Here is a 56,972-nt window from a genome sequence, read left to right as displayed (position 1 = left end):
CACGGTGACGGCCGCGGCCGCGACGCTGCAGGAGACCAAGGGCAGCGTCAGCCGTCGGATCTCCCGCCTGGAGCGGGCTCTGGGCGTCCGGCTGATGGCCCGGACCTCCCGGGCGGTCTCGCCGACCGCCGAGGGCCTCGCCTTCTACGCCAAGGCCCAGGAGAGCCTGACGCTCCTCGACGAGGCGACCGAGACCGCCCGCGACGCCCGCACGGTGCCGGCCGGGCACCTGCGGATCACGACCTCGATCGATTTCGGGATCGAGGTGATGCCCGAGATCGTCGCGAGCTTCCGGGCCGCCTACCCGCAGATCACCGTGGAGATGCTCAACACCGACGCGCGCCTCGACCTCGCGGCCAACCGGATCGACCTCGCCCTGCGGCTGGGCGGCGCGGAGGAGACCGGCTACCGCGCGATGGTCCTCGCGATCCTGGCGCTCGCCCTCTACGCCGCCCCCGCCTACCTGGAGCGCCGCCCGGCCCCGACGGACCTCGCGGGCCTGCGCGACCACGACCTTATCCTCGCCCGGGAACGGATCGGCACGGCCGGGCTCACCCTCTCCGACGGGCAGGGCCGCACGGAGCCGCTCTCGCTGAGCCCGGCGATCCGGGTCAGCGACTTCGCGACCGCGCTCCGCCTCACCCTCGCGGGCGCCGGGATCGGCCATCTCCCAAGCCTCGTGGCCGCCCGGGCCGTGGAGGCCGGGCAGATCGTGCGCGTGCTCGGGCCCTGGGCGACCCGCAGCAGCACCTTGCGCGCCGTCACCCTGGCCGGGCGCGAGCTGCCGGCCCGCGTCCAGGTCTTCCGCGAGCATGTCCGGACCGTCCTGGCCTCGCGTGGATGCCCCCGCGACAGCGCGGGATCAGACGGCGAATACAGATAAATAGATTTCTTTATCTGTATATGCGCTATACAGCGGCCCAACTTGATAAATTTTTACCGGATATCGTAGCCCCCGGTTGAGAGGCTGCGCGCATGCTGCGACGCGGCGGCAAGCTCGGCCGCACGGCCAGGGCCCCGAGGGTCCGGCCCGCAGCGCGTCACGTCTGGATCTCGGTCATGTCCCTCCGCAGCCGGTGCCTGCGCGCCCTCGTGTTCGCCGGGATCCTGGCGCTGATCGGGACAACCATCGGTCTCGGGACGGCCCGGGCCTCGCTGCCGGCCACGACGCGGATCGTGCTGCAGAAGGCGGGCCGGTACATGCCGACCGACCTGTACCTGCGCCGCGGCGACACCATCGCCCTGCGCAACGGCGACGCGCGCCTGACCCACCACGCCTTCATCGAGGCGGACCGGTTCTCGTTCGACGCCGGCACTCAGGAGCCCGGCACCGAGACGCGATTGACCCTGGCCGAGCCGGGCGATTTCGTCATCCAGTGCGGCATTCATCCGAAGATGAAGCTCACCCTCCACGTCGAGTAGGGATCCGGGAGCCCTCAGCCGTCGCGGCCGAATCCTAGACCGCGGATGATGTCGCCGATGGGATCGATCTTCTGCGACGGTGCGGCCGCCGGCGCGGGCTGCGGCGCCGCGGCGGTGACGGTCGGCCGGTCGGATTCGGCGGTGCGGACGAGGGCGGCGTGGCGGAGGCGGGCCGCCCGGTGGACGCCGCGCTCCGTCCCCTTCGCGCGGTGCGCCGCGGTCCTGCGCGGCGGCCCGGCCGGGCGCGCCATCTCGGCGGGGAGCGGGGCAGCCGGCATCGCAGTGTCCGGGACCGTCGCCGCGACCCGCGGCGCCGGGGCGGCTGCCAGGGCACCCGTGGTCTCCGGCGCGGCGAGCTTGGCCGGCGGGTCGACCCAGGCGCTCCGCGAGACCGGTGCGGCGGCCGGCTTCGAGACCGGCGCGGCGTCCGTCACGGCAGGACGCGCGGGACGCGTCTGCACCTCGTAATTGCCCGGATGCAGAATATGCGCGGCCGCCACCAGCCCGAATACGGCAACGGCAGTCGTCCCAAGTGTGGAGCGATAGTGTTCCATGGCGGAAAAACGTACCGCCAAGCTCCGGGTTCCGCGCGGTCGAGACGTCGGGGCGCGGTCCGCGCGGCGGGTCGGCCGGCGGAAAGAAAAAAGGCCACTCCCGAAGGAGCGGCCCGAAGTCTAGGGAGGAAACGCCCAAGAAGGGCAGCGGGATCGCGACGCCATCGCCATCCCGCAGTGCAAAGATAGGATACCGCATTGCGGCATGCAATGGATCGAGCGCCGCGGAGGCATGCATATGTACCCGGGTCAGACTGCACACCCATGCGAGTTTCGCATGGCGCCGCGCCGGCCCACGAGCGGGCCGGGATCTTGGGACGCGATGCTCTTCGGGCGGACCTGAAATCGCCCCGCGCGGCGGGTCTAGGCGCCGCCGGACCGGCCGTCCTGGCCGATCAGGCGCTCGACCTCGGCTTCCGCGACGGCGCGCGCCGCGTGCTCGGAGGTGTGCGGGCGGTACGACCCCCGGACCAGCTTGCCGCGGTCGCGGATCGCCCAGGTGAAGTGACCGGGATCATGCCGGCTCGGCCTGACCTCGACCGTGTAGAGATGCCCGCCCGTCGCACCCATGCCGGGAATGTGCGGAGGCGTCCGGCGCCGGGACAGGGGGTGCGACCGTGCGCGGCAGCCCCGTCCTCCGGACCGCCGCAGCCCGCGCTGAAGCCGCCCTAGCGTCCCGGCCGGCGCCGGCCCTGGGCCGGTCCGCGCGGTCTCGGGCCGCCCGCCGCCCGGTCGTCGCCCGGCCTCCCGTCGCTCTGACCCGGGCCCTCGACCCGCCCCTCGGTCCGGGTCCCGAGCCAGACCACGTGCTTCGGGCCGCTGCCCCGGCCGCTCGCGTGGACGCGCTGCTCGTCGACCGCGAAGCCGGAGCGCTGCAGGCGGCTCTTGAACTTCCGGTCCGGGGCGCCCGACCAGACGCCCAGGATACCGCCCGGCCGCAGGGCCCAGCGGGCGCGCTTCAGCCCCCAATTGTCGTAGAGCCGGTCGTTCGCCTTGCGCATCAGCCCCTCCGGGCCGTTGTCGACGTCGAGCAGGATCGCGTCGTAGCGCTCCGGTCCGGCCTGGATCAGGCGGTTGACGTCGGCCTCCTGCAGGTCGACCCGCGGATCGTCCAGGCAGCCGGCGAAGACGTGGGCGAGCGGCCCCCGGGCCCAGGCGACCACGGCGGGCACCAGCTCGGCGACCACCACCTGCGCCTGCGGCCCGAGGCCCTCGAGCGCCGCCCGCAGGGTGAAGCCCATGCCGAGGCCGCCGATCAGGACCCGGGCGCGGGGCCGGTCCTGGAGCCGCGCGCAGGTCATCGCCGCGAGCGCCACTTCCGAGCCGCTGCGCCGGTTGTTCATCAGCTCGATCGTGTCGGCCATGATGGCGAACTCGTCGCCGCGCCGCATCAGGCGCAGGTCGGTGCCGCCGCCGGGCACGGATCCGGTATCGAGATGAACCCAGGGTATCACGCGCGCGTCCTCGTTTGCCGGCGCCCTGTCATGCGGGCGGCGGAGGGATCGCGGCGGGAGCGGGGCGGCGCGCGGGCCCGTCCGTGCGCGCCGCGCACCCCCGCCCGGCACCGCGCCTTGCCGCGACCGATTCCGGCGGCGTATCAGCACCTATGGCCAAGCGCATCAAGTCGAGACCGCAGGAGCGGGGCTCCGTTCTGTTCGATATCGTCTTCGCGGACGGGTCCCGGGCCTCGAACCGGCGCGTGCCGGCCGAGATCCTCGGCGGCCTCGACGGCGACGAGCCTGCCCGGCAGCTCATCGCCGAGCAGGAGGAGGAGATCGCCCGCAAGGCCGGGCGGCCGGGGCGCGCGATCGAGAGCCTGACCCGCTCGCCGATCGTCAAGCCGAAGCCGGTCGCCTGACCGCGTCGGCCCGGAGCGGTCCGGAACGGCCGAGACCGGCCCTCAGGCGTTCTCGGCCAGCCGGCGCGCGACCTCCTCGCGCAGGGCCTCGTTCATCGCGGCGAACCGGGCCTGCATGCGCGTCCGCAGCCACGGGAACAGGCCGGGGGCGAGCAGGCCCGCGACGGCCTCGGCCTGGACGAGGCGGACGCCGTCGGCGGTCTCGGTGATCCGGATCTCGTGCTCGCCGATGAGCAGGGGCGGCGTCGGGATGCCGCCGCGCCACGTGAGCCGCCGGCCGGGCTCCCAGCAGGTCACCGTCACTTGGCGCGCCCGGTAGGCGCGGCCGTTCAGGGTCCGCTCCAGGCGCCAGCGCGCGCCCTCGCGCAGGCGGCCCTCGGCCTTGCGGATGTACGGGTTCCAGGCCGGGTAGGAATCGAGGTCCGTTAACACGGACCAGACCAGTCCGGCCCGCGCGGGGATCGCGATCTCCGTGCTGCTGATCCGAGCGCCCGTCATCCGTCCCTCCCGGCGATCCGGCGACCGTTCGCGCCGGCCGCTCCCGCTTTCCGAGAACGCGCACCGCCCGCTCCGCGGTCCAGACCGCGGCGCAGGCCGCGGTTCAGCCGGCGAATCCAGCGCGCGGCTCAGACCGCGCCCTCGACCACCTCCAGCGCCCGCAGGATGGCGAAGCCGATCCGCTCGGCCTCGGCCTCCGCGTCGGCGGGGAGCAGCGCCACGGTCTCGACCCCCGGCTCGTCCTCGGGCCCGACCACGATGCGGATGACGTCGCCCTCGACCGCCGACGGGTCGTGGATCAGGCCGACCCGGTGGCCGGCCCCCGTGCCGAAGACGCGCAGGGGCGCCTGGGCCGGATCGGGCTCCGGCGCCGGGTTGCGGGGGACGCCGAAGGCGGGGCGGATGACGTTGTCGTCGGACATGCGGGAACCCGGTCTCCGTTCGTGCGCGGCCGGCGGCGCGGCTCATTCCGGCCCGGTCCGGGGGCCGGCGAGGCCCGCCGTCGCCAGCACGGCGTCGGCCAGAACCTCCAGGCCGGCCCCGGCCCAGGCCGGCGTTATGCTCTCGGCCTCGTTGTGGCTGATCCCGCCGTGGCAGGGGCAGAACACCAGGGCCGCCGGCACCGCGCGGGCGCAGTAGACGGCGTCGTGGTAGATCGCGGTCGGCATCCGCGTCCAGGCATGGCCCCGCGCCTCGGCCGCCGCCTGGACGCGGTCCACCAGGACCGGGTCGAACGGGGTCGGGGGGGCGCGCCAGAACTCCGCGACCTGGACGGTGACGCCGCGCTCCGCCGCCAGGGCGTCGGCCCGGGCCCGGATCCGCGCCCCCATCGCCTCCAGCTGCGCGGTGTCGCCGTGGCGGGTGTCGAGGCTGAACCAGACCCGGCCGGGCGTGATGTTGCGGCTCGCCGGCTCCGCCCGCAGCACGCCGACGGTGGCGCGGCCGCGCTCGCCGCCGGCGCCGACCGCCGCCTCCGCGATGCCCTCGAGCGACGCGATCAGCGCCGCCGCGGCCATCATCGCGTCGCGCCGGCCCGCCATGGGGCTGCCGGCATGGGCCTCCTCGCCCAGCACGGTGATCTCGTACCAGATCTGGGCGAGCGCCCGGTCGACCACCCCGACGGTGAGCCCGGCCTCCTCCAGGCGCTTGCCCTGCTCGATGTGGAGCTCGAAATAGGCGCCGATCTCCCGCAGGGCGGCCGGGTCCGCCGCGCCCTGCCAGCCGATGCGCCGCAGCTCGTCGCCGAAGGCGTGGCCCGCGAGGTCCCGGGTCGCCAGGATGTCGGCCTCCGGGACGATGCCCATGGCGACGCCGCTGCCGCTCATCGGCGGCGCGAAGCGCGCGCCCTCCTCGTTGCACCAGTTGATCAGCAGGAGCGGCGCCTCGGTCTCGATCCCGGCCTCCTGCAGGGCGCGCATGATCTCCAGCCCGGCGAGGACGCCCAGCGGCCCGTCGAACTTGCCCCCGGTGGGCTGGGTGTCGAGGTGGCTGCCGACGGCGACCGGCTTCCGGCCCGGATCGCGCCCGGGCCGGTGGAAGACCATGGTGCCGACCCGGTCCACGGTGAGCGTCAGCCCCGCCGCCTCGCCCCAGCGCTGGAACAGGGCGCGCCCCTCGGCGTCGCGGTCGGTCAGGGCCTGCCGGTCGTTGCCGCCGTTGGGCAGCGCGCCGATCCGGGCGAGCTCCATCAGGCTGTCCCAGAGCCGCTCCCGCGAGAGCGGGAGGTTGGTGCGGTTCACCGTGCGGTCCATGGCGTCTCTGCTGCTGGCCTCCCGGCGGGATGCCTACCGGAAGGTGCAGGTTACGGCGCAGCGGCAACCCGCACCAGGGCGGGCCCGGCGCGAGCCACGGGCTTCGCGGGCCGGCGGCGCCCGACGGCGCCCGGCGGTGGAGCGATCCACGGGCCGAAGTGCGGATTTCCGCCGGATCGCGGCGTCTACCGATCATTTGTGATCGAACTGTCCGCGCGGCGGCGCTGTGAATCCGGTCTTTGCGCCGCACCGGAGCGGCCCCGCATTGTCGAGAACGGGATTGTCCGGAACCGAAGTCTTGATCATCCGCAATGCAACCCGGTGGCGGGGGGCCGCGACGCCGTGTCAAAAGCCGTTCGCGCAGCCGATACTGGACTTCGGGCTCGCGGACAGCATGTGTTGCGGATTAGTCTGTCCGCCATCGTACAATCGTCGATTGTAGCCAGTTCGGAGGGGATTCCATGGTGCTGGCTTCCACGACAGCCTCGGCCCTGCAGGCCGCCGGATTCATCGGGATCTGGGACACGGATGTCCGGGCCGGCCGGTCGATGCTGGATTCGGGCGCGGCCTCGCTGATGGCGGGGGATCCGGGGCTCGCCGGGACGCCGCTGCCGCTGGACGCGGCCCTCGGCCGGATCCACCCGGCCGACCGGGACTGGGTGTTCGGCCGGATCCGCCACGTCCGCCAGACCGGCGGCCCGGTCTCCCTCGAGTTCCGCGTCGTGACCGGGGCGAGCGAGATCCGCTGGATCCTCAACCGCGGCTGCCTAACGCCCGATTCGGACGGCCTGCTGCGCGGGCGCGGCGCCTACATCGACGTCACGGACCTCTACCGGCACGGGATCCAGTCCGGGGCCATGAACGGAGCCGTGAACAGCCCTATGAACGGCGTCACGCACGGCACCACCGACGGGGCGGACCTGAACACCGCGGCCGACCACGGCATCCAGATCCACGCGGCGCTGGAGCGCCACGGCGACCCCTATCTCCGCTCGGTCTCGGGGATGCTGCTCCACGGGATCGGCCGCGCGCTGGCGCGGCGCGACCCCTGACGCGCCCCCTGGGAAGAGGCCCCTGGGAAGAGCCCCGGCGGCTCAGGTCCGCCAGGGATGGGCCGGCAGCTCGGTCCGGCCGATGGCCTTGGCGCCGGCCTCCGCGACGGTGTGGTCGTTCTCCACCGTCGAGCCGCTGACCCCGATGGCGCCCGACATGACGCCGTCGGCGTCGACGATCGGGATCCCGCCCGGGAAGGTGATCAGCCCGTCGTTGGAGTGCTCGATCCCGTAGAGCGGCCCGCCCGGCTGCGACAGCTGGCCGATCTGGCCGGTCATCATGCCGAAGAACACCGAGGTCTTGGCCTTCTTCTGGGCGATGTCGATCGACCCGACCCAGGCATCATCCATGCGGTGGAACGCCTTGAGGTTCCCGCCGGAATCGACCACCGCGATGCACATCTGGGTGCCGAGCTCCACGGCCTTGGCGCGGGCGGCCGCGATCGCCTTCTCGGCCTGCTCGATCGTCACGTGCATGGGTCACTCCCCTTCGCGTTGTTGGCGCGACAGCCTGTGACGGTTTGAAGCGGTCGATGCAAGATCAACCGCAGATCGGCATCACGCTCGACTGGCGCGCTCAAGCCTCGCGTTCTCGGGCGGCGCGGATCCGCTCCAGGAGGTCGGTCGCGAGCGCCGTGCAGGCGGCGGAATCCGGGCAGGGCCGCTTCCACACCACCCGCCCGTCGCGCAGGACGATCCCGCCCTCGGCGGCCATCGCGGTCAGCGGCCGGTCGGGCCGCAGGTCGGCCGCGACGCCCTGCGGCCCGCCCCGGAGCCGGGCGACGCCCAGCGCGCAGCAGGAGGCGCGCAGTCGCGCGAGGTCGAACAGCGCGAGCACCGGCGCGGGGGCCGCGCCGAACCGGTCCTCGACCTCGCCGGCGAGCGCCTCGATCGCCTCGGCCTCCTGCAGGCGCAGCAGGCGCGTGTAGAGGCTGAGGCGGATCTCGGGCTCGGGGACGTAGTCCTCGGGGATCCGGCTCGGCAGGCCGAGTTCGATCTCGGGGCTCCAGTCCTCGGCGCGCTCGCCCTTGGCGGCGGTGAGCGCCAGCTGCAGGAGGTGCTGGTAGAGGCCGAGCCCCACGAGCTTGGCGTGCCCCGCCTGATCCTCGCCCACGAGGTCGCCGGCGCCGCGCAGGTCGAGGTCCCGGGCGCTGACCGCGAAGCCGGCCCCGAGGCGGTCGAGGGCCTCCAGGGCGCGCAGGCGCTGGAGCGCCGCCGCCGGCGGGGGCGCGGCCGGGTCGCTGAGCAGGTGGACGGTGCCGCGGCGCTGGCCGCGGCCGACGCGGCCGCGGAGCTGGTGGAGCTGCGCCAGCCCGAACCGGGCGGCCTCCCAGACCAGCATGGTGTTGGCCCGCGGCACGTCGAGGCCGCTCTCCACGATGGCGGTCGCGAGCAGGACGTCGCCGTCGCCCTCCGCGAACCGGACCATGACCTCGTCCATGGCGGAGGGCTTGAGGTCCCCGTGCGCCACCAGGATGTCCAGGCCCGGCACGAGGGCGCGCAGGCGCTCGGCCATGGGGCCGATGTCCTCGATCCGCGGGCAGACCACGAAGCTCTGGCCGCCCCGGCGGTGCTCGCGGACGAGGGCCTCGCGGACCGCCTCGGCGTCGAAGGGCGCCACCACGGTCCGGACCGGCTGGCGCAGGGCCGGCGGCGTGGCCAGCACGCTGAGACTCTGGAGGCCGACGAGGGCCGCCTGGAGGGTGCGGGGGATCGGCGTCGCGGTGAGCGTCAGCACGTGGCCGCCATCCGCGAGGCGGCGCAGGTCGGCCTTCATCTTCGCGCCGAAGCGCTGCTCCTCGTCGATCACGGTTAGGCCGAGATCCGCGAACGCCACCCCGCTGCCGGCGAGCGCGTGGGTGCCGACCACCAGCCGGATCGAGCCGTCGGCGAGCCCCGCCTTGACGCGCTTGGCCTCGGCCGGCGCCACGAGGCGCGAGAGCTGCGCCACCTCGACGCCGAACCGGCCGAAGCGGCGGCGCAGCGTCTCGGCGTGCTGGCGCGCCAGCACGGTGGTGGGGGCGATCAGCGCCGCCTGCCGGCCGGAGAAGATCGCGGCCGCGAGGGCCCGGAGCGCCACCTCGGTCTTGCCGAAGCCGACATCGCCGCAGACCAAGCGGTCCATCGGCCGGCCGGAGGCGAGGTCGGCCATCAGCGCGTCGACCGCCGCCGCCTGATCGGGGGTCGGCGCGAAGCCGAAGCCGGCGGCGAACCGCTCCATCTCGCGGGCCGGCGGCGCCAGGACCGGCGCCTCGGTCTCCCGGCGGGCCCGGGCGGCCTCCAGCATCAGGCGGGCGGTCCGCGCCATGGTGGCCTCGGCCTCCAGGCGGCGCCGCGGCCACGTGCCGCCGTCGAGCTTGTCCAGGGTGACGGCGTCGGGCTCCGACCCGTAGCGCCAGATCCGGTCGGCCTGCGTGACCGGCACCATCAGGATCGCGTCGCCGGCGAAGCGCAGGCGCAGGGCCTCGGAGGGCTCCCCGTCCTGCGCGGCACCCGGCGCGGAGACCGGCTCCAGCCCCTCGAACACGCACAGGCCGTGGTCCCGGTCGACCGCCACGTCGCCGGGGCGCAGGTCGACCTCGCCCATCGGCAGGATCGCACGGGCGGCCCCGGTCACGGCGGCCTCCGGGCCGAACAGGTCGGCCGCCGCGATCACGGTGGCGCCCTGCTCGGGCACCCGGAAGCCGGCCGCCAGCGGGGCCTCCAGGGCGAGGACGTCGCCGGGCGCCGCCTCGGCGACGTCGGCCCAGGCGTCGATCAGGCGGATCGGGCGCTCGGCGATCTTGCCCGCCTGGCGCACGAGGCGTCGGAGCGGCCGGACCGAGCCGGCGAGCACGACGACGTCGCCGGCCTTCAGACGGGCGCGCAGGACCTTGGCGAAGGCCGTGCCGGGCCGGCGCTCCCCGGCGAAGCGCGGCATGGCGCGGGGTTCGCCGGCCGCATCGGTGGCGGCGAGCCGGCCGCGATCCGCCACAACGGCGCGCCACGCCTCCGGCGTCAGGTAGAGGCCGGTGCCGGGCCCCGCCGGCGCGTCGCGGGTCTTCAGCCGGCCCCGGGCCTCGTCCATCTGCTCGAAGAAGGCGTCGATCCGGGCCTGCGTGCCGTCCTCGACCGCGAGGCGCGCTTCGGGCACGTAGTCGAGGAGCGTGACGAGGCGCGGGTAGTAGCGGTCCAGGCGGTGCTCCTGGCCGGTGAACGGCTCGAAGCTCTGGCCGGAGCCGGGCTCCAGGACGATCTCGGTGGCCGGGTCGATGACGAGTTCGTCGGCCTCCGCCACCGAGCGCTGCGAGATCGGGTCGTAGGAGCGGATCGCGGTGACGCGGCCCGCCGCGTGCTCGATCCGGCAGGGAAGCGGCGCGGCGGCGGGGAACACCTCCACGGTGCGCCCGCGGACGGCGATCTCGCCGTGCTCGTCGACCCGCTCGTCGAGGATGTAGCCGAGGCGCTTGAGGTCTGCGGTCGCGGCCTCGACGTCGAGGGGATTGCCGACCCGCAGGGTCACGCGGGCCGACGCCCAGGTCTCCGGCGGCGGCACGCGCTGCACGAGGGCGGGGGCGGTCGTCAGCACGAAGTCCGGCAGCGCGTCCCGGTCGGTCAGCCAGCGCATCACGGCGGCCCGGGCACCCATCGTGGCCCGCGACGGCGAGGCGTGGTCGAAGGGCAGGCAGTCCCACTCGGGATAGACCGCGACCCGCGCGTCGGGATCGAGTGCCTGCAGGGTCGCGGCGAGGTCCTCGAGGCGGCGGGCGTCCCGGGCGACGTGCACCACCGGCCCGGGCCCCTCGGCGAAGGCCAGGAGCGCCACCGCCAGGGCGCCGGTGGGCATCAGCGGCGCGTCCTCCAGCCCCTGTCGGGCGCCCGCCTTCGTCCTGCGCTTGGCCATGCCTGATCCGAACCCATCCCTCGTGAGCCGGCAACGCCGCACCGGCCCCGCGGGCTCCCGGCCGCGGCGATCCGATCCACAGCCGCCGCGCGGGGCCCGCCCGAGCTCTTCGCGGGGCCCGCGACGGGCGAGGCAGGAAGAGATCCCGGCGGGCGCCCGAAGCCCGGTCGGCCGGACCAGCAAGACTTGAACGGCGCGCGTGAAATCGCACCCCCACCGATGATCCGGCGGGACTGTCTAGTATTGAACGATCGCGGAATGCTTGCCCTGGTCCCGCCGCCGGACGCGCGATGCAGAGTTTCACTAGGGGGAAGCGAAAGCTTGAGCTATGACGGCTCCGTGTCGCCGAACGAGACAGTATCCCGACCGTCGGGTTTCGAGCCCCAGCATCCCCAGCGGCTCGCCGCCCTGCGCGCCTACGCGATCCTCGACACGCCGCCCGAGCGCGCGTTCGACGAGATCGCCGAGATGGCCGCCCAGGCCTGCGGCACGCCGATGGCCCACATCAACTTCGTCGACGCCGACCGGCAGTGGATCAAGGCCGCGTTCGGCCACGCCGCGCGGGCGATGCCGCTCGCGTTCGGCTTCTGCACCGAGGCCATGCGCGCGGACGGCGCCCTCGTGCTGCCCGACCTGACCGCGGAGCCGGAGAGCGCCGCCAACCCCCTCGTGACCGGCGACCCGCACCTGCGCTTCTACGCCGGCGTGCCCCTGGTGACGCCGGACGGCTGGGCCATCGGGACGCTCTGCGTCCTCGACCGCGTCCCGCGCACGCTGACCGACCAGCAGCTCTTCATCCTGAAGGCGCTCGCCCGGACGGTGATGACGCAGCTGGAATCCCGGAACGCCGAGGCGGCCCTGCGCCGGAACGAGGAGCGCTACCGCTCGCTGTTCACCTTCATCGATGCCGGCTTCTGCCTGATCGAGGTGGAGTTCGCCGACGGCGACCGGCCCGTCGACTACCGCTTCCTGGAGGTCAACCCCGCCTTCGAGCGGCAGACCGGCCTGCGGGCCCCGGTGGGCCGCCGGATGCGGGACCTCGCCCCCGACCTCGAGCAGCACTGGTTCGACCTCTACGGCCGGGTCGCCCTGACCGGCGAGCCGGTCCGATTCGAGCAGGCCGCCGCGGCGCTGGGCCGCTGGTACGACGTGCACGCCTACCGGGTGGACGGGCCGGCGCGGAACCGCGTCGCGATCCTGTTCAACGACATCACCGAGCGCCGCCGGAGCGAGAACGCGCTCCGGGCCCGGGAGGCGGAACTCCGGCTGGTCGCGGACGCGATGCCGGTCCTGATCGCCTTCATCGACCGCGACCTGACCTACCGGTTCGCGAACGCCGCCTACGAGACCTGGACCGGCCAGGCGCCCGACGCCGTCGTCGGGCGGACCGTCGGCGACCTCCTCGGCCCCGGCGCGTTCGAGGCCCGGCGCGCCGGCATCGAGCGGGCGCTCGCCGGTCAGGAGGTCCGCGAGGAATGGGCCTGGACCTTCCCGAACGGCCAGGCCCGGATCGCCGACACCCGCTACCTCCCGCGCCGCGGCCCGGACGGACGCGTCGACGGGTTCTACGTCTTCGCCCACGACGTCTCCGAGCGGAAGCGGAACGAGGTCCTGCTCCAGTCCCGGGCAGAGCACCTGGAGGCGCAGGTCGCCGCCCAGACCCGCGACCGCGACCGGGTCTGGACGCTGTCGCCGGTGCTGAAGCTCGTCGCGGACCGGGACGGGCAGGTCCAGTCGGTGAACCCGTCCTGGAGCCGGGCGCTCGGCTGGTCGGAGGCCGACACCCTGGGCCGGGCCGCCCTCGACTTCGTGGCGGCCCCCGAGCGGGCCGCCGCGCAGGCGGCGCTGCGGCCCCTCTGCGCGGAGACCCGCGTCGAGGATATCGAACTGTCCTGCCTGACCCGCGCCGGCGACCGGCGGCGGGTGCTCTGGACCGTCGTGCCGGAGGACGGGCTGTTCTACGGCTTCGGGCGCGACATCACCGAGCAGCGGCAGGCCGAGGAGGCGCTGCGCCAGTCGCAGAAGCTCGAGGCCATCGGCCAGCTCACCGGCGGGGTGGCGCACGACTTCAACAACCTCCTGACCATCATCCGGTCGTCCGTGGAGTTCCTGCGCCGGCCGGATCTGGCCGAGACGCGCCGGCGCCGCTACCTCGACGCCGTCTCCGACACCGTCGACCGGGCGGCCAGGCTCACCGGCCAGCTCCTCGCCTTCGCCCGGCGCCAGGCGCTGAAACCCCAGGTGTTCGACATCGGCGCGCGCCTGCGCAGCATCGCCGACATGCTCGATTCGGTCACCGGCGCGCGCATCCGCGTGGCCATCGACCTGCCGGAGACGCCCCGCTACGTGCGCGCCGACCAGAGCCAGTTCGAGACCGCGCTGATCAACATGGCGGTCAACGCCCGCGACGCCATGGACGGGGAAGGCAACCTGACCCTGCGGCTGGAGGGCGATAGCCCGATGCCGCCGATCCGCGGGCATGCCGGCGCGAAGGGACCGTTCGTGGCCGTGCGGGTCTCCGATACCGGCGCCGGCATCCCGGACGCGGATCTGGGACGGATCTTCGAGCCGTTCTTCACAACAAAGGAGGTCGGCAAGGGCACCGGCCTCGGCCTCAGCCAGGTCATCGGCTTCGCCAAGCAGTCGGGCGGCGACATCGACGTGGCGAGCGCGCTCGGCCACGGCACGACCTTCTCGCTCTACCTGCCGCAGGTCGCCGCGCCCGCCGCGGCGTCCGAGGCCGACCGCGAGGCCCGCCCGGAGGCGGAGCCGCGGCGGGGCCTGTGCATCCTCGTCGTGGAGGACAATCTCGGGGTCGGGCGCTTCTGCACCCAGATCCTGGAGGATCTGGGCCACGCGCCGGTCTGGGCGAAATCCGCCGAGGAGGCGCTGGCCGAACTCGACCGGGCGCCGGACCGGTTCGACGCGGTCTTCTCCGACGTGGTCATGCCGGGGATGGGCGGCTTCGCCCTCGCCCGGCAGCTCCGGACCCGCCGCCCCGACCTGCCGGTGGTGCTGACCTCGGGCTACAGCCACGTCCTGGCCGAGGACGACGCCCACGGTTTCGCCCTCCTGCGCAAGCCCTACTCGGCCGAGCAGCTCGCCCAGGTCCTCTCCGAGGCGGCGCGGCGGGGCGGGCAGCCGGACGCCCGCGCACGGCCGGAACCCGCTTCCGATTAACAGTCTTCGCCAGAATTCATCGGCGCATCATCCGGAAATCTTCCCGCAGACGAGATCCGGATGTAGTCTATCCCCATCCACCACCGGGGCCTCGACCGCCATGACGCTGACCGGACGTTTCTGGTTCCGCCGGACCTGGACCGGCAAGCTGGTCCTGCTCGTCGAGGAGGAGCGCGGGCGCTGGTTCCGGCGCCGCCTCGGCCGCACCCTGCGCTGGCGCGACGCGCGGCTCCTCGATCTGGCCGAAGGTCCCCTGCGGGGGCTCATGACGCTGGAGCGGACCTACCGCGCCGAGTTCGGCCCCGGCGAGCCGCGCCGCCCCGCCGGCCTCACGGCGGTCCCGGGCGGGCGGGCCCTGCCGCGCGGCGGGCCGGAGCCAGGAACAAGGCCGTCCCTGTCGGGTTGACGGCAGGCAAGACAGCGACGGCGTCGCTGTCTTGCAGCCCCTCGTGGGCGTTTCCTCCCTAGACTTCCGGACCGTTCTCCTGAGGGCGGTCCTTTTTTTGTTGTCGTCGGTCAGTCGCCGGGCAGTCGTCGACATGGCCCGCGACGGACAGCTCTCAAGAATCTCTCAGATTTACTTCCCGCCGTCCTGGGCCTCGCCCAGAGCAACGGTCCCGGCACCGGTCTCGGCACCGGCCTCGAGGGCCAGCAGCGCGAAGGTCGCGAGCCAGTGCTCGCCCATGTAGTCGCCGGTGACGTGCGGGAGCCCGGCCGCGAGGTGCGCCTCCGCGGCCGCGCGGAGCGGCGGCCGGCGGGGATCGTCCGGGCCGAGGGACGCGGCGAGCGCGCGGAAGCACCACGCGCGGCTGAGGTTCAGCCCGTCGAGATGGGCGATCTTCCCGTCGGAGCGGTCGGTCACGCCCGCGGGGCGGAACAGGGTCGCGGGTCGGGACGCCGCGAGACCGGGCAGGAACCGGTCGAACCAGGGCGCGAAGCGGGCGGGCGGCAGCAGCCGGCGCATGCACTCCGCCTCGATCAGCGCCGAGGAGAGGAAGTCGTCGCCGCCGGGCTCGCCCCAGGCCGGGCAATCCGCGTCCTCCCCGTACCAGCCGACGGCGGTGTCGTGCAGCAGAGTGGTCAGCCCGGCATCCCCCGCGCCCTCCGCGTAATCGGCCGCCAGGCGCAGCGCGAAGGCGGTGTTGAAATGGGTCCCGACCCGCACCGGGTAGGACGCCACCGGCAGGAACTCCGCGAAGCGCCGGACGATCACCGCGGCCAGCGGCGCCAGGGCCTCGGACCAGCGGCGCTCGGGGAGCGCGGCGAGCGCGTCGGCGAGCTTCAGCAGCCAGCCCCAGCCGTAGGGCCGCTCGAAGCCCCGGGCGGTCGGGGCGGCGAAGTAGGCGCATTCCCCCGCCACCGTCGCGGGAGTCAGCTGCGCGTCGAGCCGGGCGCGGATCGCCGGGGCCTGCGGGCCGTCCGGGAACAGCCGCAGCACCCGCGCCAGCAGCCACGTACCGTGGACGCAGGAATGCCAGTCGTAGCTGCCGTGAAAGGCCGGGTGCAGGGCCGCGGGGGTGCGGGCATCCGCCGGCCCGGCCAGGACGTGGCCCGGCTTGTTCGGATATTCGCGGCCGACATGGCCGAGGGCGACGGCGGCGAAGCGCGCGGCGATGTCGGGGGTGAGCGTGGGAGTGGGCGTGGGAGTGGGCGTGGGAGTGGGCGTCATCGCGGCATTCCGGCGGGCGTTCTGCGGGGACTCGGCGACCGCCGGCATAGCGGGTTTCCCGGCACGGCGTCAGGGCTCGCGGATCCTTTGCCGGCACGGCCCCGGATCGGCTATCGCGGTGAGGCCGGGCCGGACGCGCCGGCCCCAGTGAGAGACCCCATGCGCCGCCCGCCGCCCGCCGCCCTCCTCGTCGTGGCCCTCGTGGCGGCCCTGTCGGCCGCAGCGGCACCGGCCGAAGCCGCGCCGGACCCGAGCCGCGACGTGCTGTGGGCCGCCCTGAAGACCTGCGTGCTCGCCAAGCGGCTCGCCAACCGGACCTTCCCGTGCCTGTCGGTCGATCTCGGGGACGGTGACCGTCCCGGCTCGGCGGTCCTGCGCGCGCCCGGCGAGCCGACCCACAGCGTCGTCATGCCCACCGACACCGTGCCGGGCCTGGAGGCGCCGGTCCTGCGGGGACCGCGCGGTGCCGCCTACTGGCGGGCGGCCCTGGCGGCGCGGCCGCTCGTGTCGGACGTGCTGAAGGGGAAGCTCACCCCCGCGGAGGTCGGGCTCGCGGTCAACTCGGCCCGGGGCCGCAGCCAGGACCAGCTCCACATCCACCTCGACTGCCTGAAGCCGAGCGTGCTCAAGGCCGTCCGGGCGCACGGCCGGCAGGTGCGCCACACCTGGAGCCGCTTCCCGGTGCCGCTGGCCGGCGACCGGTACTACGCCCTGCGCGTGCCGGAGGCGGAGGCCGCGCAGTTCAACCCGTTCGCGGCCCTGCACACCCTGCCGGGCGCCCGGCCGGACCTGCACCGGACGAGCTTCGCGGCGCTCGCCACGCCCCCGGGCGATCCCGAGCCGGGCTACATCCTGCTGGCATACCGGGCGCCGAGCGCCAGCGCCGAGGACGTGATGGACCACAGTTGCACCGTCGCTGCGTCCCGCGGCGGCGCTTGAGCGGGCCCGGTCACCGGCTCAGTCCCTCCGCGCGGTAGAAGCCGGCCAGGCCGGCCCCCGCGGCGAGCCGGATCTTGGGCAGGGCGACGCGGTCGAACAGGGCCGCCTCGCGCGCCCGGTTCTCGCGCTCGGTAACGGCGATGTGGCGGATCATCGCCCATTTCACGCTGTCCCGGCCGCCGTCGAGGGCGCCGAGCCGCTCGCGCACGAACCATGACCGGCGCAGGTAGCGGATCAGGCCGGTGGCGGTCGGGACGTCGAGGAGGATCACGCCCGTCGCCCGCTCCAGACGCTGCGGCAGGCATCGGGCATAGGTGCCGTCCATGACCCAGCGCGGCTCGCGGATCGCCGCGTCGTGCAGGGCCTGGAACTCCGCGAAGGGCCGCGGGTCCCAGTCGGTGCCCGGCTGGTGATACAGCCGGTCGAGGTGGACCGGCGGCAGGCCGCGCGCCCGCGCGATGGCGACCGCCAGGGTGGACTTACCGCTGTTCGACGGCCCCAGGATGCAGAGCCGCGGGCCGAGCGCGTCGAGGGTCACGGCGAGCGCGGCGGTGGCAGCGCGTCGAGCAGCTGGCGCAGGAATGCCCGCACCGCCTTCGGCAGCCGCCGGTCGCGCATCGCCTGGATCTTCACGCCCCGGGCGAGGCTCGTCCGGGACTGGATCGGCAGGCTGACAAGCTCGTTGAGCCGCAGGGGCGTCTGCACCGACAGCGCCGACATCAGGGCGATGCCGCGGGAGCGCCGCACGAAGGGCAGCAGCGCCGAGAGCGTGTTGGAGGTCAGCACCGGCTCCACCGCGATGCCCTCGTGCGCGCAGGCGGCGTCGAAGACCTGCCGCAGGGTCGTGTCCCGGGTCGGCAGGGCGACGGGATACTCCAGCAGGTCGACGAGGCGCAGGGCCGGCGCCCGCGCGAGGGGATGGTCGGGCGCGGCCAGCGCCAGCATGTCGACCTGCCCGTCGTAGAGCACCTCGACCTGCGCGGTGGGTGTCAGCGCGAAGGTGATCCCGAGATCGGCATCCCCCACCGACACCGTCTGGGTGACCTGGGCCGGGGGCTGGACCGTGACCTCGAAGCGGATGCCGGGATGGGCCGCGTGGAAGGCCGCGATCGCGTTCGGCACGATGTCGAGGGAGAAGCCCTCCGAGCAGGCGACCCGGATCAGCCCGCGGGCGAGCCCTTCCAGCTCCCGGATCTCGGTGACCACCTGCTCGGAGCGGATCAGCACCTGATGGGCGTGCTGCGCCAGCAGCTCACCGGCCGGGCTCGGCACCATGCCGCGCGGGCGGCGCTCGAACAGCACGCAGTCGAGCTCGGCCTCCAGGTTGGCGATCTGCCGGCTGATCGCCGAGGCCGCGACGTTGAGCTGGGACGAGGCGGCCGCGATCGACCCGGTGCGGGCCACGGCCAGGAAGTAGCGCAGGCCCGTACTCTGCATTATCGTGCTCGATGCGCTGTATGGTGCCGTGCACATTGCCGATATGGCAACGCAGCACTCGCTAAATTCTACTTGTTGCGATCCCAGATGCACAACACCATGGCAGGGTGAAAAACGCGGCAGCCGCGGAACCGTCCGCCGGGCCTGTCCGCCGCGCCGTCGGAGCCTGCATGCCGCTACGGACCCTCACCCGAGCCGCCACCCTGGCCGCCTCGTTCGCGACCCTGATCGCCGCCCACCCGGCGCTGGCCGGCAAGGCCAACGACACATTGGTCTACGCGTCGGACAGCGAGCCCGAGAACGTCAGCCCGTATCACAACAGCGCCCGCGAGGGCGTGATCCTGGCCCGGAACTGCTGGGACACGCTGCTGTACCGGGATCCCAAGGACGGCACCTACAAGCCGTTCCTGGCGACCGCTTGGAAATGGGCGGACGACACGACCCTCGACCTCACGATCCGCGAGGGCGTGGTCTTCCACAACGGCGACCCGCTCGGGCCGGAGGACGTGGCCTTCACGTTCAACTACGTGCTGACCCCCGAAGCGCGCACGGTCACCCGCCAGAACGTCGACTGGATGAAGTCGGTGGAGGTGACCGGCCCGCACAGCGTGCGCATCCACCTGAAGGCCCCGTTCCCGGCGGCGCTGGAATACCTCGCCGGCCCGACCCCGATCTTCCCGGCCAACTACTTCAAGAAGGTCGGCCTCGACGGTTTCGCCAAGGCGCCGGTCGGCAGCGGCCCGTACCGGATCACCAAGGTCGACAGCGGCCGCGGCGTCTCCATGGAGCGGTTCGACAAGTACTGGGCCGAGAGCCCTCTGGGTAAGCCGAAGATCGGCAAGCTGCAGTTCCGCGTCATCCCGGACGGCGAGAGCCGGATGGCCGAGCTGATGACCGGCGGCGTCGACTGGATCTGGCGGGTGCCGAGCGACCAAGCCGAGCAGTTGCGCGCCGCGCCCAACATCACGGTCCTCAATTCCGAGACGATGCGGGTCGGGTTCCTGCAGTTCGACACGCTGGGCCGGGCGAAGGAGAACTCGCCGCTCAAGGACGTGCGCGTCCGGCAGGCGATCTCCTACGCCATCGACCGCAAGGCGATGGTCGACAACCTCGTGCGCGGCGCCTCGCGGGTGATGAACGCGCTGTGCTTCGTCGACCAGTTCGGCTGCACCGACCAGGGCGTGCCGCGCTACGCCTACGACCCCGCCAAGGCCAAGGCGCTGCTCAAGGAAGCCGGCTACCCGAACGGGTTCGAGATCGACCTCGGCGCCTATCGCGAGCGCGACTACGCCGAGGCGGTGATCGGCTATCTCGGCGCCGTCGGCATCAAGGCGCGGCTCAACTACCTGCGCTACGCGGCGTTCCGCGACGCGCTGCGGGCCGGCAAGACCTCGATCGGCTACCAGACCTGGGGGTCGTTCTCGGTGGTCGCCGTCTCGGCCTTCGACGGGGTGTATTTCCGCGGCGGCGAGGAGGACCTGACCAAGGATCCGCAGGTGATCGCCGACCTGCAGGAGGGCGACAGCTCCATGGATCCCGAGAAGCGCAAGGCCGCCTACGCCAAGGCGCTCCAGCGGATCGCCGCGCAGGCCTACGCCCTGCCGATGTTCTCCTACTCGACCAACTACGCCTTCACGTCGGACCTGACCTTCACGGCCCAGCCCGACGAGGTGCCGCGCTTCTACGCGGCGTCGTGGAAGTGAGGATGGCCGCGAAGGCGCGACGCCTTTCCCCTCCCCCTTGCGGGGAGGGGTCAGGGGTGGGGGTGGCGCAGACGGCACCGCACCGCTCGATTCTGCGCCACCCCCACCTCCGGCTCCTCCCCACAAGCTTGAGCGATCCCGGGCAAGCCCGGGATCGCCGGGGGAGGAGAGGACGCTTCGTCCTGATCCGGCGCGATCTGCATCGCCAGGAAGGAGCCTGAACCCATGCTGGCCTTCACGTTCCGGCGCGTGCTGGTCGCCCTGGCGGTGGCCCTCACGGTCTCGGTGGCGAGCTTCCTGCTCCTCCACCTCTCGGGCGACCTCGCGACCGCGATCGCCGGCCCCGAGGCCACCGGCCCGCAGATCGCCCAGATCCGCCAGGATTACGGGCTGGACCAGCCGCTGCTGACCCAGTTCCTCACCTGGGGCTGGCGGGCCCTGCACCTCGATTTCGGCAACTCCTTCTATTTCCGCGAGAGCGTGATCGACCTGCTCGCCGCCCGCCTGCCGATCACCCTCTATCTCGGCATCATCGCGCTCGCCGTGGCCCTGTTCGTGGCGATCCCGCTGGGCGTCGTCGCCGCCGTGAAGCGGGACACGTGGATCGACCGGACGGCGCTCGCCGTCTCGGTGCTCGGCCAGGCGATGCCGAGCTTCTGGTTCGGCCTGACGCTGATCCTGATCTTCTCCGTCAACCTCCGCTGGCTGCCGGTCTCGGGCAACGCCACGTGGAAGAACTTCGTCCTGCCGGCGGTCGCCCTCGGCTACTACGCGATGCCGGCGGTGATGCGCCTCACCCGCAACGGCATGCTGGAGGTGCTGGCCTCCGACTACGTCCGCACCGCCCGCGCCAAGGGGCTGCCGCCGCGCAAGATCCTGGTGCGGCACGCGCTGCGCAACGCCGTGATCCCGGTGATCGCCCTCTCGGCGGTGCAGTTCGGCTTCATGCTGGGCGGCTCGATCGTGATCGAGGCGGTGTTCTCGCTCCAGGGGCTCGGGCAGCTCGCCTGGGAATCCATCGCCCGCAACGACTTCCCGGTCGTCCAGGCGATCGTGCTGGTGCTCGCCATGATCTATATCGGCCTGACGCTCGCCGCCGACCTCTTGAACGCCTTCCTCGACCCGCGCCTGCGCCAGTCGTGAGGATCCGCCGATGAGCCTCCCCCCCGACACGGCGGCGCTCGCCGCCCCGGCCCTGCCCCCGGACGCGCCGATCGCGCTGGCGCCGGTCCCCTCCCCCACTCGCCTGATCCTGCGCCGGGGCCTGCGCCACACCGGCTTCCTGATCGGGGCCGGGATCCTCGGGCTGATCGTGCTGGCGGCGCTCGCCGCCCCGCTCATCGCCCCGCACGACCCCTACGCGCAGGACGTGTCCCGCCGCCTGATCCCGCCGGTCTGGCAGGCCAAGGGCACCTGGGAGCACGTGCTCGGCACCGACAAGCTCGGCCGCGACTACCTGAGCCGCCTGCTCTACGGCGGCCAGATCTCCCTCCTGATCGGGATCTCGGCGGCGCTGATCTCCGGGCTGATCGGCACGACGCTCGGCCTGTGCGCCGGCTATTTCGGCGGCTGGGTCGATTCGGTGGTCAGCTACGTCGTGACCACGCGGCTCGCCATGCCGGTGGTGCTGGTGGCGCTGGCCATGGCGGCGCTGGTCGGCGGCTCGCTCAAGGTGGTGGTGCTGGTGCTGGGCTTCCTGCTCTGGGACCGCTTCGCCGTGGTGACGCGGGCCGCCACCCAGCAGATCCGCAACCAGGACTTCGTCTCGGCCGCCCGCGCCGCGGGGCTCACGGACCTGCGGATCATCCGCCAGGAGATCCTGCCCAACATCATGAACGCGCTGATCGTCGTGGCGACCCTGGAGATGGCCCACGCGATCCTGCTGGAGGCCGCCCTGTCGTTCCTCGGGCTCGGCGTGCAGCCGCCCCTGCCCTCCTGGGGCCTGATGATCGCCGAGGGCAAGCAGTACATGTTCTTCCAGCCCTGGGTGATCACCATCCCGGGCGTGGCGCTCCTCCTCCTCGTGCTGGCGATCAATCTCTTAGGTGATGGCCTGCGCGACATCACCGCCCCCGAGGCGCGCCACTGACGCCGTCGCCAGGCCGGAACCGGCCGGCAGGTTAACGAAATGTTTCACGGGAAACACACCATGACGCGAGACGCCGCCATCGCGCGCGCCACGGAGGCCTTCGACTCGGGCGCGTTCCTCGCGCTCCTGCGGGAGGCCGTGGCGATGCCCACCGAGAGCCAGGCTCCCGGCCAGGAGGCGGCGCTCCGCGCCTATCTCGACGCTTTCATCGCGCCGCTCGTCGCCCGCCTCGGCTTCGACGCGCCGAAGATCTTCCCCAACCCGGACGGGGTCCACGGACCGTTCCTGATCGCCGAGCGGCGCGAGGGCGCGGACCTGCCGACCGTGCTGATCTACGGCCACGGCGACACGGTGCGGGGCTACCCCGAGCAGTGGCGCGAAGGGCTCGGCCCCTGGGAGATCGTGGTCGAGGGCGACCGCTGGTACGGGCGCGGCACCGCCGACAACAAGGGCCAGCACGTCCTCAACCTCGCGGCCCTGGAGCAGGTGATCGCCGCGCGCGGGGGCCGTCTCGGCTTCAACGTCAAGCTCCTGATCGAGATGGGCGAGGAATCGGGCTCCCCGGGCCTGCGGCCGTTCTGCCGGGAGCAGGCGGAGGCCCTGCGCTCCGACGTGCTGATCGCCTCGGACGGCCCCCGCCTCAACGGCGAGCGGCCGACCCTCTTCCTGGGCTCCCGCGGCGCCTACAATTTCGAGCTCAGCCTGAACCTTCGGGAGGGCCCGCACCATTCCGGCAACTGGGGCGGGCTGCTGCGCAACCCCGGCACGGTGCTGGCCTCGGCGATCGCCTCGATGGTCGATGCCCGCGGCAGCATCCTGGTGGACGCCCTGCGGCCGCCGCCGATCCCCGAGGGCGTGCGCGCGGCGCTCGCCGACATCCGCGTCGGCGAGGACCCGACCGCGCCCACGATCGATTCCGACTGGGGCGAGCCGGGCCTGAGCCCGGCCGAGCGGGTCTTCGCCTGGAACACGCTGGAGGTGCTGGCCTTCAAGACCGGCGACCCGGACGGGCCGCTCAACGCCGTGCCGCCCCACGCCAAGGCGACCCTGCAGCTGCGCTTCGTGGTCGGCACCGACTGGCAGAACCTCATCCGGAACGTGCGCGCCCATCTCGACGCGCGCGGCTTCCCGATGATCGAGGTCCGGCCGGCCCGCGCGGCGGAAGTCTTCCAGGCGACCCGTCTGCCCGTGGAGGATCCCTGGGTCGAGTGGGCGCTCCAGTCGATCGAGGCGAGCTCGGGCAAGAAGCCGGCGCTGCTGCCCAATCTCGGCGGCTCGCTGCCGAACGACGCCTTCTCGGAGATCCTCGGCCTGCCGACCCTCTGGGTGCCGCATTCCTACCCGGCCTGCCGCCAGCACGGTCCGGACGAGCACATGCTCGCCTCCGGCACCCGCGAGGGCCTGGCGATCATGGCCGGCCTGTTCTGGGATCTGGGCCGAGACGGGCCCGACATCCTCCGCCGCCGCACCGCGAGGGCCTGACACGATGAGCGAGCCGGTCGTCCGCATCCGCGATCTGACGATCGCGCTCCCCAAGGGCGCCGACCGCCCGCACGCGGTCGAGGGCCTGAACCTCGACCTCGAGGCCGGGAAGATCCTGTGCGTGGTCGGGGAATCGGGCTCGGGCAAGTCGATGAGCGCCTACGCGCTGACAGGCCTCCTGCCCCGGGCGCTGAAGCCGACGGCCGGCGCGATCCTGTTCGAGGGCCGGGACCTCCTGACCCTCGACGAGCCGGCGTGGCGCGCGCTGCGGGGCCGGCGCATCGCCATGGTGTTCCAGGAGCCGATGACGGCCCTGAACCCGGTGATGCGAGTCGGCGACCAGATCGCCGAGATGTTCGAGGCGCACAACCTGCTCAGCCGGAGCGAGCGCCGGGCCCGGGCGGTGGCGCTCGCCGCCGAGGTCGGGCTGCCGAACCCCGAGGAGGCGGTGCGGGCCTACCCGCACCAGCTCTCCGGCGGCCAGCGGCAGCGGGCGATGATCGCCATGGCGCTGGCGCTGGAGCCCTCGGTGCTGGTCGCCGACGAGCCGACCACGGCGCTCGACGTCACCACCCAGGCCCAGATCCTCCGGCTGATCCGCGACCTGCAGCGGAAGCGCGGGATGAGCGTCCTGTTCATCACCCACGATTTCGGCGTGGTGGCGGAGATCGCCGACCACGTGGCGGTGCTCCAGCGCGGGCGGCTCGTGGAATCCGGCACGGCCGAGGCGGTGCTGCGGAACCCGCAGGCGCCCTACACCCGGGCGCTGCTCGCCGCCGTCCCGAGCCTGACGCCGCCGCCGCGCCCGCCCCTGGCGGCCGCCCCGGTCGCGCTGTCGGTGAACCGGCTGTCGAAGACCTATTCCGGGCGCTCCGGCCTGTTCGGCAAGCCGCGGGTCGTGGCGGCGGTCAAGGACGTCTCGTTCGACGTGCGCCGCGGCGAGACCCTGGGGATCGTGGGCGAATCCGGCTCCGGCAAGTCGACCACCGCGCGGCTCGCGATCCGCCTGATCGAGCCCGACGGCGGCACCGTCCGGCTGGGCGAACTCGACTACACGGCGCTGAGGAGCGGCGCGTTGCGCGACAAGCGCAGCCGGATCCAGATGATCTTCCAGGACCCGTTCGCGTCGCTGAACCCGCGGCGCACCGTCGAGCAGATCATCACGGCGGGCCCGATCGCCCACGGGGTCTCGGCCGCCGAGGCCCGGGAGCGGGCGCGCAGCCTCCTCGACCTCGTCGGTCTCGATCCGAAGGCCGCCGCCCGCTACCCCAACGCCTTCTCGGGCGGGCAGCGCCAGCGCATCGGCATCGCCCGAGCGCTCGCGATGGAGCCGGACGTGCTGGTGGCCGACGAGGCGGTCTCGGCGCTGGACGTCTCGGTTCAGCGGCAGGTGCTGGACCTGCTGGAGGACCTGAAGCAGAGATTGTCGCTGGCGATGCTGTTCATCACCCACGATCTGCGGGTGGCCGCCACGATCTGCGACCGGATCGCCGTGATGCACCGCGGCGCCATCGTGGAGATGCGGGGCACCGCGGACCTGTTCGCCGCGCCGGAGCACGCCTACACCCGCACCCTGCTCGCCGCGGTGCCGGGCGCGCGCGCCTCCTGAGCCGTTCCGGCCCCGGACGGGCCAATCTGGGACGCAGAGACAAGTTTTTTGGACGGGACCGCCCTGTCCGGATCCTGCAAGTTCAGTAGGATAGCGCCGTTGTCGAGGGTGGAGCACCCCGGCGGATCCACGGCTGCACCCGCTATCCGTCCCCGCCCGCACCTCGCACGGGGACAGGGTTATCGAGCGTGTCGATCTCAGACAAGACCGACGACATCCGGCAGAACCGCAAGCGCAGCGAGACGAATCTGCCGCCGGTGCTCCGCCGCGGGCGCGAGCACCGGATCGTGCGCTGGATCGGCGCCGCGAACCGCAAGGCGCCGCGCCCCGCGGAGGAGCCCGCGGCCGCGGACAACCGGGTGATCAAACTGAGCTGGGCCGACACGTTCGGCCGCCCGGGCCGCGCCGAGCCCAGCCGATCCGAGCCGGCCCCCGCGCAGGTGCTGCCGTTCCTGGGGCGGCGGAGCGAGACCGCGCCGCGCGCGGCCCCGCGCCGCGCCGCCGATCAGCCGCCGGTGCCCGTCCTGCGCTGATCGACGCGCCCGCCGGGCACGCCGAGGCCGATCGCCTTCGCCAGCGCGGAGCGCTGCGCGGCGTAGCCCGGCGCCGTCATCGGGTAATCGTCCGGCAGACCGTAGCGCTCGCGGTACCGCTCCGGCGTCAGGCCGTGGGCGGTGAGGTGGCGCTTCAGGGTCTTGTAAGTCCGGCCGTCGATGAAGCTGACGATCCCGTCCTCCTGGACCGACTTGCGGATCTGGGCCGGCGTCGGCCGCTCCACGGCCGGCTCGACCGCGGCCGCCGGCGCCTGCCCGTCGAGGGATGCCAGGGCCGCGTGCACGCTCGCCATCAGCTCGGGCAGGGCCGTCGGCGGAACGGAATTGTTCGAGACGTAGGCGGCGACGATCTCGCCCACCAGCGTGACCAACCTGAGGCTGTTCTCGGGATTCTTTTCAGGCACTGCGCGAGTCCACACGAAGCTTTCGACGACGATGCCTGCGGTTCCAAAGCAAAAACCGCGTATGTGTCAAGACGGTCTTGACTGAAGGATGATCACCCGAAGCGCTTTTCGGTGCGGATGGGCCGGATCGCCGGCGCGAAAGGCTCCGGTCACCTGCACAAAGGTGCCGATGGAATGCCTGTTACACGGGTCGGGAGCCCGCGCGGCGGGAAAGACCGCGCGCGGCGTCACCCGATCCCGAGGGCGCGGATCAGCGTCAGGCTGAGGGCGATCAGGACCGCCAGGGAGGCGGTGACCGCGAGGGTGACCCGGCCGCCGACCCGGGCCAGGACCCGGACGTCGACCCCGAGGCCGAGGGCGGCCATGGACAGGACCGTGAGCACGCCGGCGAGCTGGGTCAGCGGCTTCACCGCCGGGTCCGGGACGAGGCCCAGGGAGCGCAGGGTGGCCAGCGCCAGGAAGCCGAGGATGAACCAGGGCACCAGCTTGGTGAAGCCCGGACGGGACGGCGCCGGCGGCGCCCCCGCTGCCTGCGGCAGACGCGGGGCGATCAGCGAGAACACCACCACGACCGGGCCGAGCATCAGCACCCGCACCAGCTTGACCAGGGTGCCGACCTGGGTCGACAGCAGGCTCACCGGGACGGTCGCGGCCAGGACCTGCGGCACCGCGTAGACGGTGAGCCCCGCCAGCACCCCGTACTGGTTGTCGGTCATGCCCGCGAGGGGCACGAACAGCGGCAGCCCGAGCACCATCAGCACGCCGAGGACGGCGGTGAACGCGATGGCGGCGGCGATGTCCTTCGCCTCCGCGCCGATCACGGGTGCCACCGCGGCGATGGCCGAGTTGCCGCAGATGGCGTTGCCGCAGGCCACCAGGATCGCCATCCGGGCCGGCAGCCCGAGCGCCCGGCAGATCGCCACGCTGGCGGCGATGCCGAGCACCACGGTCCCGACGATGCCGGCCAGCAGCGCCGGGCCGGAGGCGAGGATCGCCCCGAGGCTCAGGGAGGCGCCGAGCAGCACCACGGCGACCTCGAGGAGCTGCTTGGCCGAGAAGGCGATGCCGGTGCGGAACTGCGCCGGGGGCGTCCAGGCGGTCCGCACCGCGATGCCGATCAGGATCGCCAGGACCAGGGCCTCGATGTAGGGGTGACCGGCGACCCGCTCCTCTACCGCCTGCGCGGCCATCGCCACCGCGGTGATCACCGCGCACAGGCCGATGCCGGGCAGGACCGAGGCGGCCGTGTCCGACCGGCCGCCCCGTTCGGGGCGGGCCGGCGTCGGGGCCGTCTTGGATGGGGCGTCAGGGCTCACGGGAACGGGCTCCGGGGGTCGTCAGCGGAGCCTATAGGAAGAAAACGTTCGCCGCACCGTCGCAACAGAGAAGTTCGATCTCTATTCGAGCAACATGCGAGAAGACACGTCTCCGCAGAGATCGGGGCCGGCCTCGGGCGGAGCGCGGCCGGAGCGCTCCGCCCGAGGCCGGCCCCGCTCAGGCCTGCATGCCCCAGCGCTGGACGGTGCGCCGCTCGATCGTCTGGAAGATCAGGTTCTCGACCACGAGACCGATCAGGATCACGGTGAGCAGCCCGGCGAACACGTTCGGGATGTCGAGCATGTTCTTGTTCTCGAAGATGAACCAGCCGAGGCCGCCCGCCCCGGACGACACCCCGAAGACCAGCTCGGCGGCGATCAGGGTGCGCCACGCGAAGGCCCAGCCGACCTTCAGGCCGGTGAGGATCGACGGAAAGGCCGCCGGGATCAGGATCTTGCCGATCAGCCGCGGGCCCGACAGTCCGTAATTGCGCCCGACCATCTTGAGCGTGCGGCTGACCGACAGGAAGCCCGAATGGGTGTTGAGGGCGATCGCCCAGGTCACCGAGTGGACCAGCACGAAGATCAGGCTGCCGTTGCCCAGGCCGAACCAGATCAGCGCCAGGGGCAGGAGCGCGATCGCCGGCAGCGGGTTGAACATCGACGTCAGCGTCTCGAGCAGGTCGGTCCCGATCCGCGACGCGATGGCGACGCCGGTGAGCACGGTCGCCAGGGCGACGCCGGCGGCGTAGCCCATGAGCAGTACCTTCAGCGAGCTCCAGGCCCGGGCCGGCAGCGTGCCGTCCGCGATGCCCCGGAAGAAGGCCTCCACGGTCGCCGTGAAGGTCGGGAACAGGAGGTCGTTGTCGAGATAGCGCCCGTAGGCCTCCCAGATCCCGGCGAGGAGCACGAGGATCACGATCTTGCGCAGCCACGCCTGGTTGTAGAGGCGCTCGGTGATCGACAGCGGCTTCTCCACCACCGCGGCGCCGTGGGCGTGGCCGGTCTCGCGCACGATCTCGGGCCGGCCGGACGGCGGCAGGGACGACAGACGCGGCGCGGCGCTCGGCCCGGCCAGCGGGGCGCCGCTCAGGGCTTGCGCGCTAGACATTCTCCGCCTCCTGGATCTCTTCCGAGAACAGCATGTGCTGGATCCGGCCCTCGAGCTGCAGCGCCGCCTCCGGCGACGCGGCGCTGTTGAGCTCGGCCTTCACCTCGCCGGGATGGGGCGAGAGCAGCAGGATGCGCGAGCCGACCTTGATCGCCTCGGGGATCGAGTGGGTGACGAACAGCACGGTGAAGCGCGTGCCCTCCCACAGGGCGAGCAGTTCGTCCTGCATGCGTCGCCGGGTGAGCGCGTCGAGCGCCGCGAAGGGCTCGTCCATCAGCAGGATGTCGGGCTCCATCGCCATGCCGCGGGCGATGGCGACGCGCTGCTTCATGCCGCCCGACAGGGTGTGGGGGTAGCTGTCGGCGAATTTCGTGAGGTTGACCTTGTCGATGTAGAGGTTGGCCCGGTCCAGGGCCTCGCGGCCTCTCAGCCGGCCCGAGGCCTCGAGGGCGAAGACCACGTTCTGCCGGACCGTCTTCCACGGCAGGAGCTGGTCGAATTCCTGGAACACCATCATCCGGTCGGGGCCGGGCTCGGTGACCGGGCGCCCCTTCAGGCGAATCTCGCCCTCGGTCGGTGCCATGTAGCCGCCCACCGCCTTGAGCAGGGTCGACTTCCCGCATCCGGACGGCCCGAGCAGGACGAAGCGGTCCCCGGGCCAGACCCGGAAGCTCACCCGGTAGGTGGCCGTGACGAGGTGCTCGGGCGTCTTGTAGCGGAGCGTGACGCCGTCGACCTCCAGCAGAGGCTGACCCGTGTCCATCCATCCTCCCTGGCGCCGCGGTTTGAACCGCGTTTCGCTGAGGGCCGGAGATGGTCCGTCCCTCACGGGAAAGTGTATCGGCCCGCGGAAGAGGCTGTAAAGGTCGATATTTTGTATGCGATGGGATCTTCGTCCCGATCGTCAGGCCCGACGGGTCAGGCCGGGTGCCACCACCGGCCCTTCAGCACCACGCCCTCGGCGGTGATCCGCCGGTCGCCCGTCATGTGCTCGCCGCGCGTGTCGACGTAGTCGAACGCGCCGTCCCGCACCGCCAGCACCGTGGCGTCGCCGAGCGCTCCGACCTTCAGGGTCCCGTACTCCATCCGCTTCAGCGCCACGGCGGCGTTCACCGTGGAGGCGGCGACGACCTCGGTGAGGCTCATGCCGAGGCAGAGCATCTTCGACATGGTGGTGACCTGGTCGAAGGCCGGCCCCTCGATGCAGAGCTGGTGCACGTCCGACGAGATCGTGTCGGGCAGGAAGCCCCCCGCCAGCATGGCCCGCGCGGTCCTGAAGGCGAAGGAGCCTTTGCCGTGGCCGATGTCGAACAGCACGCCCCGCGCCCGCGCCTCGCGGAGCGCCGGCTTCACGGCGCCCTGGGCCGTGATGGGCGAGTTCGGGAACGGCCGGAACGCGTGGGTCAGCACGTCGCCGGGCCTCAGCATGGCCAGCACCTGCTCGTAGCTCGGCGGCGGCTCGTCGATATGGGCCATCAGCGGCAGGCCTGTCTCCTCCGCGACCTGCAGGGCGATGTCGAGGGGCGCGGTGCCCTGGTCGCCCGAGGCGTGGCGCCCGACCCGGACCTTGATGCCGACGATCACGTCCCGGTTGGCGTCGGCGACCTCGACCGCCTCCCGGGGCGCCAGGAGCCGCGGGTCCTCGCTCTCGCCGACCATGATGGTCTTCGAGAAGCCGAAGATCCCCGCGAAGGAGACGTGCAGGTATGCGAGGATCCGCGCCTCGGACCGCTCGATCACGTGGCTGCGGAAGCCGGCGAAGTTGCCCGGCCCGGCGCTGCCGGTATCGACCGAGGTGGTCACTCCTGAGGTCCGGCAGAACTCGTCGGCGTCGATGCCGAGCGAGGTGCCGCCCCAGTAGACATGGGTGTGCAGGTCGATCAGGCCCGGCGTGACGATCGCGCCGGCCATGTCGCGGACCTGCGTGCCGGGGCCCGCCGGCAGGTCGCGGCCGAAGCCCGAGACGCGGCCGTCCGCGAAGGCGACGTCGCAGATCCCGTCGTGGTTCTGCGACGGGTCGATGACCCGGGCCCCCTTCAGGATGAGGTCGTGCTGCACGAGAGACTCCGGATGTGGTTCGCGGGAATCCGACCCGTCCTCGCGAGCGCAGCGAAGCGAAGCGACCCAGGGATCCGCCACGCTCGGGGATCGCGCGCTGCCCTGGGTCGCTTCGCTGCGCTCGCGAGGACGGCGCCGTCAGGCCGCCCGGGCGGGCACGGCCGTGTCGTTGAGGTGGCAGGCGGCGAAGTGGCCGGCGCCGACCGCGTCGAGGCCCGGCACCTCGGTCCGGCAGCGGTCGAAGGCGTGCGGGCAGCGGGTGTGGAAGCGGCAGCCGGAGGGCGGGTTGATCGGGCTCGGCACGTCGCCCTTGAGCACGATGCGGGTGCGCCCGGCCCCGGGCTCGGGGATCGGCACCGCCGAGAGCAGGGCCTGGGTGTAGGGGTGCTTGGGCGCCAGGAAGAGATCCCGGCGGGGGCCGATCTCGACGATCTTGCCGAGATACATCACCGCGACGCGGTGGGTCATGTGCTCGACGATGGCGAGGTCGTGCGAGATGAACAGCATCGCGAGGTCGAGCTCGCGCTGCAGGTCGCGCAGCAGGTTGACGATCTGCGCCTTCACCGAGACGTCCAGCGCCGAGACCGCCTCGTCGCAGATGATCAGGTCCGGCTCGGCGGCGAGCGCCCGGGCGATGCCGATGCGCTGGCGCTGCCCGCCGGAGAACTCGTGCGGGAAGCGCCCGAGCGCCTCGCGCGGCAGGCCGACCCGCTCCATCAGGCTGGCGAGGCGGGATTCGAGGTCGGCGGCGTTGCGGGCCAGCCCGAAATTGCGGATCGGCTCGGCCAGGATCGCCCGCACCCGCATCCGCGGGTTGAGCGACGAGAACGGGTCCTGGAACACCATCTGGATGTGGCGCCGCAGGGGCCGGAGCGCTCCGGCCGAGAGGTCGTCGATGCGGCGCCCGTCGAGCACCACCTGGCCGGCGGTGGGCGCGTAGAGGCGCATCAGCGCCTTGGCGACGGTAGACTTGCCGCAGCCGGACTCGCCGACGAGCGAGAGGGTCTCGCCCCGGGCCACCGTGAAGGACAGGCCGTCCACCGCCTTGAGCACGCGCTTGGACTGGCCGAACAGGCCGCCGCCGAGGGCGAAGTGCTTCTTGAGGTCGTTGACCTCCAGCAGGGTGCGGGCGGCGGGTGCGGGCGTGGCGCTCATGCCGCGAGGGCGTCCTTCGGCGCGTAGTGGCAGGCGGCGAGGTGGCCCGGCGCCTTCGGCTCCAGGGCCGGCGCGTAGGCGCGGCACAGGTCGGTGACGTCCGGGCAGCGCCCGGCGAAGACGCAGCCCTCGATCCGGCCCTTCAGGCTCGGGACCATGCCGGGGATCTCGGCGAGCCGCGCGTCGGCGCCGTGCTCGACGGCGCCGAGCTTCGGCACCGCCCCCATCAGGCCGCGGGTGTAGGGGTGGCGCGGCGACCGGAACAGCTCGCGGACCGGCGCCTCCTCGACCTTGCGGCCGGCATACATCACCACCACCCGGTCGGCGACCTCGGCCACCACGCCGAGATCGTGGGTGATCAGCATGATCGCGGCCCCGACCCGGGCCTTCAGGTCGCGCATCAGGTCGAGGATCTGGGCCTGGATGGTCACGTCCAGCGCCGTGGTCGGCTCGTCGGCGATCAGGAGCTTCGGCGAGCAGGCGAGCGCGATGGCGATCATCACCCGCTGGCGCATGCCGCCGGAGAGCTGGTGCGGGTATTCCCGCACCCGGCGCCGCGGCTCGGGGATGCCGACCAGCGTCAGCATCTCCACGGCCCGCTCCTCGGCCTCCCGGCGGCCGAGCCCCTGGTGCAGCCGCAGGGTCTCGCCGATCTGGCGGCCGACCGTCAGCACTGGGTTCAGCGAGGTCATCGGCTCCTGGAAGATCACGCTGATGTCGTTGCCGCGGATCTTGCGCATGGCGCTGTTCGGCAGGTCGAGGAGGTTCTTGCCCTCGAACTTGATCGCGCCGGCGATGCGGGCCGGCGGCTCGGGCAGGAGCCGCAGGATCGACATCGAGGTCACCGACTTGCCGCAGCCGGACTCGCCCACGATCGCCAGGGTCTCGCCCGACTGGATCGCGAACGAGACCCCGTCCACCGCCCGATTCACCCCGTCGGGGGTGCGGAAATGGACCTGCAGGTTCTCGATCGACAGGAGAGGGGTGCCGCTCATGCTGCCGGTCCTCATCAGACGTCTTTCGCCATGCGGGGGTCGAGGGCGTCGCGCAGGCCGTCGCCGACGAGGTTCACGGCGAGCACCGTCATCGAGAGGAAGATGGCCGGGAACAGGATGATGTAGAACTTCACCTGCCAGAGGGCCCGGCCCTCGGCCATGATGTTGCCCCAGGAGGGCGTCGAGGGCGGCACGCCCGCGCCGATGAACGACAGGATCGCCTCGGTGATCATCGCGGAGGCGCAGATGTAGGTCGCCTGCACGGTCATGGGCGCCAGCGTGTTGGGCAGGATGTGGCGCCAGATGATCGCCGGCATCCGGGTGCCGGTGGTGACCGCCGCCTCGACGTAGGGCTGCTCGCGCAGCGACAGCACCACGCCGCGCACGAGGCGGGCGACGCGCGGGATCTCCGCGATGGTGATCGCGATGATCACGTTCTGGACCGAGCCGCGGGTGAGCGCCATCAGCGCGACCGCGAGCAGGATCGGCGGGATCGACATCATGCCGTCGACGACCCGCATGACGATCCCGTCGAGCCAGCGCACCATGCCGGAGACGAGGCCGACCGCGAGCCCCGCGACCGAGGCGAGGAACGCCACCGAGAAGCCGACCAGCAGCGAGACCCGGGCGCCGTAGACCACCCGCGAGTAGACGTCGCGGCCGAGCATGTCGGTGCCGAACCAGTACTGCGCCGACGGGGCCCGGGTGCGCTTGGCGGGCGCCAGGGCGGTCGGGTCGACGGTGCCGAGATAGGGGGCCAGCACCGCCATCAGGAAGACGATGAGGAGCAGCACGCCGCCGACCACGATGGTCGGGTTGCGGCGCACATAGGTCCAGACCCGGCCCCGGCGCTTGCGGGCCGGGATGACGTCGGGCAGCGGCGCCGCGACGGCGAGGCCCGGCGGCGGGGGCGCCTTGGGGGTGATTCCCTCGGGCGAGGCGCCCGCCTGCGGGGCGCTGCTGGGGAAGGGCGCGACGGTCGCGGTCAATAGCGGATCCTCGGGTCGAGCACGGTGTAGAAGAGGTCGATGGCGAGGTTCACGAGCACGTAGACGAAGCTGAACAGCAGCACGACGCCCTGGATGACCGGGTAGTCGCGCCGCAGGATCGCGTCGACGGTGAGGCGCCCGAGGCCGGGGATCGCGAAGACCGTCTCGGTCACCACCGCACCGCCGATCAGCAACGCGATGCCGATGCCGATCACGGTGACGATCGGCACCGCGGCGTTCTTGAGGGCGTGGACGAACAGGACCGGCCCCTGCGACAGCCCCTTGGCCCGGGCCGTGCGCACGTAATCCTGCTGGAGCACGTCGAGCATGGTCGCGCGGGTCACCCGGGCGATCAGCGCGATGTAGACGAGGCCGAGCGTCACCGCCGGCAGGATCAGGTTGGACAGCCAGGGCCACACACCCTGCTCGATCGGCGTGTAGCCCTGCACGGGCAGCCAGCCGAGCTCGAGGGCGAAGACGTAGGCCAGGATGTAGCCGACCACGAAGACCGGCACCGAGAAGCCCGTCACGGCGAGCCCCATCACGAGGCGGTCGATCAGGCTGCCGGCCTTCCAGGCGGCGACGACGCCCAGCGGCACCGCCACCACGATGGCGAAGACCAGGGTGACGAGCATCAGCGAGACGGTGGGCTGCACCCGCTGGCCGATCATGGTGGTGACCGGCAGGTTGGTGAAGATCGAGGTGCCGAGATCCCCGTGGAGGATCTGCCAGGACCATTCCCAGAACCGCACCAGGAACGGCCGATCGAGGCCGAGCGTGGCGCGGATGCGGGCGACGTCGTCGGGGGTCGCCTGGTCGCCCGCGATGATCGCCGCCGGGTCGCCCGGGGCGAAGTAGAGGAGGCTGAAGACGAACAGCCCGACCACCGCCATGACCGGGATGGTGGCGAGGATGCGCCTGCCGATATAGCCGAGCATGGGGCCTCGCTAGGCTGTGGGCGGGAGGGCGCGGCGGGTGCGGCCGCCCCTGCCCCCCTCGCGGGTGCCGACCTTCACGCGTCCGGGTCGGGCGCGAACGCCGGCGGCGGAGCGCGACGCGCCCCCGCTCCCGTGCGGGAGAGGGACAGGAGAAGGGACCCGCGCCCCGTCCCGCGACCGCGTTGCCGAGCGCGGTATCCGAAGCCGGGAGCCCGCCCGAGAGACCGGGCGGGTCGGGCGACCCGACGTGGCGAGAGCGGGCGCCATCACGCCTTCGACACGCCCCAGGTGAAGGGGATCGGCCCCTTCACGATGCCCGAGACGTTCTTGCGCCACGCCTGGTAGCCGAGGAAGAACCCGGTGGGCACGTAGACCACGCCCTCGCAGGCGGCGGCGTTGACCTTGTCGATGGCGGCCTTCTCGGCGGCCGGGTCGGCGGCGTCGAACCACTCGGCGATGGCGGTCTCCACCGGCGGGATGTTCGGCCAGCCGAACCACGCCTTGTCGCCGCTCGCCCGCACCGCCGGGTAGCCCGCCGGATTGATGCAGTCGGCGCCCGCGTGCCAGGTGTGGAACATGTTCCAGCCGCCCTGAGGCGGCGGCGCCTTGGAGGCCCGGCGGGTGCCGGTGGTGCCCCAATCGGTGGCGACGAAGTCGACGTTGAAGCCCATCTTCTTCAGGAGATCGGCGGTGATGTCGCCCTGCGCCTTGGTGATCCCCTGGTCCTGCGCCACGATGCAGACCACCGGCTCGCCCTTGTAGCCGGCCTCCTTGAGCAGCTTCTGGCCGAGCTTGATGTCGCCCTTGCCGACATTGCCGCCGCCCGCCTCGCTGTAGAGGGGTGTGCCCGGCGTGAAGAAGCCCGGCAACGTCTTCCACAGGCTGTCGTCGTCGCCGACGATCGCCCGCATGTAATCCTCCTGGCTCATCGCGGTCATGACCGCCTGGCGGATCTTCGGGTTGTCGAAGGGCGGGTGCAGGTGGTTCATCCGGAACGACCCGACATTGCCGAGCGGGTCGGCGATGTCGACGTTGAGGTTGCTGTTCTTGCGCAGCAGCGGCACGAGGTCGGAGATCGGGTTCTCCCACCAGTCGACTTCGCCGTTCTGCAGGGCCGCCGACGCGGTGGCGGCGTCCGGCATGATCACCCACTCGACCCGGTCGACCAGCATGCGCTTGCCGCCCGCGAGCCAGGAATTCGGCTCGTCGCGGGGCTTGTAGTCGGTGAAGGTCTCGAACACCGCCCGGGCGCCCGGCACCCACTCGTTGCGGACGAACTTCATCGGGCCCGAGCCGACATACTCGGAGATCTGCGTGAACGGGTCGGTCTTGGCGATCCGCTCCGGCATCATCAGCGCCATCGGCGCGTTGGTCTTGCCGAGCGCGTAGAGCAGCTTCGGGAACGGCTTCTTCAGGCGCCACTGGAAGGTCCTGTCGTCGGTCGCCGCGAGGTCGTCTTGGATGCCGCGGATCATCAGGCCGATCGGGTCGCGGGCCATCCAGCGGGTGAGGCTCGCCACCACGTCCTTGGCGAGAACCGGCTCGCCGTCGTGCCACTTCAGGCCGGGGCGCAGCCGGAAGGTCCAGGTGAGCTTGTCGCCCGAGACCTCCTCGGACTCGACCATCTGGCGCTGCGGCTTCAGCTGCGCGTCGACGCCGTAGAGCATGTCCCAGACGAGGGTGCCGGCGTTGCGCACCACGTACTGGGTCCCCCAGATCGGGTCGAAATTCGCGAGGTTCGCCTGCGGCACGAAGCGCAGGACCTTGCCCCCCTGCGCCAGGGCCGGCCGCGCGAGCTGCGGCGCAGCCAAACCGAGCGCAGCCGAACCCTTGAGAAAGGTCCTGCGGTCCATCGTCTTCTCCCTGGCGGTGCGGATCTCAAGCATCGGTCGCCGGCCCGCACCTTGCGGGCGAGTTTGAACGGTTCTGATGCGCGGGCGCAATGGCCCGTGGTGACAACGACGTCCGGGCGCGCGTCCGCACCGCCGCCGGCCTCGGGGCGACGGCGGCATGGAGAGGGGCTGTGTCGGTGCGGCTCGAACTCACGGGCCGCGTCTCGCAAGGCCCGCGCCAGCCCGGCCGTGACTGCGTTATGTATTCAGGAACGCGGAGCGCGCGGCGTCTCGGTCGACATGTCCCGCACCGTCATCGCGAGCGCAGCGATGACGGCTGTGCCGACATCATCGATCGGAAACGGGATCGCACAGCGTTTCGCAGCTCGGGATCGAGCGCGAGGCCGGAGATCCCCTCGCCCTTCGGTCTGCGCTGTGTGAGTCCGCGCCCCCCCCCGCGGAGGAGGGCCAGCCGGGGCGGCGGGCACCGGAATGGACGCCTCAGCCCACCTGCCGCAGGTGGCCGCCCCGCGCGCCCGGAACCGCCTGCATGGCGCGGATGAAGGCCGCGATGCGGGGGGCGATCACCGACCGGTAGCGCGAGCCGTTGAACACCCCGTAATGGCCGACGCCGGCCTGGAGGTGGTAGGCCTTGCGCGCTTCCGGAAGGTTCGGCGTCAGGTCGAGGGCCGCCTTGGTCTGGCCGACGCCGGAGATGTCGTCGTTCTCGCCCTCGACCGCCAGGATCGCGCAGCGGCGGATGGCGCCGAGATCGACCGGCGTGCCGCGGTGCGTCATCTGTCCCGTCGGCAGGGCGTGGTCGACGAACACGGTCTGCACGGTCTGGAGGTAGTACTCGGCCGTCAGGTCCATCACGGCGAGGTACTCGTCGTAGAACTCGCGGTGCTTCTCGGCCGAGTCGCCGTCGCCCGTCACCAGATGGTCGAACATGTCCGAATGGGCGGTGACGTGGCGGTCGAGGTTCATCGCCATGAAGCCCGACAGCTGCAGGAAGCCCGGATAGACCCGGCGCCAGGCGCCCGGGTAGATCGGCGGCACGAGGCTGATCGTGTTCTGCTCGAACCACTTCTGGCCACGCTCCTGCGCGAGGCAGTTCACCGCGGTGGGCGAGCGGCGGGTGTCGATCGGGCCGCCCATCAAGGTCATGGAGGTCGGCACCGCCGGCTCGTCGGCCGCCTCCATCAGCGCCACCGCGGCGAAGACCGGCACCGCCGGCTGGCACACCGCCATGACGTGCAGGTCCGGCCCGAGGACCGCGAACATCTCCTGCAGGTAGTCGATGTAGTCGTCGAGATCGAACTGGCCCGCGAAGAGCGGCACCATCCGGGCGTCGGTCCAGTCGGTGATGAACACCCGGTGGTTCGGCAGCATCGCCTCGACGGTGCCGCGCAGCAGCGTGGCGTAGTGCCCCGACATCGGCGCGACGATCAGCAGCTTGGGCTGCGGCTCCGCGGGGGCCGCCGGGAACGCGCGGTCGAAGGCGATCAGGCGGCAGAACGGCCGCTCCCAGACCACCCGCTCGGTGACCGGGACCGCCGCGCCGTCCACCACCGTCTCGGTGAAGCCGAAGGCGGGCTTGCCGTACTGGCGGGTGACGCGCTCGAACATCTCGCAGCCGGCGCTGACCGCGCGGGCGTAGGGTCCGTAGGCCAGGGGATTGCCCGGCATCTGCAGCCCGTAGCGGGTGAGGTCGGCGGCGACGCGGGCGGGTGCCATCAGGGCGCGCGCGCCCTCGTACAGGGAATAGGCCAGCAGCATCGTCACCTCGCGGTCTCGCTCCGGCCGCGGGCATCGAGCCGCGCGGCCCATACCCCCTGCAACCCGAGTCGGTAGGATAATGCTCCACCCTGAACGCGGGCGGAACATCCCGGAGCTGCGGCGACTTGCCTGTGACCACGTCCGCGGGCGATCGTCCGCCAGCGACGACGTGTCCGGGGCGGTGAGCCGGGATTCCCATCGCCGCGTCATGCGAAGGGAGTCCACGGGACGCCGCGCCGGCGGGTCCGTCCGGCGACGCACCGATACAGCCCGTTACAGCCCATGCCCGATACCGATCTCAGCGGCCTCGGTCGCGACGCGCGACACCTGCGGCTCGACACCTTCGTCCGCCTGCGCTGGCTCGCCATCACGGGCCAGAGCGCGGCGGTCGTCGGGGCGCAGTTCGGCCTCGGCCTGCCGCTGCCGTTCGGCTGGTGCTTCCTGGTGATCGCCACCTCGTCCTGGCTGAACCTCGCCCTGCGGATCCGCTTCCCGGCGAGCTACCGGCTCAGCGACGATTCCGCGGCCCTGCTCCTCGCCTTCGACATCGTGCAGCTCGCGGCCCTGCTGTTCCTCACGGGCGGGCTCCAGAACCCGTTCTCGCTGCTGTTCCTCGCCCCGGTGCTGATCTCCGCCACCGCCCTGCCCCCCGAGCGGACCCTGGCGCTGGGCCTCCTGGCGGTGGGTCTCGCGACGCTGCTCGCCCTGGTGCACCGGCCCCTGCCCTGGTTCGCGGACGGGCGGATCGAGCTGCCGTTCCTGTACGTCTCCGGCGTCTGGACCGCGATCCTGCTCGGCACCGCCTTCACGGGCGTCTACGCGTGGCGGGTCGCCGAGGAGACCCGGCTCCTCGCCCAGGCGCTCGCCGCCACCGAGCTGGTGCTCGCCCGCGAGCAGCACCTGTCGCAGCTCGACGGGCTCGCGGCCGCGGCTGCCCACGAATTGGGCACGCCGCTGGGCACGATCATGGTGGTGACCAAGGAGCTGATCCGCCAGCTCGGCCCCACCGCCTCGCCGGCGGTGGCGGAGGATCTCAACCTGCTGCGCGAGCAGGTCGACCGCTGCCGCGGCATCCTCGGCAAGCTGACCTCCCTCGACGGGGACGGGGCCGGGGCCGGCTTCCTGGAGACGGTGACGTTCAGCCACCTCGTGGAGGAGCTGGTGGCGCCGCAGCGGGCACTCGGCGCTGCCCTCGCCGTCACCAGCGCCGGCGAGGGGCCGGAGCCGGCCTGCCGGCGCAACCCGGGCGTCATGTTCGGGCTCGCCAACATCCTCGACAACGCCGTCGACTTCGCCGAGGCCGGCGTCACCGTCGAGGGGCGCTGGACGCCCGACCGGGTCTGGATCGAGATCCGCGACGACGGCCCGGGCTTCTCCAGCGAGGTGCTGCTGCGGGCGGGCGAGCCCTACGTGACCACCCGCAGCCACGACCGGCCGCAATCCGGCGGCACCGTGGGGGCCGGCCTCGGCCTCGGGCTGTTCATCGCCAAGACCCTGATCGAGCGCTCGGGAGCGCAGCTCGCCCTGATGAACGTCGCGGCGCCGGACGCCCACGGGGCGATCGTGCGCGTCTCCTGGGCCCGGCACATCTTCGAGCGCGGCGCCGCGCCGCGACATTCTCCGGAACTCAGTATCCGCGCCCCCCTGCCACCGGGCGATGCCGTACCTATATGATGGACAGACCAAGAACCCGACGACGAAAACCCGAAAGGAGTACCGGATGCTCACGCAGCCCGGGACCTCGGCGGCGACCGACCCCGCCGTGATCAACGATGCCGATCCGCTGGCCGCCTTCTCCGACCGCAGCCTGCTGATCGTCGACGACGACAAGCCCTTCCAGACCCGCCTCGCGCGCGCCATGGAGAGCCGTGGCTACCACGTGCAGGTGGCCGACAGCGTCGCGGACGGCGTCTCCGCCGTCGAGGCGCGCGCGCCCGCCTTCGCGGTGATCGACATGCGCCTCGGCGACGGCAACGGCCTCGACGTGATCGCCCGCCTCAAGGAGCGCCGGCCCGAGGCCCGCGGCGTGATCCTCACCGGCTACGGCAATATCGCCACCGCGGTCACCGCGGTGAAGCTCGGCGCCTTCGACTACCTCGCCAAGCCCGCCGACGCCGACGAGATCCACGGCACGCTGATGGCGCAGCCGGGCGAGCGGGCCGACCCGCCCGAGAACCCGATGTCGGCGGACCGGGTCCGCTGGGAGCACATCCAGCGCGTCTACGAGCTGTGCAGCCGCAACGTCAGCGAGACCGCCCGGCGCCTCAACATGCACCGGCGGACCCTGCAGCGGATCCTGGCCAAGCGCGCGCCGCGCTAGGCGGTCGCCCGGGCCAATCGGTTGCATCGTCCCGCCTCTGTGGGCTAGCTGCGCGGGTCCCGGACGGTTCGTCCGGGACCCGAATTCTTTCGAGGGCGGATCTCGTGAACGGGCGCAACGCCATCACCATCATCAGCATGATGGTCCTCGTCGGCACCGAGGTGTTCGCCGTGGCCATCGCGGCGGGCTGGGCCATCGCGGGCATCTTCGATCTCGGCGACCGGGTCGGGCACATCCTGATGGGGCTGTTCAGCCTGTTCGCGGCCTGGATCATGCTCCAGCTCTGGCGCCGGGCGACCAGCATCGAGCCCCTGCGGGGCCCGGCTCCGGCGGCGCATCGCTGAACGAGCGCGCACGGGCGACTTTTCCGTTCAAGTTGCATCCAGCAGCGGAATGATCCCTATGCGTGCGGCGTGTTCGACAGTGCGCCGGCCTTCCTGTTAGAAGCGACCGGCGACGGTCTGTGTGACGTTGTCGCAGGTCACACCCCCGTCCTGACACGCGTGAGACCCGTAGATCCATGAAAGCCCGTATCATCGTCACCCTGAAGACCGGTGTGCTGGACCCGCAGGGCAAGGCGATCGAGGCCGCCCTCAGGTCCCTCGGCATCGAGGGCGTCGACGGCGTCCGTCAGGGCAAGGTCTTCGACATTGAGGTGTCGGCAGCCGACGGCGCCGCCGCCGAGGCGACGCTGCGCACGGCCTGCGAGAAGCTCTTGGCCAACACCGTCGTCGAGAACTACGCGATCGAGATCCTCTGATGCACGCCGCGGTCGTCGTCTTCCCGGGTTCCAACCGCGAGTCGGACGTCGTCCGGGCCCTGCGGCGCTCCGGCGCGCAGGTGAGCCTCGTCTGGCACGCGGACCACGCGCTCCCCGCCGGCACCGACCTCGCCGTCCTGCCCGGCGGCTTCTCGTACGGCGACTACCTGCGCTGCGGCGCCATCGCCGGCCGGGCCGCGGCCATGGACGCGGTCCGGGCCCACGCGGCCCGCGGCGGTCTCGTGCTCGGTATCTGCAACGGCTTCCAGATCCTGTGCGAATCGGGCCTGCTGCCCGGCGTGCTGATGCGCAACATCGACCGGCGCTTCATCTGCCACCGGCAGACGCTCCGGGTGGAGCGCACCGACACCCGCTTTACCAGCGCCTACACTCAGGGTCAGGTGATCGACGTCTGCGTCGCCCACGGCGAAGGCAACTACTTCGCCGATCCCGAGACGCTGGCGCGGATCGAGGGCGACGGCCGGGTCGCCTTCCGCTACTGCGACGCGACCGGGGCGATCACCGTCGAGGCGAACCGCAACGGCTCCCTCAACGCCATCGCGGGCGTCCTGTCGGAGACCGGGAACGTCCTCGGGATGATGCCGCACCCGGAGAACTTCGTCGAGGATCTGGTCGGCGGGACCGACGGGCGCGGGCTTTTCGACAGTCTGGCAGCCTGAGATCGACGGGCGAGAACGCACCTTAACTCCGCATTAAGGTTTTCGAGGCATAAACAGGCATCCAGTGATCTGGATGTCGAGTTGGACATGTTTGTCCGCTCTGTTTTGATGCCTCCCTGATGACTCCTCGAGCCGCTCCCTCCGGGGCGGCTTTTTTCTGTGCGCCTGCGGAGCGCGACGCGGGTCGGTGCCGAGGGGCGGGTCTCGCCCGAGAACGGCCCGCGCGGACTTGGCCGCCGCACCTTCCGGCTCTTCGGGCAAAGCTGCGCGATCCCGGACGGCGCCGGTCGCGATCGCGGGCCTCTCGCCCCGGCGATGACCCGTCCGTCGCACCGTCGCCCCGGATCCGTAACGCGAAAGCCCAGGCCGGGCGGACCCGACCTGGGCTGAGAGCGATCTCGGCTGACAGCGGCTGGGCGGGGCGAGCCGCCTCAGTACAATCCGCCGGCCTGAGCGGCCCGGTCGGGATCGGGCGCGACCGCCGCCGGGGCGGCCGCCTGGCCGCCACCGCCGCCGGAGGATGGTGCCGAGTAGGAATCCGGCGGCGCGGTGCCGGGCTTGAACGCCTCCAGGATCGTCCCGGCGCCCTCCCCCGAGCCGGCGCGGGTGCCGCTCGCGAGGTTGATGCGGATCAGCTTGATGCCCGGGGGCACGCGGAACGGCGTCGGCGGCTTGTCCTTGAGGGCCGTCTTCAGGAACTCCAGGGCGATCGGCGCCGCCAGGCCGCCGCCGGTGGCGCGGTCGCCGAGCGAGCGGGGCTTGTCGAAGCCGATATAGATGCCGACCGCCAGGTCCGGCGAGAAGCCCACGAACCACGCGTCCTTGGCGTCGTTCGTCGTGCCGGTCTTGCCGGCGAGCGGCTTGCCGATCTGCTTCAGGATCGTGGCGGTGCCGCGCTGGACCACGCCCTCCATGATCGAGACCATCTGGTAGGCGGTCAGCGGGTCGAGCACCTGCTCGGAATCGTCCACCAGCTTCGGCTCGTCCTGGCCCGACCACTTCTCGGCGTCGCAGCCGATGCACTTGCGGTTGTCGTGCCGGTAGATCGTCTCGCCGATGCGGTCCTGGATCCGGTCGATCAAGGTCGGCCGGATGCGCCGGCCGCCGTTGGCCAGCATCGAGTAGGCGGTGACCATGCGCATGACCGTGGTCTCGCCCGCGCCGAGCGACATGGGCAGCACCGGCAGCATGTCGTCGTAGACGCCGAAGCGGCGGGCGTACTCGGCGATGAGCGGCATGCCGACATCCTTGGCGAGCCGGACCGTCATCAGGTTCTTCGAGTGCTCGATGCCGTAGCGCAGGGTGTGCGGGCCGCCCGACTTGCCGTCGTAGTTCGAGGGCGTCCAGGCCTCCTGGCCGGGGCCGGCCTCGATGGTGATCGGGGTATCCTGGATAATCGAGGCGGGGGTGTAGCCGTTGTCCAGCGCCGCCGAGTAGACGATCGGCTTGAACGAGGAGCCGGGCTGGCGCATCGCCTGGGTGGCGCGGTTGAACTCGGATTCGTCGTACGAGAAGCCGCCGACCATCGCGTGCACGCGGCCCGTATTCGGGTCCATGGCCACGATGGCGCCGGAGACCTCGGGCTTCTGGCGCAGGCGGAACTGCCCGCGGCCGCCGTCCATCGCCTCGACGTAGACCATGTCGCCGGCCTGGAGGTTGGCGCGGCCGGCCCAGCGCATGCCCTCGGGGGTGATCACGCCGGTCTCGCGGTCCTTGCCGACCTGGCCGGAGGCCTCGCGCCGGGGCTGCAGGCCGATCTGCACGCCGCCGCCGCCGTTGCCCAGCACCACGGCGAGCCGCCAGGGCGCCACGTCGCCGAGCGCCGGAACCTCGGCCGCCGCCATGCCCCAGTCGCGCCCGGTCAGGTCGACCTTGGTGACCGGACCGCGCCAGCCATGGGCCTGGTCGTAGCGCACGAGGCCGTCGACCAGCGCCTTGCGGGCCCAGGCCTGCATCTTCGGGTCGAGGGTCGTGCGCACTGAGAGGCCGCCCTCGTAGAGCTTCTTCTCGCCGTAGCGCTCGGAGATCTCGCGGCGGACCTCCTCGGTGAAGTAGTTGGCGTTGGCGGCGTTCGGGAAGGCGACGCGCGGGTTGACGCCGAGCGGCATCTTCTTGGCGGACTCCGCCTCCTCCCGGGTGATGTAGCCGTTCTCCGCCATCAGGCGGATGATCTCGTTGCGGCGGTCGAGGGCCGCCTGGGTCTTGCGGTAGGGGTGGTAGTTGTTCGGCCCCTTCGGCAGGGCGGCGAGGTAGGCCGCCTCGTTGATGGTCAGCTCGTGGACCGACTTGCCGAAATAGTCGAGCGCGGCGGCCGCGACGCCGTGCAGGTTGCGGCCGGGCACGATCGTGCCGAGGAAGATCTCGTTGAGGTAGAGCTCGAGGATCTTGTCCTTCGAGTAGGCCGCCTCGATGCGGAGCGCCAGCAGCGCCTCCTTGATCTTGCGGTCGTAGGTCTGCTCGGAGGAGAGCAGGAAGTTCTTGGCGACCTGCTGGGTGATGGTCGAGGCGCCCTGCCGCTTGCCCGACTTGGCGTTGGTCAGGAAGGCGCGCACGATCCCCTCGGGGTCGATGCCGCCGTGCTTGTAGAAGTTTTTGTCCTCGGCCGACAGGAAGGCCGCGACGACGATCTTCGGCATCGCCTGGATCGGCAGGTACAGCCGGCGCTCGCGGGCGTACTCGGCCAGCAGCGAGCCGTCCGCCGCGTGGACGCGGGTCATCACCGGCGGCTCGTAATTGGAGAGCGCGGCGTGGTCGGGCAGGTCCTGGCTGTACTTCCAGTAGAAGTAACCGCCCACCGCCGCGCCGACCACGAACAGCACCGCGGCGGCGCTGAACAGGATCCCAAAGAAACGGAGGATCAGACGCATCCGGTGTTCCGCTCGTCGCTGGCCCGGCCGAATGCCGGAATCGGCTCATCCGGCGCGTGCACCCCGCGCGCTGCGCGGCCGGCCCCCGGACGGTCCCGTGAGACCCCCTCGGAATGCCGGTTTCGGCGGCCATGCGACGGGGCGTCGGACGTCCCGTATCGACACTCTATCTATGGTGAAACTGGGGCGGCGGCGGCCGCGCGGCGCGTCGGGGCCGGCCGGCCGAGCGTGGCGCGGTTGGTGAAGAACTGGTCGATCGCCTTGGCCATGGAGCCGGTGACGTCGGCCCGCCACTCCGGCGATTGCAGCATCTCTAGGTCGCGCTTGCTGGAGAGATAGCCGAGTTCCACGAGCACGCTCGGCACGTCGGGGGAGCGCAGCACCACGAAGCGCGCCTCGCGGTGGGGCTTGGCGCTCATCTTCATCACGGGGGCGAGCTGGCCCATCAGCGTGCGGGCGAAGCCCGACGAGAAGCCCCGCGTCTCGCGCAGGGTCAGCTCCTGCAGGATGTCGGCGATGTCCGGCGGCGCCTCGGCGGCGTCGACGCCCGCGGCGGAATCCGCCCGGTTCTCGCGCTCGGCGAGCTTGGCGGATTCGGCGTCCGTGGCCTTCTCGGAATTGGTGTAGATCGTGGCGCCGCTCACCTGGGGTGCCGCCGAGATCGAGTCCGCGTGGATCGACACGAACAGGTCGGCCCTGGCGTCGCGGGCGAGGCGCACCCGCTCGGCCAGCGGCACGAACACGTCGCGGTCGCGGGTCATGCGGACCCGGTAGCGGCCGCCCGCCTCCAGCTTCGCCACGAGGGCCTGGGCGAAGCCGAACACGATGTCCTTCTCGAACACGCCGCCCACCGCGATGGCGCCGGGATCGGTGCCGCCGTGGCCGGCATCGACCATGATCAGCGGCCGCTGGTCGGCGGGCTCCGGCGCCGCGGCGCGGGCCTGGGCGGGGGCGGGATCGGCGGTGGCGGCGGCCTTGCGGAACGCGTCGCGGTCGGCGCGCTGCAGCGGGATCGTGAGCAGCACCGCGCCGTCACGCGGCCGCGTCGCGGTCTCGATCTTCCCGACGATGGCGGGCGCGGTGAGGTCGATCACGATGCGGGACCGCCCGGGCGCGAACAGGCCGTAGCGGAAGCTCTGCACGAGGCCGTCGCGGCGGCTGCCGGTCCCGGAATCGAGCTGGAAGTTGACCTCGGGCAGGTCGATCACCGCCCGGTCGGGCCGCTCCATCACGAAGCCGCGGGCCTCGACGGCCCGGGACAGAGTCAGGGTGAGGCGCGTGGTGCCGGCCTGGCTCGCGACGTCGGCCCCGATGGCGACGGCCGGCTTCTCGCCGTTCTGCGCGGCAGCCGGCATCCCCGTCAGCGCCGGCAGGAGCGCGACGGCGAGGCGGAGCCATGCGGAACGGATCAGGCGCGCGCAGTTCGGCATCGGTCCGGTGTCGTCTCCCGTGCCCTCCGTTAAGGCATGGGACCGGCTTGGTTAACGGGTCGTTGCCGCCGCGGGTTCGATCGGGCCGGCCTTGTGGCCGGGATGCGACAAGTCCCGGCCGCCCGGGCGCCGCGCCTCAGCGGTACGCGACGACCCGGCTCGCCTGCCCGACCACCGTGACCCAGCAGGTCAGGGACGCGTCGGCGGCCCGCTGGACCTCGCCGACCTGCAGGCGGATGACGTCGGCCGGCGAGCGGGCACCCGAGAGCGCCCGCAGATGCGCGACGGCCGCCTCGCCCTCGCCGCGCACGTAGCGGGCGATGATCGAGCCGATCTCGACGACGTCGAGGCGGTCGGGGGTGAAGCTGATTCGGTTCGCGGCCGCGACGAGTCCCGGACCCGCGCCCGGCACCGGCCGGGGGGCGATGTCGATCACCGCCCCGGTTCCGGACTCGGCTTCGGACCGGGCTTCGAACTCGGCTTCGGACGTCGTCGCGGCGGCTGTGGCCACCGGGTCGGACGGGACGTCCACCGCGCCGTCGGGCGCGGTCTCGGCGCCGGTCCGGACGGCCTCGGCGAAGTGGTCAGGCGATTGGTCAGGCGCCGGAGCGGGCGCTTGATCGGGTTCATCCGCCGCGATCGGGGCGGCTGCGGCCTGGATCTCGGGGGGGGCCGACGCGTCCTGCAACGGCTGGGGCGTCCCGGCGGGACGGCTCCTCGGTCGACGCGGCTTTCCCATCGCGCGATCTCCTCCTGTCGGCGTCGGCCCGTCTCGACGGAGCGGCGGCCGGCTCGCCGGCGGTGTCGGCGCCGGGCCCGTGACGCCCGGGCGTCAGAGCGGGGGATCCGGCGGGCCTGGACGGCCCTGCCGGATCCCGGTCTTCGTGCCCCGATCGCGGACCGGGGCGGCCGGCCTCAGCGGGCGGCGGCGTTCTGCGCCAGGGTGCCGTAATCCTTGGCCTGGGCCTGGAGCGCGGCGAACTGGCTGCGGACGAACTCGGACTGGAGCTCGAACGCCTCGCGGAGATCCTTCGTGCGCACCAGCTTCTGGGCGAAGTCGAAGGTCGCGTTGGCGTTGGCCTGCGCGTGATCGAACCCCTTCGCGACCGCGGCGCTGAGGGTCGACTGGAAGGTCTGGCCCGAGGCCTGGACCTGCTCGGCGGCCTTCACGGCGTTCGCCATCATGGTGCCGACGGCGGTCCGGGCCTGATCGACGCTCTTGTCGGCGAAGTCGCGCATCTCGGTCGGGATCTCGAAGTTCGGGGTCTGCATCGATGTCTCCAGCATCATCCTTGGAGCGGGACGCCGCATGCGTCCGCGTTGACGCCCCTCTATATGTTGCACCGCAACAAGAAGTCAAGTGCAGGTTCGGGGCGCACTCACGGATCCGGAGGCCCGATAAAGTTCCGATCCGATGATGTCACGAAGTCATCGACCCGGTGCCAGGGCCAGATAGCAGGTTGCGAGCAAGCTACACCATTGACTCAGTCGGCTAAGATTGCTGATCCCCGCGGAAACCCGATTGGCAAAAAACTATCTCCCTGTCCAGAGGGGCGCGAACGGATCGTGAATTCTTCTGGTATACCAAGCACACCGGAGGATTCAGGATCGTTGCTCCAGGGCGAGCGCGGGTGGATGCTGCATCGCACCGGCCGCCGATTCGGCCAGGCCGGCGTAGAGCGCGCGGAGCGCCGCTGTGTGAGCCGCCAGACCCATCGGGGCCACCCGGAAGAGGCGGCGCGCCTCGGCCCCGAGGGCCGCCGCCAGGGCGTCGTCCCGGAGCGCCGCGAACGCCTCGGCGAGGGGCGCGATCTCCGGCGCGACCACGAAGCCGGTCCGGCCGTGCCGGACCTTCTCAGCGGCGCCGGAGCGGTCGGAAGCCACGACCGGAATGCCGGCCGCCAGCGCCTCGTAGACCGTGAGCGGCCCGGTCTCGTACCAGCGGGAGGGCGCGGCGAGCGCCCGGGCGCGGGCCCGGAGCGTCGCCCACACCGCCTCGGGCCGCTGCCAGCCGATCACCTCGACGCCGTCCCGGGCGCGCAGCTCCGCCTCCAGGGGCCCGGCGCCGATGAACAGGGCCGGGAGCCCCGCGGCGCGGGCGGCGTCGGCCACGAGGTCGGCGCCCTTCTCGCGGGTGAGGCGCCCCACATAGGCGATCGCGTCGCCGCGGGCGGGCTCGGCCGCCGGCCCGTCCGGGAGCCGGACGGGATTGTCGATCCTGTGATGCGCTAGGGCGTAGCCGCCCAGGAGGGCGCCGAGCCGCTGGCGGCTGGCATCGCAGACATGGACGACGTGGAGCGGGCGGCGTCGGCTGGCCCGGCCGACGACCTGACGCAGCGCCGCGGCGCGGGCGACTCGCACGGCCTTGTGCACCCGGCTGCGCGGGTCGCAGGGCGCCGCCAGGCAGGCGGCCGACAGGGGCGCGAGCCCGCAGGGCTCGGCCCGGTCGAAGCGGTAGTAGACGCCGTTCGGGCAGGCCAGGGCGTAGTCGTGCAGCGTGACGACCAGCGGCACCCCGGTCTCCGACAGGACCGGGACGATCGCCGGCGACAGGGTCCGGGTCCACTGGTGCAGGTGGATGCAGTCCGGCGGCGCGGCGAGGCCGGCGAGGGCGTCGGCGAGCCGGCGTGCGGCGGCCGCGTGCCAGATCCCGGCGGCGGCGGCCCGCGCGGCACCGAGCGACCAGATGTCGGGCAGGCCGAGGTCGATCCGGCGGATGCCGGCATGGTCGAGGAGCGGGTCGACGGGGCCCGGGATCGCCTGGATGTAGGTGACGCCGAGGCCGGCCTCGGCGAGCCCGCGGGCCGATTCGAGCGCGACCTTCTCGGCGCCGCCGCTGGCGGCCGCGAACTCGGCCAGGATCACGACGTGCACGGTGAACCCTCCCGGGGATCGATCGCTCTCGCGCGCCGGGAGGATGGGGCAGACCGGTTTACGGGCGATCAACCGCGGCCGGATACAGCTGTCGGTCCCGGATCGCAGCGGCGGAAGTCCTGACGTGCACGTCGTCCTCGTCGCAGACCACGCCGCGATCAACGGCGGCCAGGCCAAGGTGGCCATCGAATCCGCCCTGGGGCTCGCCGCCCGGGGGATCCGCGTCAGCCTGTTCGCCGCGGTCGGCCCGGTGGACCCGCGGCTCGAGCCGGCCGGCGTCCGGGTGGTCTGCCTGGACCAGGACGACGTCACCACGGCGCGCAGCAAGCTCGCCTTCGCGGTCCAGGCGATCTGGAACGGGCCGGCCTGCCGCGCCCTGGCGGCGGAACTCGCCGCCTGCGATCCCCGCGACACGCTGGTCCACGTCCACGCCTTCGCCAAGGCGCTGTCGCCGTCGATCGGCACCGCGCTCCGGGCCTCGGGGCTGCCCTGCCTCTACACGATGCACGAGTTCTTCCTCGTCTGCCCGACCGGCGGCTTCTACGCCTACCCGGCGCAGCGGATCTGCCACCGCACCCCGATGTCGCCCGCCTGCATCGTGGCGAACTGCGACGCGCGCAGCTACCCGCGCAAGGTGGCCCGGATGGTCCGCCACGCCGGCCTCGCCCACGTGGCCCGGCTGCCGGAGCTGTTCGCCCACGTCATCACGATCAGCGACCTGCAGGAGAGCGTCGTGCGGCCGCTCCTGCCCCGCGGCACCGCCTTCCACCGGGTCGACAACCCCATCGCGGTGGCGCCGGCGCCGGTCCACGACGGGCCGCCGGGCGACTTCCTGTTCGTCGGGCGGATCTCCACCGAGAAGGGCGCGCCGATCTTCGCCGAGGCGGCCCGCCGGGCGGGCGTGCGGGCGGCCTTCGTGGGCGACGGCCCCGAACGGGCCGACCTCGCCGCGCGCTATCCCGAGGCGGTGATGCTCGGCTGGCGCGACGCCGCGGCCGTGCAGGCGCTGATGCGGCGGGCCCGGGCGCTGGTCTTCCCGAGCGTCTGGTACGAGGGCCAGCCGCTCACCGTCTACGAGGCGCTGGCCTGCGGCGCGCCGGTGATCGTGAGCGACGCCTGCGCGGGCCGCGAGGCCGTGGCCGACGGCGAGACCGGATTCTGGTTCCGCTCGGGCGACCCGGACGACCTCGCCGCGCACCTGCGCCGCCTGACCGACGACGGCCTCGCCGCCCGGATGGGCCGGGCCGCGCACGAGCGCTACTGGGCCGCGCCCCTGACCCTGGACACCCATCTCGACCGTCTCGAGGCCGTCTACGGGACGGTCCTGCGCGAGGCCGCGGCCCGCGTGCCGGCCCGCGGCCCGCTCGGGCGGCCGCTGGCGACCGCCTGACGGAGATTCCGCTGCGCACGTCCCTGCGACCGCGGCGGAGCAATCCAGGGCAGCGGGACGCCTCGGCACGTGGCGCGGTCCTGGGTCGCTTCGCTGCGCGCGCGATGACGGCACGCGCCGATCAGGCCCGAAAGATCGGAAACACCCGCCCTCCCTCGCGTTGATGCCCACCGGCACCCTTGCGTGCCTCCGTCACGGACGAGCGAGCGACATGGCCGAGACCCACAAGCCGAACGAGACCAAGCCGGGCTTCCAGCAGGGCAGCGCCAAGCCGGGCGACGCCAAGAACCCCGACAACAAGCAGGAGAAGCTGAACGAGCGCCTGGACGACGCCCTGGAGGAGACCTTCCCGTCGAGCGACCCGGTCTCGGTGAAGGTCACCAAGTAGGTCCCGCGCGGGCCGGGCGGATCAGGCCGCCCGGTCGTCCGGGACCGCCTCCCGCGCGCGCTCGATCAGGCGGCGGGCCTCGGGGCCCGGGACCGCGCGGCTGAACAGGAAGCCCTGCACCTCGTCGTAGCCCTCGGCGCGGAGCATCGCGAGCTGCTCGGCGGTCTCGACGCCCTCGGCGGTGGTGGCGATGCCGAGGCTGGTGCCCAGGCTCGCCACCGCGCGCACGATCGCCGTGCAGTGGGTGTTCTCGCCGACCTGGCTCACGAAGGAGCGGTCGAGCTTGATCTTGTCGAACGGGAAGCTGCGCAGGTAGCCGAGGCTGGAATAGCCGGTGCCGAAATCGTCCATCGCGATCCGGATGCCCATGGCCCGCAGCGCGTGCAGCGTCGCGAGGTTGGCGGCGCTGTCGGCGAGCAGGACCGATTCGGTGATCTCCAGCTCGAGGCGCCGCGGGTCGAGCCCCGCGGCGGCGAGCGCCCCGCGCACGGTCTCGACCAGGTCGCGGTTGCGGAACTGGATCGGAGAGAGGTTCACGGCGAGCCGGATCGCCTCCGGCCAGGTCGCCGCCTCGGCGAAGGCGGTCTGCATCACCCAGGCGCCGATCGGCACGATCAGGCCGGTCTCCTCGGCGAGCGGCACGAACTCGGCCGGAGAGACCGGGCCGTGCTCCGGGTGGTGCCAGCGCAGCAGCGCCTCGAAGGCGAGGATCCGACCGGCGCGGGCATCCATCAGCGGCTGGTAGACCAGCGAGAACTGGCCGCGGGCGAAAGCCTCGCGCAGCTCGTTCTCGCGCCGCCGCCGCGCCTGCACCCAGGCATCCATCTCCGGCTCGAAGCACCGGAAGGTGCCGCCGCCCTCGGCCTTCGCCCGGTAGAGGGCGAGGTCGGCGTTCTTCATCAGCGTCTCGGGATCGGTGCCGTCCCGGGGCAGGCAGGCGACGCCGATGCTGGTGCCGATGTGGCAATCCTGGCCGTCCAGCCGGAAGGGGCGGCCGAGCTCGGCGATCACCCGCGCGACCAGCCCGTCGGCCAGCGCCGGGAGGTCCGGCCCGCGCACCAGGATGGCGAACTCGTCGCCGCCGAGCCGGGCCACGAGGTCGTCCTCGCGCAGGCAGCGGGCGATCCGCTCGGCCGCCTCGCGCAGCAGCGCGTCGCCGACCGGGTGGCCCAGCGTGTCGTTGACGATCTTGAACTTGTCGAGGTCGAGGCAGAGCAGCACCGCCGCCTCGCCGTCCCGGGCGTGGCGGGCGATCGCCTCGGCGAGGCGGTCCCGGAACAGCACGCGGTTCGGCAGCCCGGTGAGCGCGTCGTGATGGGCCATGTGGGCGATGCGGGCCTCGGCCCGGCGCCGCTCGGTCATGTCGATGGCGGCCTCGAGCACCGCCTGCCGCCCCTCGAACGGCATCGCCCGCTGGAACAGGGACACCTCGATCGCGGAACCGTCGGCGCGGCGGTGGAGGGTGCCGGTGGGCGGCAGGCCGGGTGCCGGCGCCGCGTCGGCGGCCATGGCGAGATCGGCCGGCGCCCGCTCCAGGAACTGCTCGCGGCTGTAGCCGTAATGGGCGATGGCCGCGTCGTTGACCGCCAGGAACCGGTCGCGCGCGTCGGCCACGACCCACATCGGCACCGGGTTGTTCTCGAACAGGAGCCGGAACGAGGCCTCCCGGGCCTTGATGTCGCCGACATCCGTCATCGTGACCGAGACGAGATCGCCGACGCAGCCCGCCTCGACCTTGAGGTAGAGCGTGCCGCCGTCGGAGCGGGGACGGCTCAGCTCGAAGGCCGCGCGCCCGCCCCGCTCGACCATGGCGGCGAGCGTCGCGATCGTCCGCGCGGTGACGGCCCCCGGGAAGAGCTGGCCCACGCGCTGCCACTGCAGGGCGGCGGCGGGGCGTTCCAGCAGGCGCTCGGCCCCGCGGTTGAGGGCGACGATCTTGAAATCGACCGGCCGGCTGGCCGCGTCCCGGACCGTGCTGAGGGCCAGGATGCCCTGGTCGGTGGCGGTGAACATCGCCTGGACCAGCTCGGTCCGGACGCTCGCCCCGTCGAACCCGACCAGCACGAACGGCTCGCCCCAGCGGTTGCCCAGGGGCACGCCGACGAGGCGGGTCGACGTCACCACCCCGGCGGCGAGGCGATCGCACCGGGCGTAGGCGGGCTGGCCGGACGTGAGGGCGGCCGCGACCATCTCGTCGACGGGCTCGCGCAGCTCGATCGGGAGCGCGTCGACTGGGAGGGTCTCCGTCGGGATGATCTCGGCCGGGACGATCCCGGACAACGCGCCCTCCGCGCCTTCGACACCCTGCGCGAGCCAGGCGCCGAAGACCTGGCCCGCCCAGAGGATCCGGGCGGCCCGCCCGTCGCGGGTCGTCACCAGGGCGGCCCGGTCGGCGAGGCGGCCGAGGCTCCCGAGCACGACGGCCTCGTAGGACGGGATCGGCGCCCCCGGCGTCCGGCAATCCTGCCAGTGCCGGAGGAGGTTCTTGCCCGTCTGTCCGTCGTCGTGCTGCGCGCTCACCGAGCCGCCCCAGTTGTTCACCAGGTGCTAGGAAGCAGGGACTTCGTTTAAGCCGGGTTCATATGCCGACTTATAATCCCATGATACGTACTATTCCCCAGCTCCAGCCAGGATTTCAGGCAGACTCGAGCAGCCGGCGGGCGATCACCTGCGCCTGGATCTCCGCAGCGCCCTCGAAGATCGAGAGGATGCGCGCGTCGCACAGGATCCGGCTCACCGGGTACTCGAGCGCGAAGCCGTTGCCGCCGTGGATCTGGAGGGCGTTGTCGGCCGCCGCCCAGGCGACGCGGGCGCCGAGCAGCTTCGCCATCCCGGCCTCTAGGTCGCAGCGCTTGCCCTCGTCTTTCTCGCGGGCCGAGAAGTAGGTGAGCTGGCGGGCGATGTTGATCTCCACCGCCATCATGGCGAGCTTGTCGGCCACCCGCGGGAAGTTCACCAGCGCCTTACCGAACTGGACCCGCTCCTCGGCGTAGCGCAGGCCGACGTCGAGGGCCGACTGGGCGACGCCGATGGCGCGGGCCGCGGTCTGGATGCGGGCCGACTCGAAGGTCTGCATCAGCTGGGCGAAGCCCTTGCCCTCGACCTCGCCGAGCAGGTTGCCGCCCGGCACCTCGAAGCCCTCGAAGGCGAGCTCGTACTCCTTCATGCCGCGGTAGCCGAGCACCTCGATCTCGCCGCCCGACAGGCCCTGGACCGGGAAGGGATCCTCATCCGTGCCGCGGGGCTTCTCGGCGATCAGCATGGAGAGGCCCTTGTGGCCCTTCTCCTCGGGCTTGGTGCGCACCAGCACCGTCATGATGTCGGCGCGGACCGGGTGGGTGATCCAGGTCTTGTTGCCGGTGATCTTCCAGACGTCGCCCTCCTTCACCGCGCGGGTGCGCAGGCTCGCGAGGTCGGAACCGGTGTTCGGCTCGGTGAAGACAGCGGTGGGCAGGATGTCGCCGGAGGCGATCTTCGGCAGGAAGCGCTGCTTCTGCTCCTCGGTGCCGCCGCACAGGATCAGCTCCGCGGCGATCTCCGAGCGGGTGCCCAGCGAGCCGACGCCGATATAGGCGCGGGACAGCTCCTCCGAGACCACGCACATGGCGGTCTTCGGCAGGCCCATGCCGCCGTACTCCTCGGGGATCGTCAGGCCGAAGACGCCGAGTTCGGCCATCTTCTGCACGATCTCCATCGGGATGTAGGCGTTCTTCAGGTGCCACTCGTGCGCCTGATCGACCACCTCGGCCTTGCCGAAGCGGCGCATCTCGGAGCGGATCGCCTCCATGTCCTCGTCGAGGCCCGAGGCGCCGACGGTCGCCGAGCCGCCGCCGTCGCGCATCAGCGCCACCAGGGCGGCGCGGTTCTCGGGGGTGTTGCCCTCGGCGATCAGAGTCTCGACCGCGTCAATGCGGTACGGGGCCACCTCCTTGGCGGAGAGGCCGAGCGACCCGGTGACGCGGACCATCTCGCCCTGGCTCATCGGGATGCCGGAGAACAGCTGGTCGAGATACTCGCCGGCGCCGATCCGGACGAGGAGCGCCTCGGTCTCGCCGAACCGGCCCTCCCCTTGCAGGCGCTCGGCGTAGCCGCCGAGCTCGTTCACCGCCTCCGCGTAGGTCGCGAGCCACGCGAGCCCGTGGGCGGCGTGCTGCTGGCCCTCGAGCTTGGCCGCGTCGATCCGCCCGTCCGTCCCGAGGATCCGCGTGCGGACCCGGCGCGTGGCCTCGGCGGCCAGCGCCTTCGCGCTCTCACCGGCGGCCTTGGTGAGGGCCACGAGATCCTGCGGCTCGGTCTGGATGGCGGGGGATGCGGACATGGTTCTCTGCTCGCGTGGCGTCTTCTTGGATCGGGTCTTTTAACCTGCCGCGGTCCGGAGCCGAAGCAGATTTCGTTTGTCCCGCCTTGAACTGAAGTTGAATACCGGGGCTGGCGGGCCGGCGCGCAGCCCTGCGAAGTCAAGGCCTGACCGGCGCGGCGACGCGCGACGCTCCGGACACTGATGATCGTGCCTTCAGCCTACCGAAACCTACTCGCCGGACGGCCCCGGCTCAGCGCCTCTGCTCGCACCGGGTCTTCAGGTAGGACCCGTCCTCGCCCTTGAAGCCGGCATTGGCCGCCAGGACCGGACCCTGGACGAGGCATTCCTGGAGCGTGTGGGCCGGGCCCGTCACCACGTCGATAGCGGTCTCGCGCGAGCAGTCCGGGGCCTGGACGGAGGCGGCGCAGATGAGGGCGACGACGATGATCTGGTTCATGGGGCCTCCCGTGCGGGCCCGGCTCACGAGACGGCGGGCGGCGTCTACCGAAAGATGGACCGCCCGACCTTGTTCCCTTGGTCCGGCCGCCCCGACGTGGCGCCGATGTCGCGCCGTCACACCAGCCCGGCGAGATCCGCACCGGCCTCGATCCGGTCGGGGGCGGGCACGCGGCCCTCGCCCAGCAGGTGGAGGAACGCCGTGAAGGCGGGGTTGCGGCCGATGCTGCAGGCGGCCACCGCGCGGTTGTCGCGGACGTAGTAGGCGATGAAGTCGAGCGCCGCCGGGTCGCCCTGCAGGATGATCCGCTCGAAATCCGGCGCGTAGCCGCCGTAATCCAGGCGCTTGTCGCCCTGGTTGCTCCAGAAGAACGGCGCCCCCGCGAAGGCGCCGGTGGCGCCGAGCATCGCCCGGGCGACGTGCGTGCCGTGCTGCTGCGCCAGCCGCCAGTGCTCGATCCGCGCCGTGACGCCGCTGCCGCGCTCCGGGAAGGCCGCGATGTCGCCCGCGACCCAGACGTTGTCGGCGAGCTTCAGGTCGGCGCCGACCGGGAGGCCGCCGGACTCGTCCGGCTCCACCCCGGCGACGATCCCGGTCTCCGGCGCGGCGCCGGCGCCGATCAGCACGAGGTCGGCCGGAAGCCGCGCGCCGTCCTCGATCTCGACGGCATCGACGGAGCCGGTGCCGGCGATCCGCGCGACCGTGCCGGTCACGAAGGTCACGCCGTTGCCGGCGTGGTAGCGCTTCAGCGCCGCGCCCACGGCCTCGCCGAAGCGCTTGGCGAAGGGGACCTCCTCCCGGGACAGGACCGTCACCGACAGGCCGCGCTTGGTCAGGAAGGCCGCGGCCTCCAGGCCGATGAAGCCTGCGCCGATCACCACCACGCGCGTCGCCCGTTCCGCCGCGGCGCTGAGGCGCACCGCGTCGTCGAGGCTGCGCAGGGTCATGACGCCGTCGAGATCCCTTCCCTCGAAGTCCGGCACCACCGCGCGGCTGCCGGTGGCGATCAGCAGCGCGTCGCCGGTGAGTGTGCGCCCGTCCGCCAGCGCGACGCTGCGGCCGGCCGGATCGATCCGGGTCGCCTCGGCCTCGACCCGCTCGACCCGGTGGGCGGCGGCGAAATCCGGCTCCAGCAGGGTCTTCTCGGCCGGGGTGGGCTTGGCCAGGAACTGCTTGGACAGCTTGGTCCGGTCGTAGGGCGGGTGGCCCTCGCGGCCGACCAGGGTGATCGCCCCCGCGAAGCCCTCGC

General features: G+C 72.4%; 51 protein-coding genes (2 of these 51 cut by a window edge). 20 read left to right on the top strand and 31 right to left on the bottom strand.

All coding sequences use genetic code 11. The annotated features are described in order from the left end of the window. Nucleotides 1-883: the 3' portion of a LysR family transcriptional regulator gene (locus C4T42_RS18105; RefSeq protein WP_103985575.1), read on the top strand. It extends 74 nt beyond the left edge of the window; 883 of the gene's 957 nt are visible here — the last part of the coding sequence; its start codon lies off the left edge, out of view; it ends in the stop codon at nt 881-883. A 176-nt stretch (nt 884-1,059) separates the two neighbouring features. Next, a complete protein-coding gene (locus C4T42_RS18100; protein ID WP_042670121.1) occupies nt 1,060-1,422 on the top strand; it encodes a hypothetical protein in 363 nt (120 codons plus the stop codon). Nucleotides 1,423-1,436: 14 nt separating this feature from the next. On the opposite strand, the gene C4T42_RS18095 is transcribed toward C4T42_RS18100, so the two are convergent. The 3 genes from C4T42_RS18095 to C4T42_RS18085 form a co-directional block, all read right to left on the bottom strand. Beyond that, nucleotides 1,437-1,856, bottom strand: coding sequence for a hypothetical protein (locus tag C4T42_RS18095; RefSeq protein WP_234081627.1), 420 nt, complete (start codon nt 1,854-1,856; stop codon nt 1,437-1,439). A gap of 483 nt (nt 1,857-2,339) precedes the next feature. Beyond that, a complete protein-coding gene (locus C4T42_RS18090; protein ID WP_042670101.1) occupies nt 2,340-2,546 on the bottom strand; it encodes a hypothetical protein in 207 nt (68 codons plus the stop codon). Between the two features lie 98 nt (nt 2,547-2,644). Beyond that, nucleotides 2,645-3,430: a hypothetical protein gene (locus tag C4T42_RS18085; protein WP_026605050.1), complete on the bottom strand. Its 786-nt coding sequence runs from the start codon at nt 3,428-3,430 to the stop codon at nt 2,645-2,647. Nucleotides 3,431-3,582: 152 nt separating this feature from the next. Here C4T42_RS18085 and C4T42_RS18080 point away from each other — a divergent pair, with 152 nt between their 5' ends. Next, the gene (locus C4T42_RS18080) at nt 3,583-3,834 is read left to right on the top strand and encodes a hypothetical protein (protein ID WP_020093955.1); all 252 of its coding nucleotides are present in this window, start codon (nt 3,583-3,585) and stop codon (nt 3,832-3,834) included. Between the two features lie 42 nt (nt 3,835-3,876). Here the strand turns inward: C4T42_RS18080 and C4T42_RS18075 are convergent, their stop codons facing one another. The 3 genes from C4T42_RS18075 to C4T42_RS18065 all read right to left on the bottom strand — a co-directional run bounded on the left by C4T42_RS18075 (nt 3,877) and on the right by C4T42_RS18065 (nt 6,083). Beyond that, nucleotides 3,877-4,332 (bottom strand): SRPBCC domain-containing protein, encoded by a 456-nt coding sequence (locus C4T42_RS18075; RefSeq protein ID WP_103985574.1) that lies wholly within the window; start codon nt 4,330-4,332, stop codon nt 3,877-3,879. 128 nt (nt 4,333-4,460) lie between these two features. Beyond that, nucleotides 4,461-4,754 carry a hypothetical protein gene (locus C4T42_RS18070; protein ID WP_020093957.1) on the bottom strand — a complete coding sequence of 98 codons (294 nt, stop codon included), beginning with the start codon at nt 4,752-4,754 and terminating at the stop codon, nt 4,461-4,463. A gap of 42 nt (nt 4,755-4,796) precedes the next feature. Beyond that, nucleotides 4,797-6,083, bottom strand: a complete 1,287-nt coding sequence (locus C4T42_RS18065) for a Zn-dependent hydrolase (RefSeq protein ID WP_020093958.1) — start codon at nt 6,081-6,083, stop codon at nt 4,797-4,799. A gap of 461 nt (nt 6,084-6,544) precedes the next feature. Between C4T42_RS18065 and C4T42_RS18060 the strand changes: the two genes are divergently transcribed. After that, nucleotides 6,545-7,135 (top strand): PAS domain-containing protein, encoded by a 591-nt coding sequence (locus tag C4T42_RS18060; protein WP_103985573.1) that lies wholly within the window; start codon nt 6,545-6,547, stop codon nt 7,133-7,135. A gap of 42 nt (nt 7,136-7,177) precedes the next feature. On the opposite strand, the gene C4T42_RS18055 is transcribed toward C4T42_RS18060, so the two are convergent. After that, nucleotides 7,178-7,612 (bottom strand): heme-binding protein, encoded by a 435-nt coding sequence (locus C4T42_RS18055; RefSeq protein ID WP_020093960.1) that lies wholly within the window; start codon nt 7,610-7,612, stop codon nt 7,178-7,180. A 100-nt stretch (nt 7,613-7,712) separates the two neighbouring features. Beyond that, nucleotides 7,713-11,018, bottom strand: coding sequence for a DEAD/DEAH box helicase (locus C4T42_RS18050; protein ID WP_103985572.1), 3,306 nt, complete (start codon nt 11,016-11,018; stop codon nt 7,713-7,715). Between the two features lie 321 nt (nt 11,019-11,339). Between C4T42_RS18050 and C4T42_RS18045 the strand changes: the two genes are divergently transcribed. Then, nucleotides 11,340-14,198, top strand: coding sequence for a PAS domain-containing protein (locus C4T42_RS18045; protein ID WP_103985571.1), 2,859 nt, complete (start codon nt 11,340-11,342; stop codon nt 14,196-14,198). Nucleotides 14,199-14,298: 100 nt separating this feature from the next. After that, nucleotides 14,299-14,604 carry a hypothetical protein gene (locus C4T42_RS18040; protein ID WP_020093963.1) on the top strand — a complete coding sequence of 102 codons (306 nt, stop codon included), beginning with the start codon at nt 14,299-14,301 and terminating at the stop codon, nt 14,602-14,604. A gap of 171 nt (nt 14,605-14,775) precedes the next feature. Here the strand turns inward: C4T42_RS18040 and C4T42_RS18035 are convergent, their stop codons facing one another. Further along, entirely contained in the window at nt 14,776-15,867 is a 1,092-nt protein-coding gene (locus tag C4T42_RS18035; protein WP_103985586.1) for a DUF2891 domain-containing protein, read from the bottom strand. Between the two features lie 159 nt (nt 15,868-16,026). On the opposite strand from C4T42_RS18035, the gene C4T42_RS18030 reads away from it, so the two are divergent. Beyond that, on the top strand, nt 16,027-16,806 hold the full coding sequence (locus C4T42_RS18030; RefSeq protein WP_020093965.1) for a CDP-diacylglycerol diphosphatase: 780 nt from the start codon (nt 16,027-16,029) through the stop codon (nt 16,804-16,806). Nucleotides 16,807-16,816: 10 nt separating this feature from the next. Here the strand turns inward: C4T42_RS18030 and C4T42_RS18025 are convergent, their stop codons facing one another. Together C4T42_RS18025 and C4T42_RS18020 are read right to left on the bottom strand one after the other, a co-directional pair. Next, nucleotides 16,817-17,344 (bottom strand): ATPase AAA, encoded by a 528-nt coding sequence (locus C4T42_RS18025; RefSeq protein ID WP_020093966.1) that lies wholly within the window; start codon nt 17,342-17,344, stop codon nt 16,817-16,819. Next, complete coding sequence (locus tag C4T42_RS18020; protein ID WP_020093967.1) at nt 17,341-18,243, bottom strand: LysR family transcriptional regulator; 903 nt, start codon at nt 18,241-18,243, stop codon at nt 17,341-17,343. Before C4T42_RS18020 ends, C4T42_RS18025 begins: the two co-directional genes overlap by 4 nt. A gap of 170 nt (nt 18,244-18,413) precedes the next feature. Between C4T42_RS18020 and C4T42_RS18015 the strand changes: the two genes are divergently transcribed. The 6 genes from C4T42_RS18015 (at nt 18,414) to C4T42_RS17990 (ending at nt 25,659) form a co-directional block, all read left to right on the top strand. Continuing rightward, entirely contained in the window at nt 18,414-19,946 is a 1,533-nt protein-coding gene (locus C4T42_RS18015) for an ABC transporter substrate-binding protein (protein ID WP_103985570.1), read from the top strand. A gap of 225 nt (nt 19,947-20,171) precedes the next feature. Next, nucleotides 20,172-21,089, top strand: coding sequence for an ABC transporter permease (locus tag C4T42_RS18010; protein WP_020093969.1), 918 nt, complete (start codon nt 20,172-20,174; stop codon nt 21,087-21,089). A gap of 10 nt (nt 21,090-21,099) precedes the next feature. Then, on the top strand, nt 21,100-22,035 hold the full coding sequence (locus tag C4T42_RS18005) for an ABC transporter permease (RefSeq protein WP_020093970.1): 936 nt from the start codon (nt 21,100-21,102) through the stop codon (nt 22,033-22,035). A gap of 60 nt (nt 22,036-22,095) precedes the next feature. Then, complete coding sequence (locus C4T42_RS18000; protein WP_020093971.1) at nt 22,096-23,517, top strand: M20 family metallopeptidase; 1,422 nt, start codon at nt 22,096-22,098, stop codon at nt 23,515-23,517. A 4-nt stretch (nt 23,518-23,521) separates the two neighbouring features. Beyond that, the gene (locus C4T42_RS17995; protein ID WP_020093972.1) at nt 23,522-25,126 is read left to right on the top strand and encodes an ABC transporter ATP-binding protein; all 1,605 of its coding nucleotides are present in this window, start codon (nt 23,522-23,524) and stop codon (nt 25,124-25,126) included. Between the two features lie 188 nt (nt 25,127-25,314). Further along, on the top strand, nt 25,315-25,659 hold the full coding sequence (locus C4T42_RS17990) for a hypothetical protein (RefSeq protein ID WP_020093973.1): 345 nt from the start codon (nt 25,315-25,317) through the stop codon (nt 25,657-25,659). Here C4T42_RS17990 and C4T42_RS17985 read toward each other — a convergent pair. The 11 genes from C4T42_RS17985 to phaZ all read right to left on the bottom strand — a co-directional run bounded on the left by C4T42_RS17985 (nt 25,632) and on the right by phaZ (nt 38,257). Next, the gene (locus C4T42_RS17985; RefSeq protein WP_026605051.1) at nt 25,632-26,084 is read right to left on the bottom strand and encodes a MucR family transcriptional regulator; all 453 of its coding nucleotides are present in this window, start codon (nt 26,082-26,084) and stop codon (nt 25,632-25,634) included. The two genes, C4T42_RS17990 and C4T42_RS17985, sit on opposite strands and share 28 nt — an antisense overlap. Nucleotides 26,085-26,311: 227 nt before the next feature. Continuing rightward, nucleotides 26,312-27,400, bottom strand: a complete 1,089-nt coding sequence (locus C4T42_RS17980; protein ID WP_020093975.1) for a YeiH family protein — start codon at nt 27,398-27,400, stop codon at nt 26,312-26,314. 178 nt (nt 27,401-27,578) lie between these two features. Next, nucleotides 27,579-28,511, bottom strand: coding sequence for an ABC transporter permease (locus tag C4T42_RS17975; RefSeq protein WP_020093976.1), 933 nt, complete (start codon nt 28,509-28,511; stop codon nt 27,579-27,581). Then, entirely contained in the window at nt 28,504-29,274 is a 771-nt protein-coding gene (locus C4T42_RS17970; RefSeq protein ID WP_020093977.1) for an ABC transporter ATP-binding protein, read from the bottom strand. Before C4T42_RS17970 ends, C4T42_RS17975 begins: the two co-directional genes overlap by 8 nt. 155 nt (nt 29,275-29,429) lie before the next feature. After that, complete coding sequence (locus C4T42_RS17965) at nt 29,430-30,569, bottom strand: amidohydrolase/deacetylase family metallohydrolase (protein ID WP_020093978.1); 1,140 nt, start codon at nt 30,567-30,569, stop codon at nt 29,430-29,432. A gap of 138 nt (nt 30,570-30,707) precedes the next feature. Beyond that, a complete protein-coding gene (locus tag C4T42_RS17960) occupies nt 30,708-31,724 on the bottom strand; it encodes an oligopeptide/dipeptide ABC transporter ATP-binding protein (RefSeq protein WP_020093979.1) in 1,017 nt (338 codons plus the stop codon). Next, nucleotides 31,721-32,734: an ABC transporter ATP-binding protein gene (locus C4T42_RS17955; protein ID WP_020093980.1), complete on the bottom strand. Its 1,014-nt coding sequence runs from the start codon at nt 32,732-32,734 to the stop codon at nt 31,721-31,723. Before C4T42_RS17955 ends, C4T42_RS17960 begins: the two co-directional genes overlap by 4 nt. Further along, on the bottom strand, nt 32,734-33,645 hold the full coding sequence (locus C4T42_RS17950) for an ABC transporter permease (RefSeq protein ID WP_026605053.1): 912 nt from the start codon (nt 33,643-33,645) through the stop codon (nt 32,734-32,736). The genes C4T42_RS17955 and C4T42_RS17950 overlap by 1 nt, the downstream gene beginning before the upstream one ends. Before the next feature lie 59 nt (nt 33,646-33,704). Then, the gene (locus C4T42_RS17945) at nt 33,705-34,646 is read right to left on the bottom strand and encodes an ABC transporter permease (protein ID WP_020093982.1); all 942 of its coding nucleotides are present in this window, start codon (nt 34,644-34,646) and stop codon (nt 33,705-33,707) included. A 266-nt stretch (nt 34,647-34,912) separates the two neighbouring features. Then, on the bottom strand, nt 34,913-36,499 hold the full coding sequence (locus tag C4T42_RS17940; protein WP_103985569.1) for an ABC transporter substrate-binding protein: 1,587 nt from the start codon (nt 36,497-36,499) through the stop codon (nt 34,913-34,915). Nucleotides 36,500-36,979: 480 nt separating this feature from the next. Then, nucleotides 36,980-38,257 (bottom strand): polyhydroxyalkanoate depolymerase, encoded by a 1,278-nt coding sequence (phaZ, locus tag C4T42_RS17935; protein WP_020093984.1) that lies wholly within the window; start codon nt 38,255-38,257, stop codon nt 36,980-36,982. A gap of 282 nt (nt 38,258-38,539) precedes the next feature. On the opposite strand from phaZ, the gene C4T42_RS17930 reads away from it, so the two are divergent. From C4T42_RS17930 to purQ, 5 genes are all read left to right on the top strand, one after another. Then, nucleotides 38,540-39,931 carry an ActS/PrrB/RegB family redox-sensitive histidine kinase gene (locus C4T42_RS17930; RefSeq protein WP_020093985.1) on the top strand — a complete coding sequence of 464 codons (1,392 nt, stop codon included), beginning with the start codon at nt 38,540-38,542 and terminating at the stop codon, nt 39,929-39,931. 46 nt (nt 39,932-39,977) lie between these two features. After that, nucleotides 39,978-40,577 carry an ActR/PrrA/RegA family redox response regulator transcription factor gene (locus C4T42_RS17925; protein ID WP_012321283.1) on the top strand — a complete coding sequence of 200 codons (600 nt, stop codon included), beginning with the start codon at nt 39,978-39,980 and terminating at the stop codon, nt 40,575-40,577. Nucleotides 40,578-40,681: 104 nt separating this feature from the next. Further along, complete coding sequence (locus tag C4T42_RS17920; RefSeq protein ID WP_103985568.1) at nt 40,682-40,921, top strand: hypothetical protein; 240 nt, start codon at nt 40,682-40,684, stop codon at nt 40,919-40,921. A 176-nt stretch (nt 40,922-41,097) separates the two neighbouring features. Continuing rightward, nucleotides 41,098-41,337: a phosphoribosylformylglycinamidine synthase subunit PurS gene (purS, locus tag C4T42_RS17915; protein WP_020093986.1), complete on the top strand. Its 240-nt coding sequence runs from the start codon at nt 41,098-41,100 to the stop codon at nt 41,335-41,337. Beyond that, nucleotides 41,337-42,017: a phosphoribosylformylglycinamidine synthase subunit PurQ gene (purQ, locus tag C4T42_RS17910; protein ID WP_103985567.1), complete on the top strand. Its 681-nt coding sequence runs from the start codon at nt 41,337-41,339 to the stop codon at nt 42,015-42,017. The genes purS and purQ overlap by 1 nt, the downstream gene beginning before the upstream one ends. 431 nt (nt 42,018-42,448) lie before the next feature. Here purQ and C4T42_RS17905 read toward each other — a convergent pair whose 3' ends face one another. The 5 genes from C4T42_RS17905 to C4T42_RS17885 form a co-directional block, all read right to left on the bottom strand. Further along, nucleotides 42,449-44,884, bottom strand: coding sequence for a penicillin-binding protein 1A (locus C4T42_RS17905; protein ID WP_103985566.1), 2,436 nt, complete (start codon nt 44,882-44,884; stop codon nt 42,449-42,451). Nucleotides 44,885-45,054: 170 nt separating this feature from the next. After that, nucleotides 45,055-46,314: an N-acetylmuramoyl-L-alanine amidase gene (locus C4T42_RS17900; protein WP_103985565.1), complete on the bottom strand. Its 1,260-nt coding sequence runs from the start codon at nt 46,312-46,314 to the stop codon at nt 45,055-45,057. A gap of 136 nt (nt 46,315-46,450) precedes the next feature. Continuing rightward, entirely contained in the window at nt 46,451-47,002 is a 552-nt protein-coding gene (locus tag C4T42_RS17895; protein WP_020093990.1) for a hypothetical protein, read from the bottom strand. Nucleotides 47,003-47,229: 227 nt separating this feature from the next. Beyond that, nucleotides 47,230-47,586: a phasin gene (locus tag C4T42_RS17890; RefSeq protein WP_026605054.1), complete on the bottom strand. Its 357-nt coding sequence runs from the start codon at nt 47,584-47,586 to the stop codon at nt 47,230-47,232. A gap of 330 nt (nt 47,587-47,916) precedes the next feature. Beyond that, nucleotides 47,917-49,188 carry a glycosyltransferase gene (locus C4T42_RS17885; protein ID WP_103985564.1) on the bottom strand — a complete coding sequence of 424 codons (1,272 nt, stop codon included), beginning with the start codon at nt 49,186-49,188 and terminating at the stop codon, nt 47,917-47,919. Between the two features lie 124 nt (nt 49,189-49,312). Here C4T42_RS17885 and C4T42_RS17880 point away from each other — a divergent pair, with 124 nt between their 5' ends. Next, on the top strand, nt 49,313-50,578 hold the full coding sequence (locus C4T42_RS17880; protein ID WP_103985563.1) for a glycosyltransferase family 4 protein: 1,266 nt from the start codon (nt 49,313-49,315) through the stop codon (nt 50,576-50,578). A 211-nt stretch (nt 50,579-50,789) separates the two neighbouring features. Next, nucleotides 50,790-50,966 (top strand): hypothetical protein, encoded by a 177-nt coding sequence (locus C4T42_RS31990; RefSeq protein WP_165923182.1) that lies wholly within the window; start codon nt 50,790-50,792, stop codon nt 50,964-50,966. Between the two features lie 21 nt (nt 50,967-50,987). On the opposite strand, the gene C4T42_RS17875 is transcribed toward C4T42_RS31990, so the two are convergent. From C4T42_RS17875 to C4T42_RS17860, 4 genes are all read right to left on the bottom strand, one after another. Further along, on the bottom strand, nt 50,988-53,507 hold the full coding sequence (locus C4T42_RS17875) for an EAL domain-containing protein (protein ID WP_103985562.1): 2,520 nt from the start codon (nt 53,505-53,507) through the stop codon (nt 50,988-50,990). A 94-nt stretch (nt 53,508-53,601) separates the two neighbouring features. Further along, nucleotides 53,602-55,284, bottom strand: coding sequence for an acyl-CoA dehydrogenase family protein (locus C4T42_RS17870; RefSeq protein ID WP_103985561.1), 1,683 nt, complete (start codon nt 55,282-55,284; stop codon nt 53,602-53,604). Between the two features lie 232 nt (nt 55,285-55,516). Further along, complete coding sequence (locus C4T42_RS17865; RefSeq protein WP_012321270.1) at nt 55,517-55,723, bottom strand: hypothetical protein; 207 nt, start codon at nt 55,721-55,723, stop codon at nt 55,517-55,519. Nucleotides 55,724-55,839: 116 nt separating this feature from the next. Further along, nucleotides 55,840-56,972, bottom strand: the 3' portion of a protein-coding gene (locus tag C4T42_RS17860; protein WP_103985560.1) for an FAD-dependent oxidoreductase. The gene runs 418 nt beyond the window's last position; only the last 1,133 of its 1,551 coding nucleotides appear in the window; the start codon falls outside the window, past its right edge; it ends in the stop codon at nt 55,840-55,842.

It is taken from the genome of Methylobacterium sp. 190mf, from assembly GCF_900107945.1.
In the GTDB taxonomy this organism is placed as follows: Bacteria; Pseudomonadota; Alphaproteobacteria; order Rhizobiales; family Beijerinckiaceae; genus Methylobacterium.
The sequence above is the reverse complement of the archived record's forward strand: the minus strand, read 5'-3'. Positions and strand labels throughout refer to the sequence as shown.

Bases quoted from the DNA above. Each gene is read 5' to 3' on its own strand.
- C4T42_RS18100 (WP_042670121.1), top strand. From the start codon at position 1,060: ATGTCCCTCCGCAGCCGGTGCCTGCGCGCCCTCGTGTTCGCCGGGATC.
- C4T42_RS18090 (WP_042670101.1), bottom strand. From the start codon at position 2,546: ATGGGTGCGACGGGCGGGCATCTCTACACGGTCGAGGTCAGGCCGAGC.
- C4T42_RS18080 (WP_020093955.1), top strand. From the start codon at position 3,583: ATGGCCAAGCGCATCAAGTCGAGACCGCAGGAGCGGGGCTCCGTTCTG.
- C4T42_RS18075 (WP_103985574.1), bottom strand. From the start codon at position 4,332: ATGACGGGCGCTCGGATCAGCAGCACGGAGATCGCGATCCCCGCGCGG.
- C4T42_RS18070 (WP_020093957.1), bottom strand. From the start codon at position 4,754: ATGTCCGACGACAACGTCATCCGCCCCGCCTTCGGCGTCCCCCGCAAC.
- C4T42_RS18065 (WP_020093958.1), bottom strand. From the start codon at position 6,083: ATGGACCGCACGGTGAACCGCACCAACCTCCCGCTCTCGCGGGAGCGG.
- C4T42_RS18060 (WP_103985573.1), top strand. From the start codon at position 6,545: ATGGTGCTGGCTTCCACGACAGCCTCGGCCCTGCAGGCCGCCGGATTC.
- C4T42_RS18055 (WP_020093960.1), bottom strand. From the start codon at position 7,612: ATGCACGTGACGATCGAGCAGGCCGAGAAGGCGATCGCGGCCGCCCGC.
- C4T42_RS18050 (WP_103985572.1), bottom strand. From the start codon at position 11,018: ATGGCCAAGCGCAGGACGAAGGCGGGCGCCCGACAGGGGCTGGAGGAC.
- C4T42_RS18040 (WP_020093963.1), top strand. From the start codon at position 14,299: ATGACGCTGACCGGACGTTTCTGGTTCCGCCGGACCTGGACCGGCAAG.
- C4T42_RS18035 (WP_103985586.1), bottom strand. From the start codon at position 15,867: ATGACGCCCACTCCCACGCCCACTCCCACGCCCACTCCCACGCTCACC.
- C4T42_RS18030 (WP_020093965.1), top strand. From the start codon at position 16,027: ATGCGCCGCCCGCCGCCCGCCGCCCTCCTCGTCGTGGCCCTCGTGGCG.
- C4T42_RS18020 (WP_020093967.1), bottom strand. From the start codon at position 18,243: ATGCAGAGTACGGGCCTGCGCTACTTCCTGGCCGTGGCCCGCACCGGG.
- C4T42_RS18015 (WP_103985570.1), top strand. From the start codon at position 18,414: ATGCCGCTACGGACCCTCACCCGAGCCGCCACCCTGGCCGCCTCGTTC.
- C4T42_RS18010 (WP_020093969.1), top strand. From the start codon at position 20,172: ATGCTGGCCTTCACGTTCCGGCGCGTGCTGGTCGCCCTGGCGGTGGCC.
- C4T42_RS18005 (WP_020093970.1), top strand. From the start codon at position 21,100: ATGAGCCTCCCCCCCGACACGGCGGCGCTCGCCGCCCCGGCCCTGCCC.
- C4T42_RS18000 (WP_020093971.1), top strand. From the start codon at position 22,096: ATGACGCGAGACGCCGCCATCGCGCGCGCCACGGAGGCCTTCGACTCG.
- C4T42_RS17995 (WP_020093972.1), top strand. From the start codon at position 23,522: ATGAGCGAGCCGGTCGTCCGCATCCGCGATCTGACGATCGCGCTCCCC.
- C4T42_RS17975 (WP_020093976.1), bottom strand. From the start codon at position 28,511: ATGTCTAGCGCGCAAGCCCTGAGCGGCGCCCCGCTGGCCGGGCCGAGC.
- C4T42_RS17970 (WP_020093977.1), bottom strand. From the start codon at position 29,274: ATGGACACGGGTCAGCCTCTGCTGGAGGTCGACGGCGTCACGCTCCGC.
- C4T42_RS17960 (WP_020093979.1), bottom strand. From the start codon at position 31,724: ATGAGCGCCACGCCCGCACCCGCCGCCCGCACCCTGCTGGAGGTCAAC.
- C4T42_RS17955 (WP_020093980.1), bottom strand. From the start codon at position 32,734: ATGAGGACCGGCAGCATGAGCGGCACCCCTCTCCTGTCGATCGAGAAC.
- C4T42_RS17945 (WP_020093982.1), bottom strand. From the start codon at position 34,646: ATGCTCGGCTATATCGGCAGGCGCATCCTCGCCACCATCCCGGTCATG.
- C4T42_RS17940 (WP_103985569.1), bottom strand. From the start codon at position 36,499: ATGGACCGCAGGACCTTTCTCAAGGGTTCGGCTGCGCTCGGTTTGGCT.
- phaZ (WP_020093984.1), bottom strand. From the start codon at position 38,257: ATGCTGCTGGCCTATTCCCTGTACGAGGGCGCGCGCGCCCTGATGGCA.
- C4T42_RS17930 (WP_020093985.1), top strand. From the start codon at position 38,540: ATGCCCGATACCGATCTCAGCGGCCTCGGTCGCGACGCGCGACACCTG.
- C4T42_RS17925 (WP_012321283.1), top strand. From the start codon at position 39,978: ATGCTCACGCAGCCCGGGACCTCGGCGGCGACCGACCCCGCCGTGATC.
- purS (WP_020093986.1), top strand. From the start codon at position 41,098: ATGAAAGCCCGTATCATCGTCACCCTGAAGACCGGTGTGCTGGACCCG.
- purQ (WP_103985567.1), top strand. From the start codon at position 41,337: ATGCACGCCGCGGTCGTCGTCTTCCCGGGTTCCAACCGCGAGTCGGAC.
- C4T42_RS17905 (WP_103985566.1), bottom strand. From the start codon at position 44,884: ATGCGTCTGATCCTCCGTTTCTTTGGGATCCTGTTCAGCGCCGCCGCG.
- C4T42_RS17900 (WP_103985565.1), bottom strand. From the start codon at position 46,314: ATGCCGAACTGCGCGCGCCTGATCCGTTCCGCATGGCTCCGCCTCGCC.
- C4T42_RS17890 (WP_026605054.1), bottom strand. From the start codon at position 47,586: ATGCAGACCCCGAACTTCGAGATCCCGACCGAGATGCGCGACTTCGCC.
- C4T42_RS31990 (WP_165923182.1), top strand. From the start codon at position 50,790: ATGGCCGAGACCCACAAGCCGAACGAGACCAAGCCGGGCTTCCAGCAG.
- C4T42_RS17870 (WP_103985561.1), bottom strand. From the start codon at position 55,284: ATGTCCGCATCCCCCGCCATCCAGACCGAGCCGCAGGATCTCGTGGCC.
- C4T42_RS17865 (WP_012321270.1), bottom strand. From the start codon at position 55,723: ATGAACCAGATCATCGTCGTCGCCCTCATCTGCGCCGCCTCCGTCCAG.